The sequence below is a fragment of the Vibrio sp. F13 genome (assembly GCF_020806305.2).
GTDB lineage: Bacteria > Pseudomonadota > Gammaproteobacteria > Enterobacterales > Vibrionaceae > Vibrio > Vibrio crassostreae_C.
Map to the genome: position 1 here is coordinate 57,672 of NZ_CP170177.1, position 57,671 is coordinate 115,342.

A 57,671-nucleotide genomic window follows, 5' to 3' on the forward strand; every position below is an offset into this window, starting at 1 on the left:
GCTACAGTAGACTCTTCATCAACTTGGAGGACTGCATCGATATCAGAATGATCAACAAGGACAGCTTCTTGGATAGTTCTGGCAATACTCTTAACTTGTGTCTTTTGACTTGCTGATAAGTTAGCCGCTTCAATATATGCCAATATATCGTCTCGAATGGCTTCGTTATTGGTGACTGAACCTGTAAGCGAATCACTAGTGTCTAAGTCTGGGTACGTTCCTGACGAAACTAACTGACTTAAAGCATCTGTAGGTGAATTGATTGGTGTTGCTGCATTTACATCATCGGCACTATCAGAGTCACCACCACATGCCGTTAGCAACATGATGGCACATATTGGTAAAGCTTCCCTTATTTTCAACTTCATTGTCTACTCCTTGATCATAAATTTTAAGTTACTAAAATATAAGAGATTAACGCCAAGTGCAACGAGTCCCATACCACCCTTGAGCCGACCAAGTTGCCGCTATAGAGACTGGCGTTACATTAATATACCTAGGTCCGTTACACTTATATCAATACAGTAGATGTGGTTTGCATAAGGAAAAGTAAGCCAAATCACAGGTTTCTGAAATGAGTAATCAATCGGTCGTAACTTCTAATGGGGCATTTTCGAGTTTCATGGCACACCTTTGGACAGAAGCTTTTTCTAATTTAGTAAATGATGCATTATCTCCGGTATGGAGGAGCCATCAGAAGAGCACGACCTTAGAGGTTAAGTTCATTGTCACTTATGAGAAGTGAAAAAGCCCACTAGCAGGGCTTTTGTTGCAAGTTGCCACATATGATGCAATGCGCTACAATTGACATCAACAAACAAATGACCAAGGTAATACATATGGCTACTACAAGCGTTAGACTTGATGAGAGCCTAGTAGATAGAGCTGCAACCATTGGAACAGCTTTAAATCGAACGACCCCCAAGCAAATTGAGCATTGGGCGAAAATAGGCAAGATCATGGAGGATAACCCTGACTTAACCTACGAGTTCGTACTGCAGGCAATCATCGCTAAAGCCGAATTAGAGCACGGGAATACGACCTCTTATGAATTTAGCGAAAGTAACAAAGATTGAGCAAACTACGACATTTGCCAAGACAGTAAAAAAGCTACACAAAAACCAAAAACAAGATCTAGATAAAACAGTGAAAGAGGTTATAGAAAACCCTTTTATTGGCGTGATGAAGAAAGGCGATTTGTCTTTTCTTAGGGTGCACAAGTTTAAGATGAACAAGCAGCTCACCTTGCTTGGGTACAACTACGATGAATACGGGACGTTAGTCCTGACCTTAATGGCGTTGGGCAGTCATGAAAACTTTTATCGAGATGCATCCAGAACATTTAGATAACCAAAGCCTCGCCAAGCGCGAGGCTTTTTTTATACCCCTCAAACACCTACAAACTGATTGAAAAAGAACTTAAGGTAGCTAACGCTGAAAGAAAGGTGGAATCTACCCCCGTGAAACATCACGGGGATTAACAGTATGAGAAGAGTGGATAAGTTTTAATATGGTAAAAACCCATGAACAGGGTGTGAATGAGTAAAAGGTCTAGCCAATAATGGGGCACTTTCGAGTTAGAAAGTGCCACAGATAAAGATTCAACCTATGAAAGTTCTGGCCAAAAGTAAGTTAATGCAATGAAACTCCCTAAACCTCAATAGATTAGAACAAGTATTTTAATATCTTAAACACTTGCTCACCGCTACCCCGGCTGCTCAGGGAAAACCTTTACATTAGTTGGTATTTGGTACCAATCTAGTTTTTCACTAACCCAAACATGTGCTTGAGGTTCGAAAATATCAGCTGCCGACATATCAGTTGGTTTTAACTTTAATTTAACCGTTTGCGGTGCATCTGGATTGAAATGGTAAATTCTGTTTCCACAATTTGGACAGAACATCGCGCAATTACGATTGCCACTATCAGCTAAACGTTCCCAAGTTTTCAGTTGACCAGAAAACTCTATTTTCTCGGCATCGACAACTGCTGTAATGCTAAATGGGCTGGTAGACAGTTTTTGGCACTCTGTACAGTGACAAGCAAAGACCATTAGTGGTTTTTCATACAAGTCATAGGTCACTTGCCCGCACTGACATGCTCCTATAAGTGGATATTCCATTTATCACTCCTCCTCACAACATGAGTGGCAGCTAACTCCGAATTAAGTAACGAGTAACACTACCGTCTAACCTAAGTCATTACATCGTAAATCAACTTGAATTAAAAATCCGAGAAGTGTGTCCCTTCCCCTAATTGTACGAGGAGTTTACCAAGGCCATAACACCTAACAGTATAAAAATACTACCAGACCACCTTGAGAAAAAATCAACCCAGTTACTTCTTGCTTGAAACTTTTTCTGTAGATGACTCGCCATCAAAACACTTAACAGATCAGCACTACTAAACAATAAATTCGTAACAACTCCCAAAATAAGCAGTTGGAGCCAAACAGCAACACTTCCTGCTTCATTCACAAACTGTGGGAGAAAAGCAAGATAGAAAATTGCGGCTTTAGGGTTCAGAATATCTACAATGACACTATCAATAAACGTTCTTTTAGGAGAGGTAAGATTGCTTTCACAAGAAGTAATACGTAATTTTTTTGATAGATAGATACGTTGGAAACCCAACCAAACAAGATAGAGAGCTCCTAGCTTTTGAATGGCAGAATAGAGAGAAGGATTAGCTAAAAGCACAGAAGACAAACCTAATACAGCTAAAATTACATGAAAATAACCTCCTATATGAAGGCCAAAAGCTGCCATAATTCCTACTTTCTTCCCTCCTGACACAGCTTGAGCAATACTGTAAAGCATTGCAGGACCGGGCATAAACGCATATAGCAACGTAACAAATAAGTAAGTAAACAGTTCTGTAATTGAAATCATTGTCCACCCTCCAAGCTATATTTAAAGCCAGAAAATGTTGAGGCTAACTCACTTACTACATTACGCGCCTCCTTCAAATTGTAATTACCTTGTAGAACGCCTGCGATTACCTCAGCTAAAACAACTATTTGACTTTGTGTAACCCCTAATCGAGTAATTTCTGTTGCACCAAAACGTATCCCAGATAACAACTCTCTATCTTCAGGAAGTGGGACTGCATTAGCAAAAACCCCAACATCAGCTAGACGGTAGCATGCTAAACGCGCACCTTCTTCTCGAGTCCATTTCACAACAACTTGATGAGTTTCAGTAAAGCCTTCATCAGAACAGAGCACCTCCAACCCGTGCGCCTGTAAATTACTAGCAAGTTGCCTAGCATTAAGTATCCCTTGAGCCATATATTCAAGGCCATATTCCTTTAATTCTAAGCATGAGACCGTCAGGGCAGCAATTCGATTAAGTTGATGTGAACCAGTTAGCTTTGGGAATATAGTCGTGCTAATCGGAGAAGAAAACTTTTCCGAATTCCAACAAATTACTCCTCCCTGAGGACCACTAAACGTCTTTCCTGTCGATGCAGTGTAGATATCAGCTCCCAAAGACAGAGGGTTTGGATAAACTCCACCAGCAATCAACCCTGCTTGATGTGAGCCATCAAAAAGTAACATCCCTCCCCAACGAGAAATAATGTCTTTTATCTCTTTTACAGGAAAGGGAAAAAGGTTGAGACCTGCCCCTAAACTCACTAATTTCGGGTGTCTAAACTTAGCCATGTATTCAAAGGCGTTTAAGTCAATTTCGAGGGTATTCGGATCCACAGGAAGATCTGAAATGGAATAGTTCAAGATCCCCGGGGGGCCTAAACTATGGTTACTTGAGTTACCACCATAAAATGTATTGAGGGTGGACATATCTGATACGTTGAAATGGTTTTTGAGAACTGCATAGACAACCGTATTAGCATGAAGCCCTCCTAAAAGCCTAGGGTCTGCATGATTGCATTCAAATAATTCCTTAAGTAATACTATGCAAAGTGCTTCTATTTCATCAGCTTGATCAAGCCCCGTAAAAAAGCGGTTATTTCGCCCAATAGAACCGCCTGAGGCTCTAGACCCCAAGTCACAACTTAGTAGTCCCCGAGCTTGTAAACTCATAGGGCCTTCTGCTGCCAAAAGGTTTATTCCTGTCTTCACTCTCACAGTCTCGTGTCGCTCTATTAAAGCTCTTAATTTTTGATAGAGCTCTTTAGAAGTCGAACACCCAAGTAAGGCAGAAGCATCATTCAGAATATTCATGTCATGCATTTGTTTGCTGATAATCACTTTCTAACCTCCCTTCTCACGTATAACTGTTACGTGTGTTAGACAGATCCTTACCACAGAGCAGTAAGCTCGAATGTCTTGTGATATCTATGTTTGAGCCATCAATAAAGTCGCCCAAGTGTCGAAATGGATAAATTTCCGTATCCGTTGCCGTTACTCTAAAATTAATGCCAAACCGGTCATTATAAGATGTATTAGGAAGAGAACCATGCATGGTTCTTTCCGTGAAAATAACAAATTCCCCTTTTTTCATAGGGATCGTCACTATATCTTCTTGGCTCTCGTCTACACCCAATGTTTTTTTTGCAGGTAATTTTGCAAGTTCAGCTCGAACATAGGCTTTAACATCCTCGAATGATTTCCCACTAATTTGATAATTTTCAAAAAGCCCACTGGTATCAACGTCCAATACTAGTGTGTAATTGTTCGCCCTTTCGACAACATCTTCGATTGTTTTACAGTCAATAAATGGATCATGCCAAAACTCAGATTCTGTCATTGGAACCATGGTTTTAGGATATTGTTTTTTATGTGAACCACGAATGAAACGCAACGGAGCGCAATCAAGCTCAACATCAGTAAGGGCGACCCAAACAGTTAAATTCCACCAACGATCCCGCCTTTCATGTTTAGGCCTTAAACTAGGCTTATTATTGCCAATTTCTTCATCATCGAAATCTCCCCACTCTTGGTGCCAACCTGTACCGTTTTCTCCAGATTTCTTGTGAAAAATTTTTGAGCGCCAAAGAGCTAAATCGTCTCCAATCAGAGACTGTAGCTTTGGGATCAAAGCTGAATCTGTGAGCAACTCTTTAATTTTCGTCGATACTAAATGCCAATCCCTGACAGAATAACGACCATACAGGGGATGCGGCTCTGGGCTTTGAGCTATCTCCCTAACTTCCGTTAAAACATCTTGAATTAATTCGACATTTGCGAACCTCGGTAATGGTCCTAAATAACCATCTCGGCGAAAAGACCTTATTTGCTCTCTCGTCAATCCTTTACTCTTGTCCATTGATTAGCTGCCTACCCTATGATGTTAAACAAAGAGCGTCGAACCTATCAGTCTTTATCGAATGGCCTAAAATTAATAATTAATAATTAATAATTAATATTTAGAGAAAAGCGTTAGTTCTCGCGTACACTTATTCACAGAACTCCAAGTGTGACTCCCCAAAACACAAACTTCACCAAAAAACCTAATCTTAAAATTTGATGTACTTATGTTATTCCGACAGATATTTTAATCACCATTCCCAAAAATCCACTTCATATCTAAACCGTTCAACCTCCTTCTCGGTCAGTTCCGGTATTACTTTGATAGGTCTTCCTCTGCGTTTAGGGGGAGATTTCGTCGGCTTAGGTTTGGAGGCTCTCACTTTTCGAGTTTTAGGGTTATTCACAAGCTGGCCTGATAATATTCCACTAATAACTTCCCCTATCGCCTCAGCAGATTGCGATACTTGCACATCATCCACGTGAGCATAACGAAGCGTGGATGAAATACGCGTATGACCCAACAGTTTCGACACCATCGGAATAGGGAACCCCTCTAACACCGCATAACTGGCAAAGGTATGACGCAAATCGTGAATGCGAACATCCTCGATATGGGCTAAGGCTCGCACCTGTTGCCAGACCATACTAACCTTAGTCGACCGACTCACAAAACGACGCAAAGGCATAAACACATCATCGTGTGATTCGCTACGCTGTGTCCATGCTTGCTTTGGTATGTCTGAAAGGAGTTTCTGCGCTTCCTTGCCCACATACACCACCTTCGCACCCGTTTTGCTGTCCGGCAAGTGCCACTCCCTGCCTTTAACAAAAGACCATTGTAGGCCTGTTACCTCTGAAATTCGACACCCCGTTAACAGCACCAGTTTTAGCACCTGACAACAGCACGCTTCCAGATTACCTTGCTGGCTGACCACAGTTAATGCCTTATCCAATCGCGCTAACTCATCCAAACTCAAAAAACGATTGAGCTTTTTTTTTGCGACTTTGCTTGAGACCCTCACAAGGGTTTTCCATGCAATAACCTTGCTTCACCGCATATTTGAAGATAGAACGAAGCACATCAAGATTACGGTTGGCAGCCCCTGCGTAATTCTGGCTGAGTTCATCAAACCAACGATGCACATGAAACGAATCAATACGGCTGACAGGAAAACGTCCAAACTCGGGCAACAAATGCCTTCTTAAGGCGCTCGACGCTGTCCCTTGTGTACTCAGTTTCCATCCCTTGCAGACCTTATCCGTCCATTCTTCTTTCACCAAAGCATCAAAGCGAATTAACCGTATCGGTTTCGTCTCTTTTTCTAAAAAAGAAGACTGTAAAGCTTGCACGTGTTGTCTGGCTTGTTTTAGGGTGAATTGTCCCACGGCCGCTAACGTCTTATTGGGAATGGGTAGATAAGTCACATAGAAACGGCGATCATCGGCATAGACTCTAACCCCTAACGCGGGAATTTTGGTATCCCACACCGTATACGTTCGAGTTTTTGAATGAAGAGATTGAATCACTTTAGAAGTGAATAACAGTGACTTCATGAGCGCATCCCCTTAACGAGTACACCCGACACATGAGAGGCCGCCTGACACACGTCCTCACGTCCCAAATGCGCATACTTTAGCGTCGTTTCCGCTTCAGCATGCCCCAAAAGACGACTCAGCACGATCACGTTCACCTTCGACTGAATGGCAATACTGGCGTAGGGTGTGGTCAAAAATTGAAAATACAGGGGCATTTTTGGAACACTTTCCAATTAGTCTTTGTTTTCACTAAGAGGCTAAATTATCGATGAAAAACGCCCCTATTGGAAGGGGTTGGGGTGTAGATTTGACCACACTGTTTTTACATTAACGCCAAGTTACTCTTATACAGGGGTACTTTCACCCCAAAAATACAGGCTAGAAATGAAAAAATTCTAGAACGCACCATCGCATCAAACCAATCAAATATCCTTTTATATACTGGAGGCATTTCGTGAACAGTATCTAATCCTGATTTTCATTATAAACCCTTAACGAATATAAATTAAATGTAAATAATTAGCTCTTAGCCTTTGTGTTAACTTATAAAATAATAAGTAACTATCTACTTACTCTGGCAATAAGTAACAAAACAATAAGGGAATTCTTCATGGAAAGACAAATAAAACTATTTTCACTGAAGAGAAAAGGAGCAGCAGTCCCTAAAGTAAACATAATTAGTATCAAATCAACTTTCTCATGAAGACGAAGCTTCTGGGTTTAAAGATACTTAATTTCAATTAATTTTGGTCGTTAAAATTATGGTTTTTCTTATAAAAAAGAGTGCGTTGCTATGAAAAATGAAAAGTCAGTGAAAACAATTCAAAAAAAATCGAAGTTTAGAGACTATTTACGCTATCTGCGGATTAAATTTAAAAGGTATAATTTTAAAAGTGGAAAAAATAAAAATGCATCTCTCGATGTGAGACACCTTTCTGACCATTTAAAAAAAGACATTGGTATATATGATAAAGACCACTAACATCATTAATATCTCTTCGTACTCTTGTCTTACTCGTTGTGTCACAAAGTTTAGTTGCACTACATGCGCACTGATTTTTAGAGGCAATTAGGCTGCTGTCTGCAAAATGTCTCCCAAAAAGATAATCCTTCAGGGTTATATGAGCTGTCCATTTTAATTATCGACCATAGTTCCACTCCTACAAGGGTGGAACTAGCTTCCTCATCAGGTTTCCATTCCGGGCACTGATACATCTTACCTTGCCAGTGACTTTGCTCAACGATTAGACAATGGTCAATATTGTGTAGAGACAGATAGAAAAGGAGTACTTCTTTGATTTCATCATCAATGCTACAGGAATACAACGTTCACTCGATAGAAGCAATCCGGTACTTGATAGCCTGCTAAGTCAGAAACTGGTGATATTCAAATGGGCTTGTATGCTCTTGGGCGGATAACTTGTGGTGATTTTTACATAGTCAATAACATAGATATGATTAATAACCAAATCTCCACTTTATTGTCATCCTTCAAGCTAAAAAAAGGGGAAACCAAAACATGTATCTAGCCTCATTCATAGCTTTGGTTGGCTCGCTCTTATTTACATATTTCGAGATACCACTAGGTGTAATGTTCGGTGCCCTGATTGCTCTTTTGTTAACGGTAAAAACAGGGTTTACTCTAGCTCTTCCCAAAAGCACATTGACCGGAGTACAGTTAATCCTTGGTGCCACAGTGGGCTCAATCGTCCCTATGCAGACTCTTTCCAAGGGTTATCCGATATTACTTTTTGTGGGACTCGTCCTTTGTATGTCCGCACAAGTTCTCACCTCGTATCTCTGGCTTTCTAAGCGAGAGAAATGGTCAAAATATGAAAGCCTACTTGGGGCGGTCCCGGGAGCGATGGCCGCGGTTCTTGTCATTAATGAAAATCACAATTCACCTTCTAGTAAAGTGATTTTCACTCACACAGTTCGACTCATTTTCTTAATCATAGCTTCCGCTCTTCTTGTCTCAGCGGACAATTCACCAGTTCCTGGGCCGGCTATTTCCTTAGACAACCTTTGGATACTTCTCCCACTTTTCCTCGCCTACTTTTCAGGTTTGCTTCTCGATAAAATTGGTACTCCAGCACCGTATATGGTGACTGGGATGTTAGCAACTATGTTTGTGAACTCTGAGTTACCGTCATACAACTTTCTTGTCCCGACAGAGCTTGTTTTTATTGCAACATCCGCTCTAGGGGCATTAATTGGGATTCGTCTAAAAGATATAACCGTTGTAGATATCTTCTCTTATGCGCGAGCTGGGATTATTGCTACAACGTTAAGTCTTACAGTCACAGTTGTTTTTGCATATATATTCAGCAAGCTAATTGATAAGGAGTTCATCGTACTCTTGATGTCGTGGGTTCCGGGCAGTGTGGAGTCTATGACTGTCGCTGCCATTTATCTTGGACTAGAGCCTGCATTAATAATGCTTAGTCATATCATTCGCATGATAATGCTTCATTCTATCCCTCTCGGCTTCAATATTTATAAGTATTTACGGAGACAATTATGAAATGGGACATTGGTGTTGGCTTGGTTTCATTAAAAAACCTCAGTTAAGACTGGTTTTTTGCTTTTTCCATTCCTAATAAGCTCTTTTCACTTAAATGCATTTAATTTACCTATTGAAAGAAATTCAACTGGAACTTCCGTTCTTCAACGGTATCCAGTCTGTACTTTGTAGTATTGAAGAGCGGAGTTACGCTGCTTCTATCTAAAAACATCAGAAACAATAAAGCTTGAGAAGTACAATATCCTCTCATCATTTTTTGCTTTGAACACATTATTCATCATCGGTAAATCTATCTAATTTCTATTTAGACCGTCAACCTCCTTCGGTAATCACACCACTCCCAAAAAGTGAACACTAAGGCGATCTTTTCCCAGAGCACACCCAGAGCACAGTCCCAATGCATGGCGGCATAACACGTCTCTGGACAATTCCGTGTTATATGTATTGTTAAATTAGCATTTAACGGATTACTTTAGGTACAGCAAAACCCCTAATAGTGGTCAAATTCACTTAGCCACTACAGAACAAAAAATATATTGATACAGTGCATTTACTAGGGGAGCGTTCAACAACCTCTGCTCTAACGATGAAGAGGTGGACACTTCACTGCAAAGTTTTCGCATACTCGCGCATAACTCTGGCATTGTCCGCGTACTCTTCATTACCACATGGTTCACCGTTGTTGCTGCTCAGAGGGCTTGAATAAGCAGGGACAACCTTTTCAGAATAACTCATGACTGTCCCGTAGTTAGAACAATGAAAAGCTCCAGAATAAGGTTTTACTTTACTTCTATTTGCAGCAAAGACCTGTTCCATGATCCAAAAGTCTCCACTTTCAGAGTTAGGCCGTTCATGCATTGCCCACCCTAAATGTCCTAGCTCATGTTCTAGCACGGTAATCGGGAAGTCCTCCGCAAGCAGTACAAAGCTGTCGTTCAAGTTAACCATTGTCATCCCATTAATCTCCTCTTCGATGACCAATGGATGATTATCACTTAAAACCAAAACGTACTGCTCTTTTGGAGCGTCTAAAAACGAGTTTACCTTCGAAGAACTGATTGCTTGTTTTAGGTCTGAATGCACAGAGGAGATAGACATACTGTCATGAGATATTGATACAGAATGGCTATCCTTGAACACACGAGTTATAGGGATGCATGAGTTAGACAGTATCGTATTAGACATCTTTACCGCTTCTTGCAATCTGCCTTTTAACTCTTCCTTGTTACCAATCTGATTATCAATATAAAAGGTGACATTGGAATTAACGCTTCTTTCTTCTTCGCACTCCGGGAAAGTAAAATTTGGTTTCGTATTTCTTTGGCTGTGCATAATTATAATTACGATCACAATAGAAGCGAGAGTTAAATTTCTTTTAGTCTTTTTCATGAATCCCTCGGTCGCTATTGAGCGTTAAGTCATTAAATGTTTTAAAAAGAATAAACCCGATACTAACAATAGGAAATAATTACCACCACTAATTATTTATCGGTCACTACGGTGATATAGGCGACCTTAATGATTAAATTATGTAATTAGCTTTTTTTGCTTCTTGCATGGCCAATGCAATTTTATTAGCCCCTGATTCAGCTATGTCTTTTAATTCCTTAGTGGTCTTTAATATTAGCTCGGACTTATCCATTATGTTCCCTCTATCTTTGAATTTTCGAAAGAAGCGTTAAATAAAGTAAAACGATTTAAGGAGAATAAACTAAAAATATCAACTATATTAATAATTAATTAATAATTTATTAATATCAAATCTTTACATACAGTAGCATTGCAGGCTATGGAAATTATCAGGCCTATACTAAGTATGAATAGTTATAATGACCCTTGAGATAAAATACGCTGGCATAATGAAGAACACTTCTCCATTGATGACGAAGTTGAATTTCATTTGGTTTCTTGGGGGAGTCCAAAAAACATTATTGAGTTTGGGGTATATCACGGGGCGAGTCTCGTTTTACTCGATAAGATTTACACCCCTGAATCCATCATAGGCATAGACAAACGTCGAGAACATCCAGCCTTAAGTCAATACCGAAAGGGGCCTTCAGCACACTCGGTAATAGAGCCTTATTGTGGAGTAAAGCAAGATCATACAGACAAGCTCATTCAAATATTAGAATTACACTTCCCCAAAAAAAAATGTAGACCTAATTATTGATGATTGCAGCCATTTATATGAACCAACAAAAGCCGCCTTTTTGACATCATTCCCTTATCTAAAATCAGGTGGGATATACATCATAGAAGATTGGGGATGGGCGCATTGGCCGGGTGAGTTTCAAAAGAAAGAGTTTTTCCCCGGAACTCCTTTAAGTAAATTGGTTTTCGAATTACTCATGCTTCAAAGCGTCATTCCAAATGTCATAGCTAAAATTGAAACTGATTATAATCACGTTGCTATTACTAAAGGAGAAGAGAGTAGCCCCAATAACCGAAAACTATTTGAACTCATAAAATGCAAGACCTCGATTCACATTGAGAAACAATGATAAGTTCCTACACTATATTAGCTCTAGCTATGACTTTAAGTTCATTAGACAAATGGATTTCACGAGTCTTTCTTAAGAAAAATCCTTTATGTAATGAATATTTACTAGCCTATCAAATCACATGCAGTTTACTCGCTGCTCTGTTTGTTATCTTCGAAATCGAACAAATCCCTACAAAATTCGACAATACAAGTGAACTTTGGGAGCTGTTGCTTTTAAGTATATTCAGTGTTTTCTCATGGCTTGGGTTTGCGTACTCAACCTTTAGGGCTCGTGCTTCAATTGAATTAGGCGTTGTCTCGATAATCTCTAAAACAAAGATCATTTGGAGTGCTCTGTTCGGGGTTAGCTTTTTAAATGAGACACTGACTTTCCTTCAAATGACTGGCGTTATACTGATACTTGTCGCTTCACTGCTCATCAGCACAAGTAACAACATGAATCTTCTTTTTTCAAACAATCTACACGCGTGGCTCGCGCCAATCTTTCTCACTCTAGCCATTGGTTTTGATAAAGTACTTACGTTGTACTTACCTACTAGCGTTATCCTTTTTATCGGTTTTTCTGGAACCGCTTTTTTGACGCCTCTACTATTTAAAGTTCATTATAGGTTAATCAAAAAAGTTCTATTTAACGCCGTAATAACAGCCACTTGCGGAACAGCAAGCTACTATTTTCTCTTAAAAGTGCTTAACACTAGCGCTTTTAGTTTAGTCATGGTTTTATTCCAAGGAGCCTTCATCCTCGATATTCTTTTTGGTTACTTCTTTTTAAAAGAGCGCACGAACCTTAAAACGAAAATAGTCTCTTGTTTACTCGCTACCCTTGGTATTTTGACTTTGGCTTCATAACGTACACTTATTTACAGAACTCCAAGTGTGACTCCCCAAAACACAAACTTCACCAAAAAACCTAATCTTAAAATTTGATGATTTTAAAACATCCCCGAGCGATACATGTTAGTCAATTAACCATTGTTGTTACAGCGTTTATAGCATATAAATCTCGCTGTAGAAAAAGGCCTAATTGAGAGGGGCTTTCTACTACAAACCTAATCGATTAATAGAGTTTTGTTAGAAAGCCTACTTAATGTTAGGCGTGGCTAACTATTGTTGCACTCTGCTCTCATTTTACACTCCCCCGTCAACCTCCCTTGGGAATCACATTAAATAATCTAAATTGATGCGTGAGCAGAAATTAAGCTAGCGCAGAATCCCTATCGTGATACTGATTTAACTCATTTGGTGTTAGGATAATAAAATGAAAAAGACCACGCCAACCCCACATGATGCCCTCTTTAAGCAGTTTCTCACTCATCCAGAAACCGCTAAGGACTTATTGGATATTCACCTGCCTGCTGAGCTGCGTGAAATCTGTGATTTGACGACCCTAAAACTCGAATCAGGCAGCTTTATTGAAGAAAGTTTACGGCCTTACTATTCGGATGTCCTTTATTCTCTTACAACGTCTCAGGGGGAAGGTTACGTCTACGCGTTAATCGAGCACCAGAGTCGACCAGATAAACACATGGCATTCAGACTAATGCGTTACGCTATCGCCGCCATGCAGCAACATATTGAAGCTGGCCATGAGCGTTTACCTCTGGTGATCCCGTTGCAGTTTTACCATGGTAAGGTCTCACCCTACCCGTATGAGATGAATTGGTTAAAAGGGTTCGTTAACCCTCTTATAGCTAAAGCGCTCTATACTCAAGATTTTCCATTAGTCGATGTCACGGTCATCTCCGATGATGAGATAATGCAGCATCGCCGCATCGCATTGCTTGAGCTTGTCCAAAAGCACGCAAGGCATCGGGATATCATGGATTTCTTTGAGCCTCTGGTCACATTGCTCTTAACCGATTACACTACAGATAAGCAAGTACAGTCATTGATGAGCTACTTACTCCAAGTGGGTGAAACGAACAACCTAGAGGCGTTAATTACGTCACTAGCCTCATCAGTACCGAAACACGAGGACACACTTATGACTATTGCAGAACAATTGCGCCAACAAGGCGAGCAACGTGGCCGCCAAGAAGGACGTCAAGAAGGACGTCAAGAAGGACGTCAAGAAGGACGTCAAGAAGGACGCCAAGAAGGACGCCAAGAAGGACGCCAAGAAGCCCTCAAGGAGATGGCGCGCAAGATGATGCTTAATGGTCTAGATCAGGAAGCCATTATGGATGTCACAGGATTGAATAAAGACGAACTAGCACAACTTTCTCATTAGCCGAGAAAGTATAAAGCCTTGCTAGTTTAAGGGCGAGGCTCCTGCTTTACGAAGACAACCCTCACGAATAGCGCTATCACTTCGCTTTCTGCTATAAAATTGCTCGATTCCGGACCAACTTGATGTGAGACATGCCTAGCTCTCGTTACGCTCAACTCTCATTCTTTTGACGACACGAACGACCGTTCGTGGTGACACTCCCACAAACTTAGCTGTTTCATTGATGCTCATCTCCTTAAGAACTCGAAGTTTGTAGATTTGTTCGTGCAACTCTAAATCGGGCCTTCTTCCTCGATACTTGCCCATTGTCTTAGCTTTATCTATGCCTTCCTTTTGGCGTCGACGTCGATCTTCGTAATCTTTACGAGAAATCGCCGCGAGCATATCCATCATCATGTTATTGATCGCTTTAATCATCGAATTCGTGAACTCATCGGATATTTCAGGAGCCATGGCGATGTGACTAGTTGGTAAATCCAAGCTAATGACTTTCAATTCCTTCTCGTACAGCATTTCTTTCAATTTAGACCAACTAGATTCATTTAGACGAGAGAGTCGATCAATCTGCTCAATCATGATCAAATCCCCTTTTTTAGCATCACTTAATAATTGCAGTAATTTAGGTCTTTGCAACGAAGCGCCAGATTCTTGCTCAACATACCAAGCAGCAATACGAAGTCCTTTTTGTTCAACAAATTCTGATAAGGTCTTTTTTGCTCTTTCTGCATCTTGTTCGATAGTTGATGCTCTTAAGTATCCAAATATGTACATAATTTTGATTAAGTGACTTTTAGGTTATGATTTAAATAGGTATGTCATTTATATTATGACATTTAATGGTTAGGTGCAATTTTCAACTAGTGACAATAAGGTATACCCAAACAACATACCCTCCTTCTCAAATTTAAAGTTTAATCATTGCTACAAGGAATAATAAAAATATGAAATGAGAAATCAAAGACTCAGCCAAATCCAAAAAGAGATATTAAGTTGTTTGGCAAAGGGATTCGTGAAGGGAGTCAAAGAAGGTAAGTCTACGGTGGTCAACCATGCTATTAACCAACTTCTTAGGAGAGAGGTCCCTCCAAACAACTTCCGCGTATCTTGTGAAATTATTGAGGAGCGAGGGCTAATCAGGCGCAAGAAAGTAAATTTAGATTGGTATATTAACATTACGCCCGAAGTATTTGATAAAGCACTTTAAGGGCTAGGGTGTATAAATAGAGGTGCATATAGAGTCATTTACACCACAATTTCCGCCTCCGCTGAAATATGAAGAAGCGCATCTTGCTGTATTACAATGAAATCAGGGGGCGATTACGAGCCGAGGAATGCATGTCTACCGATTTCCTAACAAGCCGCTTTACCAAAGTAGTCAATAGCCTACGGAGCAAGATATCAAGCACACAATCAGCAAAGAGTTAGGGTTCAGTCGGACAACTGTGTAATCAATTATTAGTAAGCTTAATTACAAGCCTGTGCTTTAGATTTAAGCCAAAATACTAAAATCACCAAGTACACAATCATGTTGATCAGTAATGCTGCCTGTTAAAGTCGTTTCGCAGTATGAAAATTTAATATTCATATCATCCACGTTTCCGCTCACTAACACGTGGCGCCTTAAAACATCACCATTAAGTTGGTGAATAATCCCACCCCAAGAGAGGTTATCTTTAAATAAATTAAATGTGATCTTCATACTATTCCTATTTATTATTTATCGTTTTTTTCTTTTGTTGTTGAAACCAAAAAAGTTTACGGCCTGTTGTTCGAGACATGGTTGATCCTTATTTATTTTCGTTAGATATAACGAAGCTAGCAGTCTTTTAGAGATACTACTATTGAGATATATTAATAATTTTATTTATAAAAACGAAGTAAATAAGAAACGTAACGACAAATACAAAAAGTATTGGGATAATATTGGATATTTTCGTGGGGAGTTATAAATAAGTACTCTAAGATGGGGGGAAGTGACGCAAGCGGTATCTCCGCTCGCGCCTACTTTAAATCTTATGCAGCTACAACGTTTGCAGCTTGAAGACCTTTTTGGCCTTGCTCTACTTCGAAAGACACTTGTTGGCCTTCTTTAAGAGTCTTGAAACCTTCAGATGCGATAGCACGGAAGTGAACGAATACGTCAGCACCGCCGTTGTCTTGAGTTAGAAAACCAAAACCTTTCTCTTCGTTAAACCATTTTACTACGCCATTTGTTTTGTTAGACATATTGTGTCCCTTATATAAGATAAAAATTAATCGCAAAATGCGATGCGCTGAGAGCTGGAATTATTTAATGTATCTATGAAGCTAAGGGAAACACTGAGGAAAACAACAATAACGAGGAATTCTGAGGGTTTTACTTTTACAACTTGATGTTTCATTTAATAACTCTGAACAACAGAGCGATAACATTATTATCCATTATCTCGTTTTTGTAAAGGTTTAATTTGAAGTTAACATATATCTTCCTGCTGCCCTGCAAAATACGATTTTTTACAAATTCACCTACACTTTTATCCCGAGACCTTATAACAGTCGTCCGACTACACCCTAACTCTTTACTGAGCGCAGTTTATTCATGCCTTGGTTTGCAATCTCTTGAATGAGTTGGTGAGCGTCTTAGAGGTGCCTCCCTTCTGAGCGCGCGCTCTGCCCACATCACTGTTAATATCCAAATCGCCCAAGTAATGAAAGACCAAACCGGCTTTCTTTCTCGCTAGCTGCTCAGCAATTTGCAAAGCATCAATGGTATTACGATCAAAATACGGTCGACTTTAGTAACGTGAATAACATCCCCTTCCCTCGCAAAGTCCAGCAACAGGTTAAGCAGTTCTCTCTCTGGGGATTCCCCCCCCTCGCTTGCTCTTGGTGAATTTTTCATAACCTATAGCTTTAACCTGTTCAAGTTGAACGTCGAGCGTTTGGTCTTGAATACTGACACGGACATAGCCAATTTTCATGAAATGAACCCTAAAGTGAACAGGCTTTGTTGCGTAATTCAATGGAACTAAATCAAGAACCTACGATCTGATCAGCTCCCACCACTCTCTCTCGTAGCCTTATGCCTAAACCTTGTTACAAAACAACCAACTGGAAGCAATACAACCAATCGCTCATTAACCGTGGTTCTCTGACCTTCTGGATCGATGAAGAAGCAATAAGTGGGTGGGCGCAAAGCAAACAGAATAAGCGCGGGAGGCCACGTCGGTTCAGTGATTTAGCTATTACGACAGCACTCATGGTGAAACGAGTTTTTTCTATGCCACTGAGAGCGCTGCAAGGATTTATCGACTCGATATTTAGGTTAGCCCATGTGCCGTTAAGTTGTCCGCATTACACCTGCATCAGTCGTAGAGCCAAGCAAGTTGAGGTCTCATTTAAGACTAAAGCGAGAGGAGCGATACAACACCTAGCCATTGATGCAACTGGCCTTAAGGTTTATGGCGAAGGTGAATGGAAAGTCAAAAAACACGGGACGGATGGCAAGCGGAGAGTCTGGCGAAAGCTGCATATTGCAGTTGATACAAGCACTCATGAGATCATTGCCGCCGAGCTAAGTTTATCAACGGTTACAGATGGTGAAGTACTCCCGAACCTACTGAAACAAACACGTCGAAGCATCCTTGAGGTGTCTGGTGATGGCGCTTACGACACGAGAGCGTGTCGCGCTGCTATTAAGATGAAGCGAGCCGTTGCGCTTATTCCCCCAAGAGAAGGGGCAGCCTTCTGGGAGCGTGGTCATCCTCGAAATCTCGCCGTGGGTTGCCAGAAATTATACGGCTCAAATAAGTATTGGAAAGAGCGGTATGGATACCACAAACGTTCATTGTCAGAAACAGCGATGTATCGAGTTAAACAGTTGCTAGGAGGACGATTGAGCTTAAGAAATTACAATGCCCAGGTGGGTGAAACTTACGCGATGATAAAAGCGTTGAACAAGCTTACTGGGTTAGGTATGCCTGAAACTTGTCGTATTGATTAAGAAATACGCGAAACGGGGTTGTTCTATCTTTAAATTTAATTACGCAACAAAGCCAAGTGAACATTAAGATAGTTTTAATTAAGTGTACATATACATTTAAAAGACTAACTGGACAGTTCTGAGAGGGGTAACAAGTCGTATCCACTAAATTACACCTTTATGGACACGCCATTGGATTAACCGTATAACTAAAATCATACAAATCAGTTAAAGCGTTCGATTCGTTTATAATGAACGAAAAGGAGAATATTATGCAATCACTTACTGCTAATACAGCTAAAACTAAATTTGGCGATTTACTAATGAAGGCTCAACGTGAACCCGTACAAATCAATAAGAACGGTTCACCGGTTGCGGTGATGATGTCTTGTGAAGAATATGAGCAACTTGAAGCCCTGAAATTGATGGTGGTGAAATCGCGCTTCGAACAAGCAGAGGCCGATGTTCTATCAGATAACCTAGTCGACGGTGACGATTTCATGAATGCACTTGACCAAGGTAAATTTGATTAATGACGCAATATAAGCTTTCTTATGCAGCGCAGTCTGATCTCATTGATATTCGTCGCTATACATTAGAGCGATGGGGGCAAACACAATGGACCACTTACTTTTCAGAACTAAAGTAATCAATGGAATTACTGGCTAGCAATAAGTTGATCGGCATAGAAGTTTCAGAGTTGGGCCAAGACTACTTCCGCTTTCCTTTGAAGCACCATGTGATTTACTACATTCGAAAACAAGAGCTCCTCATTATTGCAGCCGTTTTTGGTAAGCACATGTCTCCCGCCAAGCACTTTTCACAACTCTCTTAACCCTTAGCTTCATATAGTCACGCAGCGTACTCGGCGCTTCACCCTCTCGGCTTGGCCCTTCAGTCTTCCGAGAATCATTCCGTTTTTCTTTCTGGCGGCGAGCGCTTCCTTCGTTCTCAGCGAGATCAACTCACGCTCGGTTTCTGCCGCAATTCCTAGCACCTTAGCGGTGATATGAGATTGCCTCGAGCCATATAACTGTAAGTTTTCCTTTGCAATATAGACATTAATTTTCTTTTTCATGCACACTTCGAGTACCTCTAGTACTTGTAACGTTGAACGTGCAATTCGACTGACTTCAGCAAACACAATGCAATCTCCGCTCGTCATCCCCTCTACTAACACACCTAACTTAAGTGGTCGCCATTTTATCTTGCCTATCAAGCCAAAGTGGGCAGCCAAGCACACCGATTTTAAGCATCATCCCCAACGACTCGCCCCTCGAGTTAGAGTTACTCCTACCAGCCCGTTCTGCTGGTTTTGTTCAACAAGGTGATACCGAGCCTGGGTTGCTCATTGCGAATGCGACAGCGATCGGGTTGCAACCTTCAATGTTAAAAGTGTCATATGCCAGTGAGATAAGCACTTCTAATACTAATGAAGGCCCAGACAAGAAGAGTGTTACATTATCGCTTGAGCGTGAATTCCCCCTCGATGATAAAGAACCAATAACCGGACGCTCTCACTCGCTGCTGCTTCAAGCTCAGTTGCAATGCCGGCATCCACCTGTAGTAATCCGCTACAATAATGAAATAAACAACCAGACTGGGAGAATATTATGTTTCCATTTGAACTAAAAGTTAGCCATAGGACGGGACTCGGCAAAAGGCCAGACAGAAGTTTTTTACTTTTACCCAAATTTGGCAACAACCCCTATCCCCACCAACTTACCTCTAGATTTTTTGTAAAAAAGCACATTAGTTAAAAATTACTGTCATTCTAACTATCATAACCAAGACGGATTCCTACCATAAATGACGAGTTTATTCAGGTTACCAGCCGCGGTATTGAAGCTATTGGTCACCCTGGCTAATGCAGGGGCTTGAGGTCTGAACACTCTCCCTGAAGTTGCGGGTAGGTTGCGGACGTAGTTACCTGGCCAAGCAACCACTCTAGTATTTAGATGATTGGCTAAAGCCTGCCCTTGAGAAAACATGCTTCCTCCGGTCGCCCCGAAACAGGTTTGCAAATTAAACCTCTGAACGCTTCGCGCGCCCTCTGGTAGATACTCCGCAAGCCGTCCAGCTGTTTTAAAACCATCTGGCGTCATGGTTAACCCAATCCCCCCATGGCTGTAGACATAATCGTCGGCGCTCCTGTAGATAGCTGCTGCTCTTTGATAACCTGGTGAGCGCTGCCTTGTTATGGTCGTGAGATCTTCAAGAGGGGACCAATGTCTTAACTCAACCATCTCCATCGCTTGGCGTCGTGTAGCCATCAATGCTCTTCTGCTACGAGCCACCCCGATCCCTCTTCCTGCCCCAAACGTTACAAGGCCTATTACCGCCCCAATTCCCGCATTTAAAGCGGCATCTTTGGCACTTGAGCCAGTCGCCAATTCAAGACCAAAGCTAACTGCACTTGACACAGAAGCATCAGCAATCGCGAGGCCCACTTGTACACTGGTTTTTGCTCCCGTTGCTGCCGCGCCAAATCCTCCTGAGATAAAGCCAAGTGCGGCCCCAATCCCAACTTGTTCCCATTCAAAATGCGTATCCGTCACTATCGCACGAATTCCTTCTGCAGTTGCGGAGATGCCCGCCCCTAGAATTGCCCCTACAATCGCCCCTATAATTAAACTGGATATCGCAAACTTTCCGCTGGGATCACGCAAATTCACAGGATCGCCAAAACAATAGCTATAGGAGTTACTCCCTCCCTCTCCAAAAGGACTCAACACATCTGCAGAATGGAAGCGAGTCAAACCTGAACTATAAATCCGAAAACCATTGCCTAAATGATATAGCCCTGAACCAATGTCGCTAATCTCACGTTCGCCATTAAAACCTAACCGACTCTGAGAAAATTTAACAGGCACAATTAACCCTGAAGATTCAAATTTTGATTTAAAGGCTTCGCCAGCTAAGAGAAATCTTGGAGTAAAGTAAATAAACGGGGATAAAGCAGCCAATGAGGTGGAATACTTGATAAAAGTTCTTTTTGATAGATCTATATATCTTTGATTAACACCGGATGAACCATAATTCTTATTCATGATAAACATTTCCTCTATAAATCACGCCTTCACCTCAACCTTGTCCATAGGGGGTGTACATTTTGTATTCTGTCGAAATAGTATCATCGCCATGGTGTGAGGTTAGAGTAGCGATAGCACTATGTTGGGCGTTTCCTAGTAAGTATTGATGTTCAGCAAGATGCACCGAGGTATCATAATTTGAAGGGCTGATATTAAACTTGAGGTACGAAGAAATAGTACGGTCCGTCCATAAACCACCCACGTTATGGTAACAAGTGTGCCATCCATCGTATAATTCGTTGACTATCTGGTCACCTTGATAATAAAGCTCCATCTTGGGTTCGTCTTGCCCAATTTGCGCCACTACACGCCCTTGAGCGTCGTATTCGAATTGATAAGACTTGTTGTTAATAGGCAGAGAAGTTGAATTCAATTGACCAAGAGCGTCATAATGATAAAGCGCCCCCCGCTCATCTTTAGTTATGTTTCCTGATGTGTCATAAGTTAAGTTAGCCGATTCAGAGTAGCTAATGTGGGTATTAGAGATTGACGTAAGACGCACCACGTCATCAGTATCATAAGTATATGTACAAATATTGTCGGTACCGTCTGAAAAAAACGTGATAAGTTTGGTTATATTGCCGTACAAGTCATAACTATATTGCTGTCGAATGATTTTGTTGCCAAATGTATCTTTGGGGTGTTCAAAGCCATCACACTGATAATCAACTAGTCGATGGAAATCATCGTATGACATTTTTTCAACCGTTGTTTTGTTGTCTCTTTCGAGTGTCTTTAGGCTGATTTGAAGTTCATCGTTATAAACTTGTTGCAAAGAAAACTGTAATTGAGAGTTTAGATGAACACTTCTTTTCGTTTCTAGTCCGACATCGTTTAATTCTAGTTTAATTTGAAGGTGATCATTTCCCCTATAAGTATCACATCCGACCAAGCGACTATAGTGATCATAATTTAAAGTGCTGAATGTATGGACACTCTCATTATTCGAATCTTGCTTAATATATTCGATATAAAACATTCTTCCGTAGCGGTCATAGCTGTATCTAACGACGTTACCAAAATAATCGTGCTTAAAATCCAGCCTGCCTGAAAGGTGATATTGTTCAAAGCTAAAAAGTCTAACAGACGTATTGGGGAAAAACGCCATCTCCTCTCTCGTCATCCCATCTTTAAAGTACACATAAGCACTGATGAGATTTTTATTCTCTGCACGTACTAGATGACCAGATTTTGCGTCGTAGTGATAGGTGACATTCAACGCTTCGTTGCCTGAAACATTATAGGCCGTGGCTTTCTTCAAATACTTATTGTACGTTATCTCGAGTTCATTACCATCCGCCATAACAACCCTCGTGGGAATTGGAGAAGCCCCGCTAAAAGACTGTTTTTCAGTTCCAGAACTCGACACTTCAGATACCATGCGAGATAGCCCGTCATACACCCTAATCCCAATGGTTTTATTATTAACACTGGTTTCAACAGGCAAAAGATCATGGCTGTAACGGACGTATTTTTTTGATATTTCAAGCGTTTCACCATCGTAGATTTGACGTGTTGAAACAACTCGGTCTGCGGTATCATAGGTGTATTCAACAGTATGACTTTTCTGGTCTGTGCTCGACACCAAGTTGCCTAAGGCATCATAAGTATTCTGGAAAAACGCTAACCGTTTCCCATGACTGTTGAGCAGCTCCTTTGTTAATAAGTTACCCATTAAATCAAAAGAACGAATTTCTGAAAGCAAACCTTGTATCGAATAGTTTATAGTCATCTTGACGGGGTTTTGCTTGATGACTTCTATCCTTCCCTCTGGGTGGGTGATTTTACTAAGGTTGCCTCTGGCATCGTATTCGTAGTTAGTTACCATTGAAGAACTGGTCGAAAAGTTATCAAATTCTTGCTGCTCAATCAATTGACCCAGGCTGTTATAGCTGAGTTCACTCAACACGATGAGTTGACCATTAAGATCACTTCGTTTTGTCTTAATGACCTTGCCTGCATTGTTGTAGTCTTCGACGCTTTGGATACCGGTAGGCTCTATGCTCTTCAATTGATTGAGCCCATCACCAACACGATAGACATACTTCACTACCGCTTCATAATCCGTCCCTTCCGCCTTTATCTCTCGAGTCCGCCTACCAAGAAGATCGTATCGACAACTTGAGATAACTCCTTCACTATCGACCCACTGAACGGCTTCACCACTCTTTAAATCATGCTTGACTTGGGTGGTAACGACTAAATTATCATGTGTTGTTAGTGCGCTTGTAATTTCAACATCTTGGTCGGTATAACGGTACGACAAGTCCTTTCGTGAAACAAAATCATTGATAAAAGTAGAGGTTTTTTGTAATTGACCATGAGTAAGCTCTTCAACATTGTTAAAGTAAACATAATCTACACGACTCAGAGAGCTCTCTTCATGTTTAAGGACGACAAAGTTGCCTCCTCCGATGCGGGGTAAGGATTGGTAGGTGAAGACACTTTTCCTCTCTTGTTCATGACTAGTAATAGAGGAAGCTGGCTGGAAAGTTTCTTCCTGCAGGAAGGCAACAAACCCATTAGGCTCTGGAGGGCATGCTTGACCCTCTCCTGAAGAGGTGTAATAGACTCGCTTCGTTTGATCACCATTTATCTCTCGAATTAAGGTTTGATTCCCATAATCATCGTACTGATACTTATGGACAAACGTTCTAGAATCAGAATCTTCATAGTGAGTTTCATGTTTTTCCTTCAGAAATGAGTAATTGGCTGGTTGATGCTCAATACTGGTATTTATCTCCGCGTAATAAACGTACTCTTCTTTTCTGTAAAGAACCTCATTGTGGCGATATTCTATAGATTTTTGTAAATGATATTTATTATAAGACCGTGTTATGGATTGCGTGCTATTTATTTTCTCGACACTACTATACTCATAGTCACTCCTAGATTTGAATAGAGTATCTTCTCCATTGACGAACGCGGCTTCACTAGCAAAACCGAGATAGTTTTTATCTGAATAAGTATAGTTTGTTACTCGGTCAGGTTGATTATTCCCAGCGACAAATCGATGCATAGTCACATAAGGGACTTTACTGACCGGCCCACCGCTCGGAAAGCTGTGCCCTTCATTTTGGTAAGTGAGGATTTCTTTCAGGCCACTGGGATGAGAAAAGACTGTCAGGAGATCATAGTTAATATTACTCAGGTATTCGTACTCAAAAGTGATATTCGACTCGTCATCAGGTAAATGAAGCGTTGTTAATCTTTTATAAATACCATTGCTTTCTTTATCAACAACCAGTGTTTGATAGGTTTCTCCACCTACAACCTGTGTGACCGTTGTTTTTAAGTCTTCAGACCAATAATCTATCCGTAATTCTCTTCCTGAGCCATCCGTTATTTTCCACAATTTGCTAGTTTGGTCACTCTCTCTATAGTGGAATGTTGTTTCCAAGCCTTGGATGGAGGTGATCTTTTTCAAGGCTCCCGTTTCATAGTCTATCGATTCTACAATCCCACTTTTATAGATAACATTAATTTCATTATTACTGAGAGAATAGAGTAACTTAATATCTTTAATTTTTCTGTATGGGAGTTTATATTCATTAGTCTGATGATTATAAATCGCTTTATAATTTTGTCCTGAGCTCAGGTAAATAATACTATCTTCTTTGTCAAAACGACTGAAAGAAAGAAGCCAGCCTCTCCCAAACCCTTCATCTCGAACACTTTCGGCACGATAGTTTAATACCAAGGAAATGGGAGAACCTACGGTTTTATGTGATATAAAATCAGCGAGCCTTATTGAACATATATAAGCCCCAGTCCTAGGATTGACACCTGAATTATTAATAATTGAGAAGTTATGTGCATTCGATAAAAAAGACATTTTATTAATCACCTATTAATTATGTTCACTATGTATTCTTCTTAAATAGTACCCTTCCTCGAAATAATCATTGTAGCTAGTTCTTGAAAAACTAAAGTATCCTCTATTGCCAAATTTATCTTCGAAATACACTATTTTTCCATCAGGACTAATACTTTGGTTCCAGTCATAGGGAGGAAATGCTTTAGAGATGTTAGCAGAGTTGCTGCTGTAAATACCGCGCCCAAATGAGCTGACGAATATAATGGCCTCATCTGTATTGAGATCGCCATAGACAACCCGGTCTTTCCAGCCAGTGTCATAGGTAGTTGAAAATGGTATGTTGATATGGCCAGCATCTGTATCATATATCCAGTATAAGGCGGAAGAGGACTGGCTGTTGCTATAAGTCCCCAGCAACCTATGGTGGTCATTATTAAATCTCAGCCCCCCTTCTTGCCAAACTTTCTGGAGCGTAAAATTGTTAGGCTTATACTTATTGAGATGAAGAATGGCCCCATCACTCCATCCGCTATTGCTTGTTTCGTAGGTAAAATCTGAACTGGTAAAGGTTCTTGGGGTCAACAATTCGACGATGGCAGAAGATTTGTTTGTGGTTCCATTACAAGTATTTTGGGTAAGAGATTCACCAGTGATATTATTGGTGGCCGTCGCTTGGACACACAGATGATAAACATCTGCACGGTTACCTGAAACAAACTTAGAAACACTCCTATAGCCTTCTCTTCGTCTGTTTCGGTTACTTCCATCCTCAAGCCTGATATCTAATACATACCCGCTGTGAGAATCTGAGACGGAGAGCGAGTCAATCGTTTCCGCCGTATAGAGTTTTTTGAGACTTGCATTGTCAAACGTGTAATTAGATTTCAACTGATAATAAATTTCAATTTCGGCCTGCATTCTATTATTGGCGTATATTTTAGAATTTGGCGATAAATTCACATAGGTGCCTTCAAGATAAAGCCTCGAAAAAGGTTCCTCTCTAGGTCCAGTGGAAGAGCAAAAAGCGCTATTAATATTAAATAAAAAAGCGAGTAAACATAGTTTTTTAAATGAATTTGTTTTTAGAAATTTCATATATTATATCCCATATTTGACCACAATGATAAAATATATATTTAATCATTATTTTTATAATAATTAATTTATAATTTATAATTTATAATGAAAAATTTAGAAAAGCGCAGTAATAATGTATATACAGAAGAGAGTTTTAACGAATCCCGCCCTCTGGCCAACTTTGAGTTCAAATGGCAAAACTTCGCCCTAACCTCCTTCTTTGGTGTGTTCGCTGGTATGCCTCTACGACTTTGAGCTCTGCCAATCTAAGTTATACGTTGGCCGAACACGGCATCCTTGTTAATCGTTCTACGATTTACAGCTGATTGGGGTATTGAACACATTTCCCCGAAAAATTCATCCTCCATCTAATTAGTAGACGATTTGGGAATCTTGCATGCCAATAGCGGAACTGGTTACATCTCAACAGAAAAATGTCCTCAGCAGTACTCATGTTCTTTAGGTTTTAAGCTCGTTACTTGATGGATTAGAGGTTGATATCGAAAGGGAAGTCCCACAAGATCCGTTGAGAGCAGTGTTTTATTTTCTCATTAGTTGCTCCCGGCCAGCTTCCATGACAGTAACCATCAACGATCTCATATGTCGTTTTTTTCTTTTTCCTATTTTGCTCAGAACCCCAGCAGAACACATCACTTGATTTGGCATTCACACATGCTCAGATTGTTACGGTGTTCACCTTAACTTCGCCGATCCCGCCTAGAACCTCTCCCTTTAACGCCCTCCTTAATTCGTGAAAGGGCGACCTTAGCCTACGTCAGACGTGATAAACTTTATAGCTCTTAGTCTTCTACAACGGCAAAAGGCAAATCATACGCTCCTTTTTGCATAACTTTTCGGCATAATTAAACCTAATTCTAGGTCGGAAAACCCCAAGCGGGCTAATTGAACTGGCCCCAAGTTTAGAGAGAGCTTTACCTGCCCTGATTCGAAAAGAAGAAATCTGAGGGTTGGGTGGTAACACTCACTCGATTACGACTTATGTCTTCCTCTGGCATAGAACTAGCAGATTCTCCCACTAAGTATTAGGCTCGTCCCTCTGCCGTGTATTGGACTCGCCCCGAAGGAGCCTCTGTCGCGTTTCTACTTCGCTTTCTACTTCGGATTAAAGAAGTTATTAAAGCCTTGGTGAAGATTAAGCACAGATTGCTGGAAGGCGATTGAATCATATTACTTCAACCATTGGTATTTACGCGATTTCTTGGCAACTGCAAGTAGTGGCTTGATGTCCTTTTTAGGATTCAGCGTGACACCATGCTTGCGGTGCATATGAGACTTTAAATGTAGAGCTTTGTTATACGCTTTTTTGTTATACGCTTTATAGCTATAACAGTTTCAACCGACTCAAATCTGTGCGTACCAGCTGTAACGAAAAACTCTCTGGCTATATCTACTTCCTCGCCATTCAAAAGCCTGCAGGCTATGCCGATAGGCTTTGTTGCGTAATTCAATAGAACTAAATCAAGAACCTACGATCTGATCAGCTACCTCCACTCTCACTCGTAGCTCTATGCCTAAACCTCGTTACAAAACAACCAACTGGCAGCAATACAACCAATCACTCATTAACCGTGGCTCTCTGACCTTTTGGATTGATGAAGAGGCGATTAGCGGGTGGGCGCAAAGCAAACAGAATAAGCGCGGTAGGCCACGTCGATTCAGTGATTTAGCTATCACGACAGCACTCATGGTGAAACGCGTGTTTTCTATGCCACTGAGAGCGTTACAAGGATTTATCAACTCGATATTTAGACTGGCCCATGTTCCATTAAGCTGTCCGCATTACACCTGCATCAGTCGTAGAGCAAAGCAAGTTGAGGTCTCATTTAAGACAAAAACGAAAGGAGCGATACAGCACCTAGCCATTGATGCGACTGGCCTAAAGGTTTATGGCGAAGGTGAATGGAAAGTCAAAAAACACGGGACAGATGGCAAGCGTAGAGTCTGGTGAAAGCTGCATATTGCAGTTGATACAAGCACTCATGAAATTATTGGAGCCGAGCTAAGTTTATCGACGGTTACAGATGGAGAAGTCCTCCCTAACTTATTGAAACAAACACGCCGAAGTATCCTTAAGGTGTCTGGTGATGGCGCTTACGACACGAGAGCATGTCACGCTGCTATTGAGATTAAGCGAGCCGTTGCGCTTATTCCCCCAAGAGAAGGGGCTGCCTTCTGGGAACGTGGTCATCCTCGAAATCTCGCCGTGGGTTGCCAGAAGTTATACGGCTCAAATAAGTATTGGAAAGAGCGGTATGGATACCACAGACGTTCACTCTCAGAAACAGCGATGTATCGAGTTAAACAGTTACTAGGAGGACGATTGAGCTTAAGAAATTACAATGCGCAGGTGGGTGAGACTTACGCGATGATAAAAGCGTTGAACAAGCTTACTGGGTTAGGTATGCCTAAAGCTTGTCGTATTAACTAAGAAACACACGAAACGAAGTAGCTCTATCTCTAAATTTAATTACGCAACAAAGCCTATCCTCGCCCTAAAAGCGGGCGAGGATTTACGGAGAAATTGCTAACTGGAAATTGAGAACCTCAAAATTATCCTATAAAATTTATTCCTAACGAAGCCGCAAATTCCACCTGCTTCCAGCTCGATTCTAAATCACGATCATTTTTAATCCGACCTAGGCGACTTGCCCCTCCCTCCTCTCCTCGACCACCTACAACCATAGCTAACATTTCTAATTCTTCTTGCGATAATAAAGGATGATTGTCAAATATAACTCGTTTCATTATTAAACCCCTAATTTTATTACTAATAATCTTAAAATTAAACAAAAGAAATTAATTTTAAATTATGATTACATTTAAAAAATTAATTAATAAGTTAATAAGTTAATAAGTTAATGTAAATTATATTAAAAAAAGAATAACCTTGAATTCTAATTTCAGCACCGAGCCTACTGCATAAATACAACGTTGCTAATCTTCTTTGAAAATAACGTCTAACGCCCAGGACTCTGGCTCTCAATGTGCCAAAGTTTTCTTGTCGCTCTTGAGCGGCTTTGTTGAAGCGCTCATTTAATCGCCAATTTTTGAGTTGAGAGCCTTTTCCTATATTCTTATCATACCTTGATGTATTCACTCTCATAATCATACCTTACAAACACAATCAATCCAGGCGTCAACACTTCAAAAAAACACACCTACCGACAAACCAATTATATTGCGTGACCGAGGGCGGATTGATATCTGATTATCAGGCGACATTATGGATAATTGGCAGAGTGAGCAACGCACTTATGATGGAACAGGCTCATCCCCAATACCCTGATAGCACAATAAGAGCGTGACATTATTTGAGACTGGTCTTCAAACAGCCCCTACGCCAACTTCAAGGTCTCATCGATAATCTATTAAAAAGAATGGGGGACGCAGATCTAGCCTGTCCAGACTATACCTCTCCTTCTAAGCGCTTATCTCAACTAGGTCTTAAGAAGCCCGCATTCAAATCCACATATAAACCGAATGAGGGGCCGTAGGGGCACTGTGTGAAAAAATTGATATAGATGCAGACCATGTTTCAGCGGATAAAATGGACGATACCGAGGACGTCTAGGACGCATTATCGAGCAAATTTCCTGAAGCCGATATAATCATTCCTCCCAAAGATAATCTGCTTGCTGTCGACGCTCGCAATCCTAAAAGGATGAGAAATTTAGTGGCGTATCTGCATTAGGTCCCCAATTACACAGTAGAGACTTTGAAAACAACAACAGGAAATGATGCTAGCGGCATGATTTACACAGCTTGGTATGCCCGACAGCTACCGAGTCGCTTAATGATGTCAAAAGACAAAGTGGGTTGAGTACTGCAACAAAGCCACGAGAAGTCGAGAAACAACGTTTACTTCAAAACTAAACGAGACTTCAAGGCGGCGATAGACCAATTTTTTCTGTGACTCTTCCAGAGATCGCAGGCTCTTTGGCATCTCAGATTAATGATAATTTTTAGGTACTCAAACCTGCACCTTCAAGTTGATTCAATATATATGTGCTATGGGTGGGCTTTATTCTGTCATAAAAATCCAATTTTAATGCGAGTTATCTATATATTTCTGCTGCTTGCTTTGACATCATAATTATCTCTTTCAGTTTGGCTTTAGCGACCTCTTGCGCCATGTAATGCCTAACTAAAAGCAGTTAGGTGTTGAAAAACCCATCCTTCGATAATTAGTCTCAAGAACATCCGAGATCATAAAAGCAGTAACCTTCTTTATTTCACCTCCGCCTTTCTTTAAATCTCGAATTATCTCCCTACCATTTTCAACACTCGCTCTTTTAACCGCTCCCGGTCTATTAAGCCTAGTGTTAACAATGTTATCGGGGTCTGACATCACTTGAGATATGCTTCTTTTTTCTAATGCAGTCCAATCCTTAACCTCACTAATCACTACATTTTCACCTTTATATGAAGTTGAAAAGTATAATTTATTAGAATCTATTACATCTGAGCCCAAGGTATCAGAGGCACTTTCTAAAAAATCGTCATTGAACTGCAAAGCCTCTGTTACGCTACTTTTAGTACTTTCATTTGGAAATGGTATTTTACCTTCCTCAATATCAGCCAAAATATTTTTGTTCTTTTCAAGCATACTTTTTACATTCTCATATAGCTTTTTCCTAGCTTCTGAATGTTCCAAGGGTTTATCTAAAACTAACTTTTCAGTAGAGAAACCGACTTTTGAAAGCCTTGCCTCCCCATTTTGAATTATTATTTTCGGCCTGATCGAGTCTAATTCACTTGGATTTATTTTAGTTACATCAATTTCAAGACTCCCAGACATCGAGCTAAATGAAATTGCAGAGAGTAGCAATATCAAAAATGTATTTATAAGATATTTAATTTTATATTTTCTTCCCATCATGATTCACCTCTTCAAGGAGTAATTGGTCTATGGTAATCCGGGGAAAGGAGAAGCAAACCCATTGTAATTCCCCTCAATAACATCAGAAACTACAAAAGCGGATATTCACCTAACGTTCGGATTATTTGACTTAAAATCTCTCACCACACTTCTATCTGTTTAGCACTGCACCTTTAAGAACCACATTAGTATTTACAATGTTGTCTGGATAACATGACGCAAGAGAAATACGCTTGCTCTTAACCTTAGGTCGCTCGAACGTTAGACATCAAAATGGATTATCCTTTGATTTAATTAAACTAGTGCCTCTTCCTATAGTCTTGATTTTTAGTTAATCAACTCAAAAAAATCATTTTTAAAACTTTATCTAAGATACTTTTTCCCTGCTCCCATCACAATATTCGACCTAATTGGCGTGATGCAGGCGCATGGGTGGTCCTGTTTGAGAAACAGGAACCCATAAATTGATAGTGTCATCAAGGTACCTAATTATTTTATTATTATCTTCATCTAAAAAAGGAGTTGAGTTAAACGCTAGCCAATCAAAGTTTCCGCTTGAATATTTATGTACTTCTTGAGAAGAGTAATTTACGAGTTTACTGTTTTTATTTAGCGCAACCAGGTCGTCACGTAAATCGCTCAAGATTACAGCAGCGGCTTCATTTTCCCAATCACTTAACTTTTGTAGCTTCTTCACGTAATTATCGATTAATGCGCCCACAACGTTAAAGTAACTATTTTGAATAGAGCTAGTCATTTGAGCATAATCAATGAATCGTAATGATGTCTCATAGTTATCACCACCTTGTAGACTCATTAATGAAACAGCATCATTTAATGCAACATCTACCTTTTTCTTTAGGCTTCCATCAGCCACATGTTTATCGATTTTCTCAATAAGCGAATTTAATTTTTCTTGACTGATTGGCTTTAATGAAATTTCTGATTTATCTACTAATTTAGTATTAACCAGGTCTTTAGCTGCATGATAAGAACTCATAATTTTGTTTTTAAGGGTGGAATGTTCCTCTCCAATTTTCGAATATGCATCATTAATTAATTTTGTAAACTTGGTCTCATCAGTCACATCGACGCCTTGGCTAATTAGTGACTTTGTTATGGCAAAAATAAATGGAGCAACATCAATTTTGGATTTAATATCATTCATGACAGAGCCTTGAATTATTGAGCTTTCAATTGGCATAAATATCGATATAAAAATAAGAAAACCTTCTTCAATCTTTACCTCTGAATAATCAAGGTTTTTCAAAATATGATGCCCAAAATATAACCAAGAATAGTATTTTTTTAGAACATCATTATATGGGGCTATCATTGATTCCTGAAGACTATGGATAAATTTTGTATCTGTAAGCATATCTTTGAATTCAACAACAAGATGATCGCTATTGTCATATATTACATCTAATGTCCTCTCTAAAACTGGGAAAAATACATCATTCAACCAACGCATATTTGGTATTGCAACATTTTTTATCGATTTTGAAAATCGGATGCTGTTTGTGCCTTCATATGATGGATGGAAATTTGCATTATTTAATGGGACATGTCCGAAACTGCTTATGTATTTCTTCCCTGTCAATGAGGTTGAATACCAGTATTTTAAATTTTCCTTTAATCCGATTAGGTGGCTAATAGTTACTGGTAATTCACTTGAAACGAATTGCGTGGTTATTGGGGTGGATACTGTGTTATCTTTGAAATATTTATCTACTCTATTAGAGTAATTATCATTAATCAATCTATATGCTAATTTGTGGAAACTGTTTTTATATAATTCAACTGTTAATTCTCCAAAATGTTTATATTCATAATTATAAATCTCATCATTATCACCTCGGATTATTTTTTTAAGCTTTAGTAGTGATGCGTCTGTTTTATCAATTGCTTTTGAGTAGACACCCATCAAAGTGCGATCGGACTCTTCCATCTTGTTGATGACCCCAGCCATTTTTATATCACCATAAATTGCAATCCCTTCAGCGATGAGAACACCTATAACTGGGTTTATAGCTTCCGCAATTGACTCGGAGAAAATTGAGCCGATAACTTCCCCTGCAATTTCCGGGGCTATGTAGGAGCCCAAAAGAACGGCACCACCAGTGATTTCATCAGCATTTTTATTTTCTATGCCGTCAAGCAATTCTAATCCACCACTTACAACGCCAATAGCTCCACCAATTTTCTCTGCCAACTCCATTGCTCCGGTTTCAAATTCTGGTATAACCTCACCAATTTCTTCATTAGTAATCTTTTGGCCAATGGGAGTTTCTTTTTCTGATATCGGTGAGATGTCCTCTTGAAAATCATCAACCTCTTTTTCAAGAGTTGTAGTTTTACATGCTTCCCCCTCATCCAAAATAAAATAGAAAGAGTTAGCACTATTGGCAAATAATACCGCTCCGATTGATAGTCCAATAGTGCTTATTTTAAACTTCATTGTCCATTCCCCCGCCTAAAATATGATTTTTTGAAAATTTTGATGGAATTAAAAAATTGGTAAAACTGACAATAGACTATTTCAATCAATCAATAAGAACATTTAAATAATTTATGTTTTATTTATATTGAAAAATTATCATCTTTACTAATTCAAGGAAAAAGCATGAGCCACACCAAGAGTTTTTGACTCTGAGTTAAGTGAGAAAGAGCTTGCGGTTGAAAATGCAGCTAGAACAATATTAGTCAAAAACAAGATTATATGTAGTAAAGCGGAAAGGGCTTTCAATAAAGGAAATACAAAGGTGTTTGAAACATTATATAGTTCGTTAACTTTACCCAATTACATTCAAAGACCTTTCAGTTATGACGTAAGTGTTGATATAGGGGCGTCAACGCCAGTTTTTCCACTTAATGAAAATAGAACGTCCAATACGAGCCGATAATGACGAGAGAAGATCTGCGCCAAGCACTCTTCGAATACATCGAGGTTAATTATTACCGAACAAGAAGGCACAGTGCACTTGAATATCTAAGTCCAGTAATTTCTTGTCACTTAGCAAACCAGTCAGTCTGACAAGTGTAGAGCACCCTTATCAAATAGGAAAACACTTATTCATATGAAGGTAAGACAACTTTTCCCTCACCAAATTTTTGTGAAAGAAAAGACTCTACAAACAGTTACGCTTCCCCAATTTATAGACTCGTCGAAAAAAGATAGATAAGGTAAAGGCTCATTAAAACAAAGAAAAATCCTGCAATTTTATTGCCCCACTGTTCAATGTATCTTGACACTATATGTGCCCGCATCCAGTAACCAATGACAGCATACATCGAAAGCACTAGTGCCGTCGAAATACCGACAATCCCCAAACAGATCATATAATCACTGATATTACTATTCGTAAGGTCAACAAAACTAGGTAAGATAGAAGCATAAAAAAGGATAGTTTTTGGGTTCCCCATAGCTATAGATAGCCCGGCAAAAAATTCCTTTGTTGAGAAATCAGACGTTGAGATATCGGTTTCACTTAAATGAGGAGAAGCCGCAATAATTAGACTATAGCCTATCCACCCTAAGTATATGGCACTAACAAATTGTACGAAGTGATAGATTCCTTGGACGCCGTTCTGAGCAAGTGCCGTATTGATGCTAAAATATGCAATGCTAAAAAATAACATAGCACCTATGACAATTCCTAAGGTCGTTATTAAACCCGACTTAAGCCCGACCCCCATACTTTGAATCATCACTAGCAACACACTTGGACCAGGTACTATTGATAGTAGCGTAATTGAAGCTGTAAATAATAAGATTGTGGTAATGTCCATGCCATTGCCTTTTAATGGTCTGTGCCTACGTAAACCCACATAGGTTTAATATCTGCAACATGAAAGCCAAACTTCTCGTAGAATCTAAATGCTTGATTATCACCAAGTAAAACTTTTTGATGGAAGTGTTGGTATTTTTTCATGGTCTTGCTCATCAATTCACTGGCAATACCTTTCGATTGATACTCTGGAAGTACTAACAAATGGCTCACGTACACAACTAAATAGCCATCGGAAATAGTTTTTACTAGACCGACCAAGCGTCCTTCTGAGTAGGCGCAGTACAGTGTGTGAGCCCCATTAAGGGCGAGCATAAGTTCATCAAGTTTATGTGCCGAACTCCAACCTACAGATTGATAAAGTTCAAAGACATCCTGACGTTCAGGAAGAGTATTACAGGTGTATTCAATTATCATTATCAGATTTCCTTTAAGTTTCGATGTAAATAATCATTATCAATAAGTGGCCAATAATGCGCTGATTTTCTCGGTTCTAAGTGCTCACTAGATTTATCGAACAGGTGCCACTGTTCGTTTTCGTTGGCACTCATCAACGCATCAAGAATCAAAATATCGTGTTTCTCCAAGGTTGAAACCGATGATTTTGTGATTATCTGATCAATAATATTTTGGGGTTCTTTGTATTGTATAGAAACCTGACTTGGAAGAAGGCTCTCAAGCAGATACCTAAAATCGACTTTTTTACTAGGATAAAGAGCCAATATTTGGGGGGGATAAGAAATCTCTAATTTAGAATTAAAGATTGAGACTATCGCCGAGCAAGCTACATCGATTGGCGTATAAGATACATTACCATGGTTGATAACAAGTTGGTTTAGCGACTTAAAGACACGTAAAGAGGAAACTAATAAAGAATTGCTATTCGGCACTTTATATTTGTCTGATGGCATCAATTCCCCTACTCTCGAAATCGATACTTCTATATTAAACTTAGTGAGTTCTGTGACTCGCTTTTCTCCTTCAAACTTAGTCTGGGCGTACCCACTCACTTCAGCGCTCGAATTATTGTTTATCAATTTTTCAACAGCCAGACTCGACACGTAGTGAAATTTACGTGCGTTTGCACGAAGAGCAAATTTGCATACTTCTGTTACACCTTCTGCGTTAGTTAAACGTAATGCTTCTGAGCTCTTGTTTAAGTTAACGACTGCCGCCGTATGAAGAATATGAGAAGTATGAAGAGCCAACTGATCATACCTTTCCGAAGATAATCCCATCTTATCTTGCGTGATATCACCAGCTACGACTGTTACACGCTTCCAATCAATTTGATTCTCAATTTTGTACTGTTTTGCACAATCAATTAACCTTAACTTTGCGTTTTCGTCAGAACTTGCTCTCACCAAACAAGTTGCTTTATGACTACTCTCTACGAGCAATTCACATAATAAATGAACCCCGAAATAACCACTTGCTCCAGAAATAAAAACGGATTCAGTAAATGATAGGTGACTAACTGGTCCTGAATACATTTCAATATTGGTCCTGAATTCTTTAGTCGAGCTACTGGTAACCGAAGATTCCAATTCACTAATCGTTAATATACTGGCTATGTCTTTAGATGAGATCCTTTTCCCTAGCTGTTTTTCAATATCTATGGCTATGCAGAGCAGATTGATTGAATCAATCCCTAGTTCCTCAAAACTCTTTTCTGGCGCGATGTCAGAAGAGACACAATAGTTGGACAGAATATTAACAAGTTCGGGGATAAGGCTGCACTCTGCTTCAGTGTCCTTGAAAAGCTTCAGAAGACTGGCTCTCTCAATCTTTCCGTTGTTGTTTCTTGGAAAATCATCTACTTTTACTATTCTTTGGGGTATGAACTCCGAAGGTAAACTTTCAGACAACGTTTGGCGTACATCTTTTTCATCTACGGCCGAACTCCCAGTTACCACCGCCAAAATTTGTTTAGAGTTAGCATTTTCATCTACGGCGACTTTAGCGCATGAAATGCTTGGAATAGCCTCGAGCGCCATTTCAATTTCTGTCAACTCAAGACGAACTCCATTCAATTGGACCTGGCTATCTTCTCTCCCATGGAAAAATAAGACCCCATTCTCAAGGCTTCCTATATCACCCGTTAGATAACAGGGTTCATAATCGCCTGAACTACGCCTAATACTTCTAAACTTGAGAGTTGTTAATTCTGGAAGACCAAGATAACCGAGCCCTAAACCAACACCTAACACAGCAATTTGTCCCAAGACACCTGGTTTATTTATTTCGTTGAGTTGGTCGTCCAGCACTACATAACTAGTGTTGGCTATAGGAAGACCCAGTGGAACACTATTCTCCTCGTTCCCGTTAAAGTGATGAAACACGAAGCCAATGGAAGCTTCTGTTGGTCCATATGTATTAGTGACTTGGATCCATGGACACAATAACCTAATAGTTTTTATCAACTTGAGAGATACCTCTTCTCCCCCAACAAGAATATTCCTAAAAGACTTAAAGTAGTCACTCCCTCTGGCCCTAGAAGCCATATACTGTAGATAAACCCCTAAAACAGAAGGGACAAAGTCTGCCATTACAATCTGCTCTTCCCTGATAGTATCCAATGTTGCTTGTATATCAAGAATCCCTTCTCGCATTGGAATAACTACTTTGCCACCAGTCGTTAACGGCCACAACAATTGCCAAAGTGATGAATCAAAAGTATGTTTGCTATTTTGTAAAACTGCATCACCCAGCTCAAGTTGAAAAGCTTTGGACATGACGTCAAACCGGTTGGCTAACCCTGCATGCTGATTTAGGCAGCACTTTGGCTCGCCAGTGGTTCCTGATGTAAAAAAACCATACGAGATAGCTCCAGGTTCAGGTAATTCAAACGTAATATTCTGGGTTGGCAAATTTACAGTATGGTCGTAATATATACTCGTCTGACAGGCATATTGCTTGGTAGTAGCTATAACTATCTCGGAATCAATAGTCTTTAACATTTTGGCCATTCTGGCCTTCGGGGTATCTACATCTAAGGGAACAAAAGCACCACCGGTCATCCAAACCGCCAACAATGAAATAACATAGTCAATTCCCCCTTGTGAAATAATAGGCACAATAGTTCTTGGGGAAAGACCAGCTTCTAGTAACTCACTTGACAATTCCTGAGCATGGCATATTAAATCAACGTAACGTATGCTTTTACTACCTTGTTTAATCGCTACAGCATCAGGGGAGAGTTGAGATTGATGTAGTATTTTTTTTAATACAATATTAGATGACATAACTTACTCGTGGCATATGGTGTTTAAATGAAAGGCTATTAATTGAGCTAACTCAAGTATTTGCTGCTCCGTGTGTTGACTACAGAAGAACAGTGGCTCTTCTATCGTTGGTGGAATTAAATAGCCCTGCTCACAGAGTTTTTGATGTAGCGAGGAAAAAATGGTTTGATCTTGCTTCTGGACGTCATCCAAAGAGGTGAGATTAGTCAACGACTCAACAAGTATTAAGCTAACCAATGGTCCTTTCTTTACAACATTGAAGTTGATACCGTACTCTTTAAATTTGTAACTCAACTCTCTTGTAAAAACGTCAGTAATCGCGTCAAGTCCTTCATAGACACTTCCATCTTCTAATGAGCGTAACGTACTAATCCCTGCGGTCATTGTCAGTGGATTCCCAGCGAAGGTCCCACCTTGGAATACACCACCTTCATTACTAACTTGCGCCATAACAGAATCTGAGCCGCCATATGCGCCAATTGCTAGACCACCACCTATTATTTTGCCAAATGTTGTAAGGTCTGGATAAATTCCCAACTCATTTGAAACCGGACCAAACCCAAATCGGTATCCAGAGACAACTTCATCAAAAATCAGCAGTGAATTTTGTTTAGAACATAATACTCTCAGTGTTTTTAAGAACTCTATTTGCGCTGGCACTAACCCCATATTAGTGGCAACGGGCTCAATGATCACTGCAGCGATTTCATCACTGTACTGGCTAAAAATCGATTTAATCTGCTCTATATCATTATATCGACAAGTAATTGTGGCGTTTTTGAAACTTGAATGTATGCCGTCCGTGCCGAAATTATCAGAAATTTCCTTCTTATTAGCACCACTTAATATAGTGTCACAATGACCGTGGTACCCACCGGAAAACTTCACCACTATTTGTTTCTGTGTAATCCCCCTAGCTATACGTAGGGCAGTCATTACAGCCTCAGTACCGCTGCAGGTGAAACGAACTTTGTCTATGTGCTTTGAAGAGTTAACTATTATCTTTGAAAGCTCAGCTTCACTCCTATGAGTTAAGCCAAGTACCAATCCCCTAGATGCCTGCTCTTTGATCGCGTCAACCACACAATCGGGTGAGTGACCCAGCAAACAGGGACCTAACCCCATTATAAAATCGACATAACGAGTACCCTCAGAATCCCAAATATATGAACCACTCGCTTTATCAGCTATGATCATTGGCGTGGTTACTTCAGAGAATTTTCGCCCTGGTGAATTTGCTCCACCCGAAATGTAAGTGGCGAGCTCCTTGATAATAGTGTGACGTGATCTGTTACTGTGCTTCATAATGTCGTCCCTAACTATAGATATCTAGAGTTGTCTCAATGGACAGCTCTCTTTCAAGATCACTCGTTGAAGCCCAATCCATATTAACGATCAATCGACGTGAATCTTTTGTCAGAGGGTGCACTCTGTGTAATGTCGTTCCGGATTTGAAAAAATAAAAACCGCCCTTGTTGAAATGATAAGACTCAATGGCATTATTAGTAATGACGTCATAAACCGCGGGATTTTTTTTATCCCACTTAGTATTATGAATACATTGCGTGAACCCACCACACGACGCGTCCGGAATATCAATTAACCAAACAAGACCGAAACTGAAATCGTCCCAATGCCACCCATGAGTATCACCTTTCCGCTCAAGTAATGAGATTGCAATTTGCTCATCTTCAATTGGGCATTGGTGAACGATTTCACCAGCTATATGTGAGAGAAAGCGTCGGAATGGTCTAGAATCATAAATGGCGGCAATTAAAGGCGAATTTTCACGGCAGATGGTATTTCCTACTGTGATCATGTTACGTTCGGTATCCGAAGTTTCTTTGACAACCAAACTTTTTCGCTTGCCATAATGTTCCACTAAGTTTGATGCTTCCTCACTCAATTCAAGCCACAAATTTTCTGGCAGTATATCGGCGATGCAAACCAGAGGCTTTTTTGAAAATTGGGATTGAAGCTTACAAATATCTGCTTGAGTTAAACTGTCTATAAAATTCTGAAAAGCAGCGTCAATCCTTGATTGTCCATATTGCATGATGAATGTATCCTCATAAATTAAAGTTTTCATGCTAGATTCGAGTTTATAAAAATCAAAGAATAACGCTTAAATTCCGTTTTTTAATGAGGGAAGATAACTATTTATCCAAATTTATCTGCAAATGAATAAACAATTTATTACGTCTGAAAAATATACCTTTGCAGTCATCTCTTAAGGCGCGACCCAGAACAACGATAACAATACAAATATAACTAGTTGGAGTTTTCACTCAAATATCCTTTGAAACTATAATAATGACTAAAATAAATGTGACGACTGTAGTCATCTTGATAAAATGCTTAAAACCCATCAATTAAACAATTAATTTATGATTTAATTTATTCCCCTCGGTTTTTTGCGCAACTCAATGGAAATAAGTCAGCAACCTATGATCTGAGCAACTACATTCACTCTCCTTCTTAGCCTCATGGATTGATGAAGAGACGATAAGCAGGTGGGCGCAAAGCAAACCGAATAAGCGCGGGAGACCACGTCGGTTTAGTGATTTAGCTCTCACGACAGCGCTCATGGTGAAACGCGGCCACTGAGAGCGCTACAAGGATTTATCGACTCGATATTTAGACTTGCCCATGTTCCATTAAGTTGTCCGCATTACACTTGCATCAGTCGTAGAACAAAGCAAGTTGAGGTCTCATTTAAGACTAAAACGAGAGGAGCAATACAGTACCTAGCCATTGATGCTACTGGCCTTAAGGTTTATGGCGAAGTTCTTCCGAACTTACTGAAACAAACACGTCAAAGCACCCTTGAGGTATCTGGTGATGGCGCTTACGACACGAGATCGTGTCACGCTGCTATTAAGATTAAGCGAGCCGTTGCGCTTATTCCCCCCAAGAGAAGGGGCAGCCTTCTGGGAGCGTGGCCATCCTAGAAATCTCGCAATGGGCAGCTAGAAGTTATACGGCTCAAATAAATATTGGAAAGAGCGGTATGGTTACCACAAAGCCTATCAACAACTCAAAATCAAAAAACGGATAATTATTAATTATTAATTACCCTTCAACCTCTTGCGATAGCTGACAAGAAGAAGCATAAAGACGTCAGGTTAATAATCGCCCCAATAATGATGAAAGTCGTTTCACTTAACATCTCAGCGCATTCAAGCCGACCGCATTGTAATAATTGAAGGAACTAAAAAGATGTCACTACGTTACGTCATATTGACGTATTTAAATGAAAACCCCCACTCAGGTTACAGCGTCACCAAAGAAATCAACAAATCCCATTATTGGAGCGCCGTCCTACAGCATACTTATCGAGAGATTAAGGTATTGCACAAAGAAAGATGGATAGAAGCGCATGCGAACTGTGCTTCAAAAGGCAACGCTTTCACTATCACCGAACTTGGTAAACAAGCGCTAATTAACTGGCTATCGACACCGGTGGCCACCTGTCAGCATAGAGATTCGTTTTGTATAAAATTGATGAATCATTCTCTCGCACCAACAGAATTAAGCCGTGAGATAGACCTCAGCATCAAAACCACCCTCACGGTATGTCAATATTACGAACGAACCTTGAAACAACCGCAATTAAACGCTCGTCAAACCCTTATCCTCAAAAAGCGACTCGCAGAAGTTCAATTGAATTTGGATTGGTTCCAAGACATCCAGAAGACCTTGTTTTGAAAACGTCCACTCAAAGCAAAGTCGTTAAAAAAGAAATTGACCACATCGCCAAATACATTACACCTCAAGTTCATTCTGGCCCCGTCAAGCACGCACCCAGAATGAACTTGAAGAGAACGACATCAGCCAAAATATTAAAATAGTGGGATTGATTCATAATAAGGAGAACACCTCATGGACAAAAGAACCGTACCAGCCCATCAGCGCATGGAAATACCGCTTAAACCCAACCACGCCTTACCATATCCAAGTAAAACCGTGCCAGAAAAATTAAAGCAGCAGACCAAAGTTCGTCGCCGCATTGAAGACATCCTTGAAGCCCAAGAATTTGATGCGCTTTGGAAGGATGGGTGAAATAGAAGACAATAAAGCACGGCCGCTTTGTCGCGTAATTCAGTTGAGAGACCATTTTTCACCGTTTGATATGCTTTTTAATCAATACGACAGGTTTCAGGCATCCCAAGCTTCTACAGCGCTTTGAGCATGTCTAAGTTTATGAAAGTAAACGTTTGTGATAACCAGACCGCTGTTTCCAATACTTATTGGAACCGGACACCTCCGGGCAACCAGCCGCGAGATTTCGGGAGGGGGATGAGCTCAAACGCGAGTTTAATCTGAATTGCATAGTAACAAGACCTCGTGTCATAGCGCCATCGCCAGATACCTCTATGAGACTTCGGCGTGTTTATTTGAGTAAGTTCGGGAGCACTTCTCCACCGGTAACATTAGATAAACTTAACTCAGCAGCAAGGATTTCCGGCGTCTTGGTATCGACCGCTAAGTGTAACTTTCGCCATACTCTAAGCTTCCCATCTGAACAAGGTTTTTTACTTCCTACTTACCTTCACCATAAACCTTGATGCCTCTCTACTCAATGGCTAGGCACAGCATTGCGCCTCTTGCTTTTGTTTTAGATGAGATATCTACCTCTTTTGCATGGCGAATGATACTTTTGTTATGTGGGCAGCTCAACGGAACATGAAGCTAGCCTAAATATTGAATCGATAGACCCTTGCAGCGATCTCAATGGCATAGAGAAGACTCGTTTCACCATTAACGCAGTGGTAGTAATAACTAAATCACTGAATCGACGTGACCTACCACGCTGGTTCTGTTTGCTTTACGTCCCCCCACTTATCGCCTCGGGACCTATCAGAGCTAATAGGAACTAATACAGGTAAAGGAGACCTCTTTTTATTTGTACTGCAATTTATCTAACTCATAATTGTCCGTGCGACCTGAAGTCGTATGAAGCGTTGTTCACCACGCAGAGTGAACCATCTGTATCACCAGATGACCCTAAGAGCCTGAATAAAGCAGCGGCTCTGACAACGTAACGAAGCTTGGTCGTTAGGCTGTGCGGGAGCAAAATCGTGAGAGGATGTTCCTCCTGATAACCTCAAAATCGGGTGAGTGCTAGGGAGTCAATATGATGAATGTAATGTGAATCCATTTAAGGCGCGTTATGTGATGAAACAGCGGAAGTGGTTAATACGCTGTAGCCAAAAGGCAACGAGAGTCGGAAAGAGATTGGACAATGCTCTTTCGTGGTCATTGTACTCTCCGCACCATTGTGGGCATCTAAGTTGACATTTTTACGCGACATACGGAACAGGGTAAGCCTGTATACCTCCCTATGGGAAAGCTACCTGTGAAGGTGGCCGATAGGTATGCAGGTAAAGGAGGTTAGAGAAAGCAAATGCCGCTTTGTAATGAAGTGGATACAGATTTTTATCTGGCGCGAAAGCGAGCTGACTTCTAACTGGTCTCCCGTTGCGAAAGAGTTTGAAGAACTTTATTGAAGAAGAAAAGCAAATGATGATTTCGAATGAAATTAGTGCATCTTCTTACAACGAACCGTGGTCTCTCAATTACTGAGTGCTCATTGGCGAGGTATTAAAGCTTCAAGTGCGTATCGCAAAGGTAATTAACACGAAGAGCTAATGTTGCGATCAACTTTTGGTCTCGCTCTAGTCCTATAACGATTTAATTACTGGGTGCTTCACTGTGCCTTTGTGGAGGCTTGAGCCGTATGCAGTGAAAGTTGCACACGGTTCTGAGGAGGGTGGCACCTGGTAACAGGTGCCGTCTATCCGACATTTCCTTTCGGCTTGAAGAGATTTGGCGGATCAAAACCAAACTAGAGATTGATAGTAGTTGGATGTAGCTTGCGTTACTTAACTGAGCCATTCTTGATAACAAACTAAGATCGAGTGATTTTCTCTACTTCCGGGGTTGCGAGGTCTCTTCGCAAAATAGGATATTTAGCCGTGTTAAGCAGATTCAGAGAAAAACAGACCTTGAAGTTCAATTTGAGAAAAAGACAAGAACTCAACAGAGTCTCATGAAATGGATTTTGATGACTTCCAACAGCCAGCAATTTTCTTTTCCAAGCCAAATGCGAAAGCAACAACCGATTAAGTATATACAGGCTTAAATTAAAAGTTGGAATGTTCGATTTTCTTCTTTGATTTGTAGGCTTTCATTGAAATTTTTAAGACAAGTTGTTCTTGTTTCGTTGAAATGAGCTGCTTAGTTAAAGCTTTGTGGTGTAGGTCCGTGATAAAGTTTTTTTCCCAAGGCGTAAGGCGGTCAAACCTTAATAAAATAGTGTCATTTAGTACATTGAACAACTCGTATTGGCTTTTATCCATTCGACTGCTGAGCATTCAATTAGAGCACTTAGCTAGAGAAATGACGTTAAGGCTTTCTACGTTATCATTTTTGCCTAAGGTAATGATTCGATAAGAGACCCCCCTCTCTAATAGTGGTCTTATTTCGATGTTGTCACAAAAACTAACGGCGACTTTTTCTACTAAGCTGTCCATATTCAAAGTTTTCTTTTTTACGAAAATAAGAGTGACACTATTGCCCTCTGACTGAGCATTTACGAGTGTGATTGAGCCTAACTCTTGTGGCAGTTGGCTTGAGATAACCGTCGCTCTATAATCGGCAAGCCCATTAGATTTTATTGGGCTTATCTGACAACCGTTAAGCATGACACTGACGAAGAAAATTACTGTTGTTCGTAGCATTATGCGCTTCTTCTCCCTTTAGGTGCCTTAAAATATTTATGGATATAACGTGAAGACATAGAAGATAAGAGCGCACTGTAATCTAAACTGAATGTGACTTTTTCCCCTACAAGTAGTGGTTTCTGTGAGGATTCAAGGACAAAGTGATCGCTAGTTGAAGACATGATCTTAATCCCATTCGGAGCCTTAAGCCCGCTGACACAAACATCTTGGCGGCCTAATGCCAGAATAGCTTGTGATACCTCCCCTCTATCTTGAAGGTTTTCTTTTTCACCAAAAGCATTTAACCCCCGACTTCCCCAAGGCAAAGTCGGTTTAATCTTGGATTCAATCACTTCAGCGGTCAAAGAAACCGCATCCGTATGTAAGCCTTTGATATTTTCGTGCTCTAAAGGCTCACAGCCTAAAAAAATTGCTTCTCCTATACGAAGGTTATTGACTCGAGTTAAGCCTGTTCTCTGAAGAGCCCAGTTAACTGAAGCAGAATTACCCCCTGAAATAATTTCTAGATTGACCCCAAATGTAGCTTCAATTCCATCGGCAAGATCAGAAAGAATATTCATATTTTGTTCATTTGGAGCGACGCCATACCGACAGGCTAAATTCGCACCAATTCCTTTTATCGTGATGTTCGGTAAAGAAATAATCTCTCGGATAAAATCAATCACGCGATTCGGCATCACACCTTCTCTGAGATCGCCAAGCTCAACCATAATAATGATACCGTGACGGCAATTTTGTTGTTCCGCTGCATGTGAAAGCCTCTGAATTACTTCAACTTCAGAATTTAAACTCATATCACTGTATTTTATTACACTCGCCACTTGACTTAGCATGGGCGTACGTATCAGCATTTTAGGGATAGCAATGCCTGATTCAGTCATCTTTTGAAGGTTTTCCATTCTTGAATCGGCTAACATTGTTGCGCCAGCATCAATAAGAACTTGTGCGATGATAGGGTGGCCGAGGAAGACTTTTGTTACAGGTGTAACGGATATATTTTTTAGTGAGAGCTGAGTGATCAGGTACTGAGCGTTATGGTGAATCTTCCCACAATCAATGTCTAATCTAGGGCAGTTCACCCTTTTGCGGCCAGTTTTCTTGCTATCATAGGGAAGGCTGACGTTACGATGTGCAGTAGATGTTCGACAGGCTGTGATAATGCATCAGTAACCGGTATACCAAATTCGGTAGTGTAGCTGTCTATCGCACGACAGGTTTCATCTAAAGACATATCTTCATGATTCAGTGTTAGTCCAATAACATCGGTATTAGAAAACGTTTCGATAAGATTGATTTCTGAAGCAATCGAAGGCATTGGGCAATCAGGAAAATCACTACGATATAAACGTTTAGGAGCATGTTGCAATATCACACCCGCTGGACAACTGCCACGTAAGATAAATGCGCTGGTTGAAAACGCAGGATGACTCAAGGCTCCTTGCCCTTCAATAATAATCAGGTCCGGATTTTCTTTTTCATAGGCCTGTACAATGACAGATTCCAACTCACCGGCACAAAATTGTGAAGGGACAGCATCGAGTGCAACGCAGTATTGTGCGCCTTGCATAATACCTGTTTGACCAGTGGCAATCAGAACGACGTTAAGGCCTTTTCTAGTCAGTTCATTCGCTAATATTGTTGCTGTTGTTCGTTTTCCTAGCGCGCAATCCGTCCCCATTACAGCAATTCTCGGACATTTAACGTTATGTATTTTCCCGCTAAACGTTTTCAGATCGCCTTTACTTTTGGGTTTGCGAGTATCGAATATTCGAACGTTATTCTTTAAGCTAGCTTCTAAAAATAGAGGATCATCAGTTAGGAATTCATGTAAGCCATTTACGATGTTCATTCCTAGTGACATGGCATTTAAAATGATGCTTTTATCTAAGTCAGATAAAAAACCACTTGATGGCGCAATGCCAAAGATGAAGTAATCAGGAATGCTTTCCGCGTGAATGATAGCTTCTTCAGCATTGGCAAGGATCGGTATTCCATTGGCTTTGTTATCAAGTACTTCTCCAGCATCTAAGCCGGCAGATACACTATCAATAACCGATAGAATACGATAGCTTAATGAATGCCTCACTAGCCCATTAGCGGTTTTACCATCAATTTCACCGAAATTACCTTCGCAATATATAATTGCCGAAGGGATGACAGGTTTCACTTTCTGAGCAAGTGGTAGCCAAGGAGCGATATGAGTTACATTGTAGTTGGTTTTGAAATTTTCAATTCTAGTGAATTTGAAGATGTTTCTTAACTTTTGGGTTGAAATGGACATAATTAAAGCCTGCGGTGAGGCTTAGAAGGGCAACTAAGGAGTGCCGAGATGCGAGTTCGGAAAAGAAAAGAAGTCCCTACTAAGCGGTAGGGATAAAAACCAAGGTAACACACTTACCAGACTATTGTTGGTTAATATTAAGACACTTCTGCGTCTATCACTTTGAAAATTAGCCCTTACTAGAGTGAGTTATCGCCCGAGAATCGACTCAATTAACATCCTAATATCAACACAGATACCTAAACCGTTCAACTTCCTCATCAGTACGTGTTGGCATTGCTTTGATAAGTCTTCCTCTGCGCTTGGGAGCTCGTCTGTTTAGGTTTGGATGCTCTCACTTTTCGATTTTTAGGTTTACTCATAAACTGACCTGATAATATTCCACGAATGACTTCCCCTATCGCCTCAGAAGATAGCGATACTTGCGCATCATTCACATGGGCAAACGAAGCGTTGACGGAATACGCTTATGACCTAACAACTGCGGTGCCATTCATCATTTTTGACAAAAGACCATCTCAGCCCCGTCACCTCTTAAATTAGACAACCCATTAAAAGGAGCAATTTTAGCACCTTAAAACGATTTTAAGCTGCTTTGGCTCTTCCATACTTAAGATGTGTGATTAAGCTATTTTTTACGGTTTTGCTTAATGCCATCACAAGGATTCTCCATACAAGACGCTGCTGAACAGCATACTTAAAAATAGAACGAAGCACATCAAGGTTACGGTTGGCAGCGCCAGCCTAAGTCAACTAAATTCATCAAATCAACGTTGTACATGGTATGAATCAAGGCTACTGACGGGATAGCACACAAACTCTGGCAATAAATGTCTTTTCAAGGCACTCCTTGCTGTCCCTATCGAATCAAATTTCCATGTCGTGCACACCATAAACCATACATGACTCCTTAACCAATTCATCAAATTTATTGCAGGATTATTAGACAAAAAATCCCTTTATACAGAAACCATTTCCAACGTGTTCCAATCTTAGCCGAGTGGTTAACTCGCGCAGCTCAAGAATCTACCTTACCGCCTTTTGACCACTTTTTTCTTAATTCAAAAAGAGTGGCAAGAGTTGAAAATGGCGAGTTGGCTACATGACTGTGGAAAAATCACGACACCCGAAGGTGTGGTCAAAAAAGCAACAAAACTGGAAGCGATTTATAACCGGATCCACGAAGTAAGAATACGCTTCAAGCTTCTTAAACGTGAGGAAGAAATTACGAAATTGAAGTCTTTGGTGCAAGCGTATCCAGTTGGATGGTGAGATCAACTAATAGAAAATTGTGAACAGTTGAATCAATATTTTTAATTTTTAGCTCAGCTTAATTTGGGAGCAGAGTTTATCACACCAACTGAACCTAATATCATCTCACGAATGTGGACTCTAACCTTAAGTAAACAACTCGGTACATCTTCAGAAGAAATGAAGCAGTACACGAAAAAAGATAAATACCCAGCCGAAGCAATATCAGGCGAATAAAGGATAAATGCACAACTTAGGTATTCAGAGCGGCACGTTAACAGAGAAAGAACGGTTTATCATCAACGATCACATTGTTCAAACCATCCATATTTTGGAGTAGCTACCGTTCCCACAACATATTCGAAACTTGGCAAAAATTGCGGGAGGCCACCATGAGAAAATTAATGGTAAGTGTAACCTATGGGCTTAACGGGCTCAGAGATGCCTCTTACCACAAAAGTCATGGCCATTGCCGATCTCTTTGAAGCGTTGACCCTGCTCTGTTCGCTTTTTTTTTAAGTTCGAGGGTTTGTAAACGTCTTACTGATGACTATTTACAGCCTGAGCAAATTGATGAAGTAAATATTAACGATTATTTAACGTGATATCGACGTTAAGAGCCTGTTCCTAGTCGTCATAAAGAGAAGAGGCCGATACGCGAACGTTGTTTCTCTCGTCCTTTCTACTTTCTTCGCAAACGTAATCTTCTCGCATCGGCTCAAAACTTGTTACGCCGTCACAATATATAATCCTGACACCTTAACCTAGATTGTCTTCTAGTCTTATGGAGTCGGTAGATTCGAAATCCTTAACGAGCACCTCATGTACCTAAACCGCCTTTACGGTGGAGTCAAAATCGGTCGAATTCACCTAGATATGTCTCGGCGGATCTTGTGGGACAAACTGTCATGCGGCCTCCTAAAAACTGCATCGAACATAAAAACAAAACCCAGTACACTTAAACGTCCCCTCAACCGTTTTCATGAAACGTAAAGCTGGAAAAAACAAGCCCTATTTTCGTGCCAACCCCCTCATTACAGCGCTGCAAGATGTGTTTTCTTTCCATCTTGGTGGTGTAAATGATCCGGCCTACATAGCTATTGAGCTCCAAATAGCACAAATCATGAAAAACCAAACCGGCTTTCTTTTGCGCGAGCTGAGCGGTAATTTGCAATGCATCGATGGTATTACGCGCCATTCAATCGACTTTGGTAACGTGAATAATGTCCCCTTCCCTCGCAAAGCCCAACAACTGGTTTAGCTGTTAAATTTGAACGTCGGACGTTTAGTCTTGGGTACTGACACGGACATAGACAATTTTCATGAAATAAGCCTAGAGTAAAACCAAATTTGGCGCCTAGTACTGTTGCCATTATCCGACACAGCATTGAACCATCCAGTTGCAAATTCTGATTAGCAATATAGACGATGATTTTATTTTCCATGCTCACTTAGAGTGCTTTGAGCACTTGTGAGGTAAGACGTGCAATACGGCTGACTTCTACAAACACCAAATTACCTATCCCAACCTTTTTGGTAGAGTCATAGAGCCCGTGCTTTTAGTTTGCTACATATTGGTTGTCTGAAGAGACTCCTAAATATGCGTAGTTCACCATGTTTTCACCTTAAATAAGATTATCTAAGGTAGACAAAAAAGTGAACGGATATAAGAAAGTGCGAACAGAGTCAGACAAAAAGACAGCACCGAAATTCGGTGCTTTTTGAAAATGTGAGAGCTAGCTTACAAAACGTCTCTGAGGTTTTTACGCTCTTCAATTTCTTCTTGTTCCGGGATAGTTCCAGGCAGCGTAATTTTTTTTGGATTTTGCTTAATACTTTGCACCGATCGAACAGACTTAGACGTCTTGGATTTCAAACTGAATACCTGTGGATTAATCGTAAGGTTTTGTCTTACTTCAACCGCAAACTCTTGATTTTCATTTTCAGGTAAATAATTACTCTTAAGGTACTTAATCGACAGGAAATCCTTGTTTCTCTTTAACGTAAATAAGCACTTTGTTAATCGCATTATCGACGTTAAACCAGCCCCAGATGCCATGGTAATTTCTTGATTACCACGAATTTCCTCTTTATTCACATGATGAACAAGCAATAAACTAGCGCCTGATTCACTGGCAAGGCTTTGGAAGACATTTTTGATTAAGCGATCGTGTTTGACTTCCTCACAACGGCCTATTGACTCAGTCACGGTGTCTACTATCACTAAATCGAATTCAGAGAAAATTTGTTTGAGTTGTTCTAAATACTGCTTATGTTCTACTTTTTCTTGTGCAGAGCTGTCGGGCGGGAGCACTATCGGTTCAATGTCCGTTAAAAAATGTAGATTTTTTTTTAGCTCTGACTTAATGGTGGCAGTGCAATTAACCAGCTTTTCTTTCATTCGAGATTGAATCACGCCAGCCCCGTCTTCTGAACTCAGTACCAAGGTTTTAGCCGGTTTGTCGGCCGCGCTCATCCCTAGTAAAGACATTGAAGAAGCGTGTTCCATCGCAATACAAAGTGCAAGGTGAGATTTACCGACATTCGGTGCGGCAATCAACATACCTACATGCCCTTTGAGTAAGCCTTTTATACTGAACTCTAGGCTTTGGCTCGCAGGTGAAGACATCAAGCTATCAAGAGATTGAGTAATCATGATTTACCCTCCCCAATATAAAAGATCTGTATACCATTACCAACATCGCGAAATTGAAGACTAAAATCTTTTTCAATTTGCACGGCATTGGCCAACAAATCTTTTCTTAGATCGCTACGGAAGCTATGGCTGACTTTAGAAGCAATAGACTGAATGTAACTATCGAGCGCCCATTCAAACTTTTTGTTATGTAAAAATTCTGCTTTGTGCGTGGTAATGTATTTTAAGAATGAGCGAACTGACGGTTTACTATAGTTGGTCATTTTGTGTTGTTCTAATCGATAATAGTAACCATGGTCGCGTATCGCTTGTAGCAAGCGCATGTCTGGCACTAAGAATACATGGTTAGTTAGATTCTTACTGTTTTTACGGCCGGTTTTGAATTTACTTCGATCACAATAGAAACGGTAATCTTGCACAAATTCTAAGGGCTTTTTGCCTACAACGTTCTGTTCTTCATCGAGTTCATTAATCACCAAATGAGCCGTTGCCAATTGAGTAATACGACGCTCAATTTGATCGTAGTTCGGACGAGTTGTCGCCATTCCCATTCGGGTTGCTAGCTCATACATACTCATCGATAAAACGGTTGCATCCCGGTCAATAAAAGAGTCGAAACCATCTTGTTGAGTGTCAGAAATATCACCATCAGAAATGGTTTGATATACTTGGGACCAATTTAAACGAGATCCCGCTTCATAAGAAGCATCGTCGAGTTGAATAGTTTGAGCATAGGCCAGCATAGTCTCGAGGATATCGCGATGAGGTTGTAGGAGATAATCTACATGTAGATCAACCCTGAAGCTTTTCCCATAGCTATTAATATTAACACTCTCTAATGGGTGATTTGGATCTGTACCACCACTCTGAGCAATTTGAATCAATTTTGACTGCATCGTTGAAGTCAAACGAGAAGCAGGATGAAAAATAGTTGCTCGAGAGAACAGAATCGATGAGATAAACCGATTTTTTCGGTCTTCTTCATTAATAACCGTCAGGCTAGAGTTGGATGATAAGGTCATGATCATTACCTAAGAATGAGATAGTATCATTTTAACAGATAACCTTACTTAACTCATCAACTTCGGTAGATGTCTATATTATTTCGGTAAATATCTATAGCTCGTCACATAAATTATGTATAAATATCGGTAAATAACTACTTGTTTCGGTAAATGTTTAGTTACTTCACAATGATCAAACTATGTATTTAATTCATAATTTATCTAATGTTTTGATCGTTTTATAACCAATTTAGGTTAATTATCATAAGTTAACTTAAATTAATGATCTTACCTTCCTTTTAGATCGGCTAATGTTAATACTAAAAAATCTTATTTCGGTAAATGTTTATATGTATGATCGTTTAATATCAATATAAAATCGGTAGATGTTGATATTGAATCGGTAGATGTTGATATTGAATCGGTAGATGTTGATACATTTAGATGAACTCTAAGAAACTAGAAACTTTAGGATCTAGTTTCAAGATATACCAACTTCACTTAGGCTCAGTCGGTAACCCAACAACTAACATCAAATCTCGAGAGATTTTTGATGTTAGTTGTTGGGTAAATGTTAGTTATCTAATGATTTTATGTCTTACTTTTAATGTTTAGCTATATTTTTTACCAATTGCATGTAATTGATAAACGGGTTGGGTTTGTAGTGGTCTAATGATCTTAGGTACTAAACTAGGTGGTTAATCGCTACTATTAATACGGGCTCTTATGGTGAAGATCTTTTCGTTTTTTAGATCATCCCAGGCTGTAAATCAGTTTCATGCATTACTCGTCACTGCGCCTGACTGAATTAAACGAGCTTGCTATGTCTCCTCGACTTTTTATGCAGTCAAACCTATTTATCATTTAAATCTACTTACGAAAAGTTTCTCTCATGCGAACTAAAGAAAGAGCTTCAACATTAATGGAACACTTTGGTGTGGATCATGTGTAGCTGCGATATTGTTGGTTACAGCATGTGCTAATCTACAGAGGTTAGACAAAGAGTCTGCATTTACCTAACCTCTTTGAAGTGAGTTCGTTACAAACTTCATCAGGAAAGACATCCTGACACTGATGACAGTAGTTTTGATAGAATGAGAAGTGATCCTAAGACAAAACTATATGTAGCGAAGAGAAGCAGAGGGACTTTCGATAAGAGAAACACAAAGATTTTTGAAACGCTATATCGTTTGTAAATTTCCCTCCATTATATTGAAAGATTTTTCAGTTATGATGTAAGTATTGACATGGGATCGTCAATGCTCCCATGGAGAAGTTATTCATAAATTTGAAAATCGAGTGGACACAAGCTCAGTCGCTATTACCTGATGAGCTACTACAATCGGCAATAGCCTCCTCAAGCAAATGATGAGGCCTATAGATTTAGGATTGGACAAAGGTTGATTCGTGTTGTGATGAGTTGTGTGTGTTGAGCGCTGATTATATTAATGACAGTGGGATTAATTTGCCTTGGGAAGAACCTTAAGTGCCAACGCCAGAAATCAAATATTACGAACTCTCGAATTTCAAAGGTTAAGTCAATAATTATAATTTACCGCCCCTTTCTCTCACTCTTGGATAGAAATTGGCTTCAGAGGCTATTTCTACTGTCGTCCCTGAGAAGATTAACTTTAAAATCGACTTAAACTTTGTTGCGTGAATGAAATCCAACTTTGACGAATGTGTTCCTGAAGCTTGCTCTGAAATTACTGAGTATTAAATTGAAATTGTCGGTAGGTGCTGTTCCACTCCACAACCGAACAAGCTCGCGAACGTTGTAGGAATACCAATGTCATGCAACCACGCTAACTTTGTAGCAATCTTTATCAACCCTTAGATGGGAAATTACGTTTATCGCTTAATGGGGCTTTATCTTTCTTTAGAGGCAAGAGTATAGTGGTCCAATAAAATTGGTCACGGTTTTCAAGACAATCAATCGTTCTGAGCCAATGGGTGTCAGAACATCATTATACTGATATGGCCTAAGTTGGCTGGAATATCTAATTATGTATTGGATGATTTTTTGAGTCTCTGCAAAGCTGCGATAATTTATTGCGGGAATCTACTTAGTATTTAAGCTTCTAAAAAACGTTCGATTGTCACCTACTCCCTGCAATTTTTTCGTCGAGATAAGTTTTTTATCTGGAAGCACCGCAGTAATTGATGATACTTTCCACTTATTTAGTGACAGCCTTGGCCGCTGCGGTCCATGATATTTTTAGGTTTCCGACGAGCTTGTAAGCCATCGATAAACTTTATCTCTTGTCCGACTGTTAAACCATCAGCAGAGTCGTGGTTTTTTTAATATTTTCCCCGTCTTGAAATGTGTTTATACATTGAGGACTAATTATGACCATCCCAAATAAACACTACGTTAAGTGCACTCAGCGAGATTACATACTAGGCTTTAAATACAGGTTGTGGATACCATTGAAAAAGGAGAAATGGATTATTTAGTCAGTTCAAGGAAGAGCACGATGCCGAAATCACCGAGGGCGGCAAGAAGCCTTCGAAAAGAAAGTAAGCGTAATTAGGGCTTGTTCGTTACGCGATATTTATCTTTAATGTGTATATCAGAGAGAAAAATTGTCAAGGTGAGCTTGCACTAAGGCGCTTCATGTCTCGACTAGGAACTCACAAGCTTCACTTCTCTTACTAAAACCTCAATTGATAGCTAAAGGAATAAAGCTGGGCCGCGATGTTTAGTTTAACTACCTTCAAGAAGAGCGGTTGCTGGTTAAGCCAAAATGGAGCTACACCAAAACAATGAAAAAGGCATTGAATGAAAAAGCATCCGAATTTGGTAAAATAAATGTTTTCTTCAAAGGTAGAGGAGTTTTTGGTGAGCTACATGACTTATGTTCAATCTGATGAGGGCGTTCATTAGTTGTCATTGTCAACGGACGCCTTCATTCGTAAGATGAACAGGCCAAATAATATGTATGAAAAAACAAAAAATTCCGTTACAGGCTTGCTAAAAATCGTCAACCTATTTAAGACGAGATACCTTCTTTTAAAATTCACGAATTTCTAGTTGTCCAGATGTCATAGGTGAGGCATTAGGGCTTTCTCTCGTAGATCTGTCTAGCGAATAGCAGAACACCGCTTAGCTTTAATTTCGATGTTTGAAGCCACATATGCCAAGCAGATGAACTGTTCTCTTCTAATACTCTCCTACCCTGCCCTCCTACCAGTATCCAAGCACAATGTAGTGTCTCAGTCACACCTTAATTACCGGTGTGATTTACGCTGTGGTATCGACGTTTCATGTTGCTATTTTTTTCTGGTGCAACCGACATATAAAAAATCGAGGTCCAAACTCCTTGGTTACTCGCTGTCTCGCCTTTACTTTGGTTTGGGATAACCAGGGGGCTTGGGGCAATTTATAACTGGTGACCGATTGAATACGTTATTTTAGCTTGGGTCGTAGTGGTGTGTGTTGTCTTGTCTTTTCGCAACTCACTGGCAATATTAGTTTCGCCCTTTTCTTTTTGATTGGGTATCAAGAAGGTTTGATGGGCTTTTATAGAAAAACAGCTTTAGATTGATTTGATTGTGGGAAAATTTGTCAATGCTCAGCCTGAGCATTGACAAATTTCATGGTTTTTTGAAAGATAATGATTAGTGTGCTGATTTGTATTTTTTCCAATAATCAAAGCTGTTGAGTAGGGCAAGCTCAATACCTTGTTCATGGTATTTATACGACACATAAAATCGTTCGATGTAAGCGTAGAAAGATGGGAGACGTTGTTGGAGAGCCGGCCTTTTTTTAGGAGGATGGACACTAACCATTAGGTAACCTATGACTTGTTTATTCTTTTTTGTTTCAGCGACAAAAAAATAGATATTTTTATTGTTTAGCTTCTCCTTCATCATTGATTCCGTAAAAACTAGATCAATGATTCTGATTTTACTGAAATTGTAATCACTTAAGCTGTATTCGTTCTGCTCTCTCTTGTAATGGCTAATTTTACTGTGGCTGCCTGTTAGTTGCTCGTGACACAGAGCATTGATAGAGGATATGTCGTTGAGCGTCGCTTTTCTTATTAACACCTTAATCTCCTTTTTCCTGTTATCTTTTTGAAGCAAAACGCTAAAATGCGAATTAAAAGATATGTGTGTCCCCTAGTAATTACTAGGGGCTAATAGATGGGGTTGCATATTCGTAATATTCTTTTGCGCGTTGTTTTAAAGCCTGGATTAGCGTATTTGGTAGGTTTCTTTCTTTTATCCAATTTTCAAACACTTCTATTGAGGGAAATGTGACAGAAGAGATTAGGCTTGAGCTTTGAACTAAGTGGTTAAGCCAATAAAGGGTCTGTAGGTCTTCTAGAGGAGTTCTGGGGAGTAGTAGTCTTCCTTTTCTAACTTTTCCTTTGATATAAGGTTTGGCTGAAACCTCAAAGGTTTTACCTTTTGAAAACGGGTCTGGGTCTATCAGGATTGTGCTATATCGTATGTAGAGTAGATATTCCTGCTCTATCTCATCAAGCTCGTTGAAAGAGACTATTTTGTCCTTGGGGATAGTCTTTTCATGTACTCGGTGATGTTCATCATTTAGCAACTGCAGTAGATTAATCGGTTGAGCTGAGTAATGTTCAAGTAGGCGAGAAACTGATTTCCAGTGCAGTAGTAAATCCCTAATCGAACTCATGGTGATTGGCCCTTCTGGGTACAGTTTATACATGTACTTAACTTCGTCTTCCTTAGATAAAATGTGATCTAATGAAAACGTATTGATAATAAAAGCAGGGTGTACATAAGTAGCAATGTTTCTGCCTTCCACACTGAACGAGTTATCTAAAGGGATGACTTGAACATCAATTTTTTCTAAAGCGTTTCGCAAGGCGCTCAATAAACCATCATTGGATTTAGACTGGTAAATATAAACTCGTTTTTTTACTGTTTTGGTTCTGACCGTGAGGACCCTATTTTTGTCCGTCGGGTTAGAAGTAAAATAAGACGTCGCAAAGTAGCTAGAGAAGAGCATTATATTTGGAGAGGCTCCTTTCTTTTTTAACATTCCTTCTAAAATAAGACACCCACCGAGCATTGAGGACATAAGAATGATTTGTTTTAAGTTCTTTAATAAAATTTCAGAAAAGGAAGACAACACATCACAATAGGCGTGAGCTGGAGTGGCTAAAACTAACGTATCCCAAGAGGAGGGAAGGGGAGAGAGCTCTGTATAAAGTTCATTAAACTTAACTAATCCGACTAGTGTCGCTAATTGTGGTTCATTCACCTCACAACAAACAACGTATCCGTGTTGTTTGATTAATCTTTGCCTATTTTCCCACTGAGGGGAGCTTTTGCCGATGAGGGCTATTTTTTGACTAAGAGGAGCCATAATTTGGCTAGTTTGAATGCCGACCGGCCCCGCTCCAGCAACCAATGTGTTCCCTAGTATCATAATGGGCTCTCCATATTTCCATTTTCCTTCTAATTTATATGCTCTAGGTATATTTTTCATTCTCATACCACTACTTTTATAGTGCTACTTTCTAAGTCCATTGTTTATTTAATTATCTTTATTAATTAAAAAAACGGTGATGTCATTTGGTCAGGTTTTCTCATGGCTATGATGCTTTTTTAGAGGGCTTTTAGGTGTTGTTAATATGTTTATTAATATTTAATTTACGCTGAAATTAATACCAAATTTTATTTATTTGATTAATCTTTATTTAAGTTGGGAAGGAGAGGTTTGGGTGTCCGAATAATGGGCTTCTTTAGTTATTTCTAACCAACTTACCCTTAATCGTTGGAAAATGTTTGGAGAGAACCCTATGTCAGCAATTAGCAACAATCAAGAACAGCCTATGGATTCACACTATTTGCCGGA

General features: G+C 40.0%; 44 protein-coding genes and 14 pseudogenes (2 of these 58 cut by a window edge). 22 read left to right on the forward strand and 36 right to left on the reverse strand.

The window, feature by feature from the left end; translation table 11 throughout:
* Nucleotides 1-368: the 5' portion of a hypothetical protein gene (locus LMH68_RS23075; protein WP_017100441.1), read on the reverse strand. 175 nt of this gene lie to the left of the window's left edge; the window shows 368 of its 543 coding nt (coding positions 1-368); the start codon lies at nucleotides 366-368; its stop codon lies off the left edge, out of view.
* A gap of 471 nt (nucleotides 369-839) precedes the next feature.
* On the opposite strand from LMH68_RS23075, the gene LMH68_RS23080 reads away from it, so the two are divergent.
* Nucleotides 840-1,076 carry a TA system antitoxin ParD family protein gene (locus LMH68_RS23080; protein ID WP_017100443.1) on the forward strand — a complete coding sequence of 79 codons (237 nt, stop codon included), beginning with the start codon at nucleotides 840-842 and terminating at the stop codon, nucleotides 1,074-1,076.
* Nucleotides 1,048-1,350, forward strand: coding sequence for a type II toxin-antitoxin system RelE/ParE family toxin (locus LMH68_RS23085; RefSeq protein WP_102560971.1), 303 nt, complete (start codon nucleotides 1,048-1,050; stop codon nucleotides 1,348-1,350). The genes LMH68_RS23080 and LMH68_RS23085 overlap by 29 nt, the downstream gene beginning before the upstream one ends.
* A gap of 355 nt (nucleotides 1,351-1,705) precedes the next feature.
* On the opposite strand, the gene LMH68_RS23090 is transcribed toward LMH68_RS23085, so the two are convergent.
* From LMH68_RS23090 to LMH68_RS23115, 6 genes are all read right to left on the reverse strand, one after another.
* On the reverse strand, nucleotides 1,706-2,122 hold the full coding sequence (locus LMH68_RS23090) for a GFA family protein (RefSeq protein WP_017102639.1): 417 nt from the start codon (nucleotides 2,120-2,122) through the stop codon (nucleotides 1,706-1,708).
* Between the two features lie 130 nt (nucleotides 2,123-2,252).
* The gene (locus tag LMH68_RS23095; protein ID WP_017102638.1) at nucleotides 2,253-2,891 is read right to left on the reverse strand and encodes a LysE family translocator; all 639 of its coding nucleotides are present in this window, start codon (nucleotides 2,889-2,891) and stop codon (nucleotides 2,253-2,255) included.
* Nucleotides 2,888-4,213 (reverse strand): serine hydroxymethyltransferase, encoded by a 1,326-nt coding sequence (locus tag LMH68_RS23100; RefSeq protein ID WP_102560969.1) that lies wholly within the window; start codon nucleotides 4,211-4,213, stop codon nucleotides 2,888-2,890. Before LMH68_RS23100 ends, LMH68_RS23095 begins: the two co-directional genes overlap by 4 nt.
* Nucleotides 4,214-4,229: 16 nt before the next feature.
* Entirely contained in the window at nucleotides 4,230-5,231 is a 1,002-nt protein-coding gene (locus tag LMH68_RS23105) for a phytanoyl-CoA dioxygenase family protein (protein WP_229648404.1), read from the reverse strand.
* Between the two features lie 232 nt (nucleotides 5,232-5,463).
* Entirely contained in the window at nucleotides 5,464-6,168 is a 705-nt protein-coding gene (locus tag LMH68_RS23110) for a tyrosine-type recombinase/integrase (RefSeq protein ID WP_229648403.1), read from the reverse strand.
* 10 nt (nucleotides 6,169-6,178) lie between these two features.
* The gene (locus LMH68_RS23115; protein ID WP_229648402.1) at nucleotides 6,179-6,769 is read right to left on the reverse strand and encodes a phage integrase central domain-containing protein; all 591 of its coding nucleotides are present in this window, start codon (nucleotides 6,767-6,769) and stop codon (nucleotides 6,179-6,181) included.
* A gap of 775 nt (nucleotides 6,770-7,544) precedes the next feature.
* On the opposite strand from LMH68_RS23115, the gene LMH68_RS23120 reads away from it, so the two are divergent.
* Nucleotides 7,545-7,733 (forward strand): hypothetical protein, encoded by a 189-nt coding sequence (locus tag LMH68_RS23120; protein ID WP_017101218.1) that lies wholly within the window; start codon nucleotides 7,545-7,547, stop codon nucleotides 7,731-7,733.
* 537 nt (nucleotides 7,734-8,270) lie between these two features.
* Entirely contained in the window at nucleotides 8,271-9,275 is a 1,005-nt protein-coding gene (locus LMH68_RS23125) for an AbrB family transcriptional regulator (RefSeq protein WP_017101219.1), read from the forward strand.
* 603 nt (nucleotides 9,276-9,878) lie between these two features.
* Here LMH68_RS23125 and LMH68_RS23130 read toward each other — a convergent pair.
* A complete protein-coding gene (locus tag LMH68_RS23130) occupies nucleotides 9,879-10,664 on the reverse strand; it encodes a hypothetical protein (RefSeq protein WP_102561499.1) in 786 nt (261 codons plus the stop codon).
* Between the two features lie 821 nt (nucleotides 10,665-11,485).
* On the opposite strand from LMH68_RS23130, the gene LMH68_RS23135 reads away from it, so the two are divergent.
* From LMH68_RS23135 to LMH68_RS23145, 3 genes are all read left to right on the forward strand, one after another.
* Nucleotides 11,486-11,776 (forward strand): hypothetical protein, encoded by a 291-nt coding sequence (locus tag LMH68_RS23135; RefSeq protein WP_017101255.1) that lies wholly within the window; start codon nucleotides 11,486-11,488, stop codon nucleotides 11,774-11,776.
* Nucleotides 11,773-12,627, forward strand: coding sequence for an EamA family transporter (locus LMH68_RS23140; protein ID WP_017101256.1), 855 nt, complete (start codon nucleotides 11,773-11,775; stop codon nucleotides 12,625-12,627). The genes LMH68_RS23135 and LMH68_RS23140 overlap by 4 nt, the downstream gene beginning before the upstream one ends.
* Before the next feature lie 409 nt (nucleotides 12,628-13,036).
* Nucleotides 13,037-14,008 carry an Rpn family recombination-promoting nuclease/putative transposase gene (locus LMH68_RS23145; protein ID WP_372251516.1) on the forward strand — a complete coding sequence of 324 codons (972 nt, stop codon included), beginning with the start codon at nucleotides 13,037-13,039 and terminating at the stop codon, nucleotides 14,006-14,008.
* A gap of 135 nt (nucleotides 14,009-14,143) precedes the next feature.
* On the opposite strand, the gene LMH68_RS23150 is transcribed toward LMH68_RS23145, so the two are convergent.
* Entirely contained in the window at nucleotides 14,144-14,779 is a 636-nt protein-coding gene (locus LMH68_RS23150; RefSeq protein ID WP_017103703.1) for a recombinase family protein, read from the reverse strand.
* Between the two features lie 175 nt (nucleotides 14,780-14,954).
* Here LMH68_RS23150 and LMH68_RS23155 point away from each other — a divergent pair, with 175 nt between their 5' ends.
* Complete coding sequence (locus LMH68_RS23155) at nucleotides 14,955-15,212, forward strand: hypothetical protein (RefSeq protein WP_016800084.1); 258 nt, start codon at nucleotides 14,955-14,957, stop codon at nucleotides 15,210-15,212.
* A 285-nt stretch (nucleotides 15,213-15,497) separates the two neighbouring features.
* Here LMH68_RS23155 and LMH68_RS23160 read toward each other — a convergent pair whose 3' ends face one another.
* The 3 genes and pseudogenes from LMH68_RS23160 to LMH68_RS23170 form a co-directional block, all read right to left on the reverse strand.
* Nucleotides 15,498-15,707, reverse strand: a complete 210-nt coding sequence (locus LMH68_RS23160) for a hypothetical protein (RefSeq protein ID WP_016800083.1) — start codon at nucleotides 15,705-15,707, stop codon at nucleotides 15,498-15,500.
* 314 nt (nucleotides 15,708-16,021) lie between these two features.
* Nucleotides 16,022-16,234 carry a cold-shock protein gene (locus tag LMH68_RS23165; protein ID WP_102258025.1) on the reverse strand — a complete coding sequence of 71 codons (213 nt, stop codon included), beginning with the start codon at nucleotides 16,232-16,234 and terminating at the stop codon, nucleotides 16,022-16,024.
* Between the two features lie 298 nt (nucleotides 16,235-16,532).
* Nucleotides 16,533-16,968: pseudogene (locus LMH68_RS23170) on the reverse strand (recombinase family protein); the annotation flags it as partial.
* Nucleotides 16,969-17,069: 101 nt separating this feature from the next.
* Between LMH68_RS23170 and LMH68_RS23175 the strand changes: the two are divergent.
* The 3 genes and pseudogenes from LMH68_RS23175 to LMH68_RS23185 all read left to right on the forward strand — a co-directional run bounded on the left by LMH68_RS23175 (nucleotide 17,070) and on the right by LMH68_RS23185 (nucleotide 18,804).
* Complete coding sequence (locus tag LMH68_RS23175; protein WP_065583724.1) at nucleotides 17,070-17,990, forward strand: IS5 family transposase; 921 nt, start codon at nucleotides 17,070-17,072, stop codon at nucleotides 17,988-17,990.
* 251 nt (nucleotides 17,991-18,241) lie between these two features.
* Nucleotides 18,242-18,502, forward strand: coding sequence for a type II toxin-antitoxin system Phd/YefM family antitoxin (locus LMH68_RS23180; protein WP_069592240.1), 261 nt, complete (start codon nucleotides 18,242-18,244; stop codon nucleotides 18,500-18,502).
* A pseudogene (locus tag LMH68_RS23185) lies at nucleotides 18,502-18,804 on the forward strand (type II toxin-antitoxin system RelE/ParE family toxin). Before LMH68_RS23180 ends, LMH68_RS23185 begins: the two are co-directional and overlap by 1 nt.
* Before the next feature lie 36 nt (nucleotides 18,805-18,840).
* On the opposite strand, the pseudogene LMH68_RS23190 reads toward LMH68_RS23185, so the two are convergent.
* From LMH68_RS23190 to LMH68_RS23210, 5 genes and pseudogenes are all read right to left on the reverse strand, one after another.
* A pseudogene (locus tag LMH68_RS23190) lies at nucleotides 18,841-19,182 on the reverse strand (recombinase family protein); the annotation flags it as partial.
* A gap of 568 nt (nucleotides 19,183-19,750) precedes the next feature.
* Nucleotides 19,751-21,019, reverse strand: coding sequence for an RHS repeat-associated core domain-containing protein (locus tag LMH68_RS23195; RefSeq protein ID WP_229648406.1), 1,269 nt, complete (start codon nucleotides 21,017-21,019; stop codon nucleotides 19,751-19,753).
* Nucleotides 21,020-21,053: 34 nt separating this feature from the next.
* Nucleotides 21,054-24,896 (reverse strand): hypothetical protein, encoded by a 3,843-nt coding sequence (locus tag LMH68_RS23200; RefSeq protein WP_413756259.1) that lies wholly within the window; start codon nucleotides 24,894-24,896, stop codon nucleotides 21,054-21,056.
* Nucleotides 24,897-24,911: 15 nt separating this feature from the next.
* Nucleotides 24,912-25,973 carry a hypothetical protein gene (locus LMH68_RS23205; RefSeq protein WP_229648408.1) on the reverse strand — a complete coding sequence of 354 codons (1,062 nt, stop codon included), beginning with the start codon at nucleotides 25,971-25,973 and terminating at the stop codon, nucleotides 24,912-24,914.
* Between the two features lie 1,098 nt (nucleotides 25,974-27,071).
* Nucleotides 27,072-27,275, reverse strand: a pseudogene (locus tag LMH68_RS23210) (virulence protein VsdF); the annotation flags it as partial.
* Between the two features lie 208 nt (nucleotides 27,276-27,483).
* On the opposite strand from LMH68_RS23210, the pseudogene LMH68_RS23215 reads away from it, so the two are divergent.
* A pseudogene (locus LMH68_RS23215) lies at nucleotides 27,484-28,404 on the forward strand (IS5 family transposase).
* A gap of 122 nt (nucleotides 28,405-28,526) precedes the next feature.
* On the opposite strand, the gene LMH68_RS23220 reads toward LMH68_RS23215, so the two are convergent.
* Complete coding sequence (locus LMH68_RS23220; RefSeq protein ID WP_413756230.1) at nucleotides 28,527-28,721, reverse strand: hypothetical protein; 195 nt, start codon at nucleotides 28,719-28,721, stop codon at nucleotides 28,527-28,529.
* Nucleotides 28,722-29,287: 566 nt separating this feature from the next.
* On the opposite strand from LMH68_RS23220, the gene LMH68_RS23225 reads away from it, so the two are divergent.
* Together LMH68_RS23225 and LMH68_RS23230 are read left to right on the forward strand one after the other, a co-directional pair.
* Nucleotides 29,288-29,470 carry a transposase gene (locus tag LMH68_RS23225; protein WP_229648109.1) on the forward strand — a complete coding sequence of 61 codons (183 nt, stop codon included), beginning with the start codon at nucleotides 29,288-29,290 and terminating at the stop codon, nucleotides 29,468-29,470.
* Between the two features lie 341 nt (nucleotides 29,471-29,811).
* Nucleotides 29,812-29,942, forward strand: a pseudogene (locus LMH68_RS23230) (IS630 family transposase); the annotation flags it as partial.
* Nucleotides 29,943-30,120: 178 nt separating this feature from the next.
* On the opposite strand, the gene LMH68_RS23235 reads toward LMH68_RS23230, so the two are convergent.
* Together LMH68_RS23235 and LMH68_RS23240 are read right to left on the reverse strand one after the other, a co-directional pair.
* Nucleotides 30,121-30,855, reverse strand: coding sequence for a hypothetical protein (locus LMH68_RS23235; protein ID WP_132968965.1), 735 nt, complete (start codon nucleotides 30,853-30,855; stop codon nucleotides 30,121-30,123).
* 406 nt (nucleotides 30,856-31,261) lie between these two features.
* Nucleotides 31,262-33,316, reverse strand: a complete 2,055-nt coding sequence (locus LMH68_RS23240; RefSeq protein WP_229648110.1) for a hypothetical protein — start codon at nucleotides 33,314-33,316, stop codon at nucleotides 31,262-31,264.
* A 401-nt stretch (nucleotides 33,317-33,717) separates the two neighbouring features.
* Here LMH68_RS23240 and LMH68_RS23245 point away from each other — a divergent pair.
* Nucleotides 33,718-33,892 (forward strand): annotated as a pseudogene (locus LMH68_RS23245) (IS3 family transposase); the annotation flags it as partial.
* 119 nt (nucleotides 33,893-34,011) lie between these two features.
* On the opposite strand, the gene LMH68_RS23250 reads toward LMH68_RS23245, so the two are convergent.
* The 5 genes from LMH68_RS23250 to LMH68_RS23270 are packed head-to-tail and all read right to left on the reverse strand — an operon-like array spanning nucleotide 34,012 to nucleotide 39,980.
* Nucleotides 34,012-34,647 (reverse strand): LysE family translocator, encoded by a 636-nt coding sequence (locus tag LMH68_RS23250; protein ID WP_229648111.1) that lies wholly within the window; start codon nucleotides 34,645-34,647, stop codon nucleotides 34,012-34,014.
* An 11-nt stretch (nucleotides 34,648-34,658) separates the two neighbouring features.
* The gene (locus tag LMH68_RS23255) at nucleotides 34,659-35,063 is read right to left on the reverse strand and encodes a GNAT family N-acetyltransferase (RefSeq protein ID WP_229648112.1); all 405 of its coding nucleotides are present in this window, start codon (nucleotides 35,061-35,063) and stop codon (nucleotides 34,659-34,661) included.
* Nucleotides 35,064-35,065: 2 nt separating this feature from the next.
* Entirely contained in the window at nucleotides 35,066-37,891 is a 2,826-nt protein-coding gene (locus LMH68_RS23260) for a non-ribosomal peptide synthetase (RefSeq protein ID WP_229648113.1), read from the reverse strand.
* A 3-nt stretch (nucleotides 37,892-37,894) separates the two neighbouring features.
* Nucleotides 37,895-39,196, reverse strand: a complete 1,302-nt coding sequence (locus LMH68_RS23265) for an aspartate aminotransferase family protein (RefSeq protein ID WP_229648114.1) — start codon at nucleotides 39,194-39,196, stop codon at nucleotides 37,895-37,897.
* Nucleotides 39,197-39,206: 10 nt separating this feature from the next.
* Nucleotides 39,207-39,980 carry a hypothetical protein gene (locus LMH68_RS23270; RefSeq protein ID WP_229648115.1) on the reverse strand — a complete coding sequence of 258 codons (774 nt, stop codon included), beginning with the start codon at nucleotides 39,978-39,980 and terminating at the stop codon, nucleotides 39,207-39,209.
* Between the two features lie 389 nt (nucleotides 39,981-40,369).
* Between LMH68_RS23270 and LMH68_RS23275 the strand changes: the two are divergent.
* The 3 genes and pseudogenes from LMH68_RS23275 to LMH68_RS23285 all read left to right on the forward strand — a co-directional run.
* A pseudogene (locus LMH68_RS23275) lies at nucleotides 40,370-40,861 on the forward strand (transposase); the annotation flags it as partial.
* 249 nt (nucleotides 40,862-41,110) lie between these two features.
* Nucleotides 41,111-41,599 carry a PadR family transcriptional regulator gene (locus tag LMH68_RS23280; RefSeq protein ID WP_102428398.1) on the forward strand — a complete coding sequence of 163 codons (489 nt, stop codon included), beginning with the start codon at nucleotides 41,111-41,113 and terminating at the stop codon, nucleotides 41,597-41,599.
* A 174-nt stretch (nucleotides 41,600-41,773) separates the two neighbouring features.
* A complete protein-coding gene (locus LMH68_RS23285; RefSeq protein ID WP_016800071.1) occupies nucleotides 41,774-41,953 on the forward strand; it encodes a hypothetical protein in 180 nt (59 codons plus the stop codon).
* Between the two features lie 601 nt (nucleotides 41,954-42,554).
* Here LMH68_RS23285 and LMH68_RS23290 read toward each other — a convergent pair.
* Nucleotides 42,555-42,704 (reverse strand): annotated as a pseudogene (locus LMH68_RS23290) (transposase); the annotation flags it as partial.
* Between the two features lie 960 nt (nucleotides 42,705-43,664).
* Between LMH68_RS23290 and LMH68_RS23295 the strand changes: the two are divergent.
* Nucleotides 43,665-44,024 (forward strand): annotated as a pseudogene (locus tag LMH68_RS23295) (hypothetical protein); the annotation flags it as partial.
* Nucleotides 44,025-44,037: 13 nt separating this feature from the next.
* On the opposite strand, the gene LMH68_RS23300 reads toward LMH68_RS23295, so the two are convergent.
* From LMH68_RS23300 to LMH68_RS23315, 4 genes and pseudogenes are all read right to left on the reverse strand, one after another.
* Entirely contained in the window at nucleotides 44,038-44,268 is a 231-nt protein-coding gene (locus LMH68_RS23300) for a hypothetical protein (RefSeq protein ID WP_016800070.1), read from the reverse strand.
* The gene (gspS2, locus tag LMH68_RS23305; RefSeq protein WP_016800069.1) at nucleotides 44,269-44,634 is read right to left on the reverse strand and encodes a type II secretion system pilot lipoprotein GspS-beta; all 366 of its coding nucleotides are present in this window, start codon (nucleotides 44,632-44,634) and stop codon (nucleotides 44,269-44,271) included.
* Nucleotides 44,591-45,716, reverse strand: a pseudogene (locus tag LMH68_RS23310) (alanine/ornithine racemase family PLP-dependent enzyme). Before LMH68_RS23310 ends, gspS2 begins: the two are co-directional and overlap by 44 nt.
* The gene (locus LMH68_RS23315) at nucleotides 45,713-46,918 is read right to left on the reverse strand and encodes a DUF1611 domain-containing protein (RefSeq protein WP_016800067.1); all 1,206 of its coding nucleotides are present in this window, start codon (nucleotides 46,916-46,918) and stop codon (nucleotides 45,713-45,715) included. The pseudogene LMH68_RS23310 and the gene LMH68_RS23315 overlap by 4 nt, the downstream one beginning before the upstream one ends.
* 1,086 nt (nucleotides 46,919-48,004) lie before the next feature.
* On the opposite strand from LMH68_RS23315, the gene LMH68_RS23320 reads away from it, so the two are divergent.
* The gene (locus tag LMH68_RS23320) at nucleotides 48,005-48,190 is read left to right on the forward strand and encodes a hypothetical protein (RefSeq protein ID WP_016800066.1); all 186 of its coding nucleotides are present in this window, start codon (nucleotides 48,005-48,007) and stop codon (nucleotides 48,188-48,190) included.
* A 1,006-nt stretch (nucleotides 48,191-49,196) separates the two neighbouring features.
* On the opposite strand, the pseudogene LMH68_RS23325 reads toward LMH68_RS23320, so the two are convergent.
* The 4 genes and pseudogenes from LMH68_RS23325 to LMH68_RS23340 all read right to left on the reverse strand — a co-directional run.
* Nucleotides 49,197-49,433 (reverse strand): annotated as a pseudogene (locus LMH68_RS23325) (recombinase family protein); the annotation flags it as partial.
* 91 nt (nucleotides 49,434-49,524) lie between these two features.
* Nucleotides 49,525-49,785 (reverse strand): annotated as a pseudogene (locus tag LMH68_RS23330) (resolvase); the annotation flags it as partial.
* A 125-nt stretch (nucleotides 49,786-49,910) separates the two neighbouring features.
* Entirely contained in the window at nucleotides 49,911-50,825 is a 915-nt protein-coding gene (locus LMH68_RS23335) for an AAA family ATPase (protein ID WP_102258280.1), read from the reverse strand.
* Complete coding sequence (locus LMH68_RS23340; protein ID WP_016800063.1) at nucleotides 50,822-51,847, reverse strand: hypothetical protein; 1,026 nt, start codon at nucleotides 51,845-51,847, stop codon at nucleotides 50,822-50,824. The genes LMH68_RS23335 and LMH68_RS23340 overlap by 4 nt, the downstream gene beginning before the upstream one ends.
* 2,581 nt (nucleotides 51,848-54,428) lie before the next feature.
* Here LMH68_RS23340 and LMH68_RS23345 point away from each other — a divergent pair.
* Nucleotides 54,429-54,713, forward strand: a pseudogene (locus LMH68_RS23345) (IS3 family transposase); the annotation flags it as partial.
* 737 nt (nucleotides 54,714-55,450) lie between these two features.
* Here LMH68_RS23345 and LMH68_RS23350 read toward each other — a convergent pair.
* Entirely contained in the window at nucleotides 55,451-55,882 is a 432-nt protein-coding gene (locus tag LMH68_RS23350; RefSeq protein WP_016800061.1) for a GNAT family N-acetyltransferase, read from the reverse strand.
* A gap of 82 nt (nucleotides 55,883-55,964) precedes the next feature.
* Nucleotides 55,965-57,308: an opine metallophore biosynthesis dehydrogenase gene (locus LMH68_RS23355; protein WP_017102562.1), complete on the reverse strand. Its 1,344-nt coding sequence runs from the start codon at nucleotides 57,306-57,308 to the stop codon at nucleotides 55,965-55,967.
* A 340-nt stretch (nucleotides 57,309-57,648) separates the two neighbouring features.
* On the opposite strand from LMH68_RS23355, the gene tnaA reads away from it, so the two are divergent.
* Nucleotides 57,649-57,671 carry the 5' portion of a tryptophanase gene (gene tnaA / locus LMH68_RS23360; protein WP_029203693.1) on the forward strand. Its footprint extends 1,393 nt past the window's final position, so 23 of the gene's 1,416 nt are visible here — the first part of the coding sequence; its start codon is at nucleotides 57,649-57,651; its stop codon lies off the right edge, out of view.

What these genes read in the sequence shown, in the direction of transcription:
- LMH68_RS23255 (WP_229648112.1), bottom strand. Translation starts at nt 35,063, where the DNA reads ATGATAATTGAATACACCTGTAATACTCTTCCTGAACGTCAGGATGTC.
- LMH68_RS23085 (WP_102560971.1), top strand. Translation starts at nt 1,048, where the DNA reads ATGAATTTAGCGAAAGTAACAAAGATTGAGCAAACTACGACATTTGCC.
- LMH68_RS23200 (WP_413756259.1), bottom strand. Translation starts at nt 24,896, where the DNA reads ATGTCTTTTTTATCGAATGCACATAACTTCTCAATTATTAATAATTCA.
- LMH68_RS23090 (WP_017102639.1), bottom strand. Translation starts at nt 2,122, where the DNA reads ATGGAATATCCACTTATAGGAGCATGTCAGTGCGGGCAAGTGACCTAT.
- LMH68_RS23175 (WP_065583724.1), top strand. Translation starts at nt 17,070, where the DNA reads ATGCCTAAACCTTGTTACAAAACAACCAACTGGAAGCAATACAACCAA.
- LMH68_RS23205 (WP_229648408.1), bottom strand. Translation starts at nt 25,973, where the DNA reads ATGAAATTTCTAAAAACAAATTCATTTAAAAAACTATGTTTACTCGCT.
- LMH68_RS23340 (WP_016800063.1), bottom strand. Translation starts at nt 51,847, where the DNA reads ATGACCTTATCATCCAACTCTAGCCTGACGGTTATTAATGAAGAAGAC.
- LMH68_RS23250 (WP_229648111.1), bottom strand. Translation starts at nt 34,647, where the DNA reads ATGGACATTACCACAATCTTATTATTTACAGCTTCAATTACGCTACTA.
- LMH68_RS23355 (WP_017102562.1), bottom strand. Translation starts at nt 57,308, where the DNA reads ATGAGAATGAAAAATATACCTAGAGCATATAAATTAGAAGGAAAATGG.
- LMH68_RS23300 (WP_016800070.1), bottom strand. Translation starts at nt 44,268, where the DNA reads ATGCTCAGCAGTCGAATGGATAAAAGCCAATACGAGTTGTTCAATGTA.
- LMH68_RS23270 (WP_229648115.1), bottom strand. Translation starts at nt 39,980, where the DNA reads ATGAAAACTTTAATTTATGAGGATACATTCATCATGCAATATGGACAA.
- LMH68_RS23125 (WP_017101219.1), top strand. Translation starts at nt 8,271, where the DNA reads ATGTATCTAGCCTCATTCATAGCTTTGGTTGGCTCGCTCTTATTTACA.
- LMH68_RS23320 (WP_016800066.1), top strand. Translation starts at nt 48,005, where the DNA reads ATGGCGAGTTGGCTACATGACTGTGGAAAAATCACGACACCCGAAGGT.
- LMH68_RS23165 (WP_102258025.1), bottom strand. Translation starts at nt 16,234, where the DNA reads ATGTCTAACAAAACAAATGGCGTAGTAAAATGGTTTAACGAAGAGAAA.
- LMH68_RS23240 (WP_229648110.1), bottom strand. Translation starts at nt 33,316, where the DNA reads ATGAAGTTTAAAATAAGCACTATTGGACTATCAATCGGAGCGGTATTA.
- gspS2 (WP_016800069.1), bottom strand. Translation starts at nt 44,634, where the DNA reads ATGCTACGAACAACAGTAATTTTCTTCGTCAGTGTCATGCTTAACGGT.
- LMH68_RS23120 (WP_017101218.1), top strand. Translation starts at nt 7,545, where the DNA reads ATGAAAAATGAAAAGTCAGTGAAAACAATTCAAAAAAAATCGAAGTTT.
- LMH68_RS23105 (WP_229648404.1), bottom strand. Translation starts at nt 5,231, where the DNA reads ATGGACAAGAGTAAAGGATTGACGAGAGAGCAAATAAGGTCTTTTCGC.
- LMH68_RS23180 (WP_069592240.1), top strand. Translation starts at nt 18,242, where the DNA reads ATGCAATCACTTACTGCTAATACAGCTAAAACTAAATTTGGCGATTTA.
- LMH68_RS23285 (WP_016800071.1), top strand. Translation starts at nt 41,774, where the DNA reads ATGGACAAAAGAACCGTACCAGCCCATCAGCGCATGGAAATACCGCTT.
- LMH68_RS23220 (WP_413756230.1), bottom strand. Translation starts at nt 28,721, where the DNA reads ATGAAACGAGTTATATTTGACAATCATCCTTTATTATCGCAAGAAGAA.
- LMH68_RS23265 (WP_229648114.1), bottom strand. Translation starts at nt 39,196, where the DNA reads ATGAAGCACAGTAACAGATCACGTCACACTATTATCAAGGAGCTCGCC.
- LMH68_RS23140 (WP_017101256.1), top strand. Translation starts at nt 11,773, where the DNA reads ATGATAAGTTCCTACACTATATTAGCTCTAGCTATGACTTTAAGTTCA.
- LMH68_RS23080 (WP_017100443.1), top strand. Translation starts at nt 840, where the DNA reads ATGGCTACTACAAGCGTTAGACTTGATGAGAGCCTAGTAGATAGAGCT.
- LMH68_RS23280 (WP_102428398.1), top strand. Translation starts at nt 41,111, where the DNA reads ATGTCACTACGTTACGTCATATTGACGTATTTAAATGAAAACCCCCAC.
- LMH68_RS23145 (WP_372251516.1), top strand. Translation starts at nt 13,037, where the DNA reads ATGAAAAAGACCACGCCAACCCCACATGATGCCCTCTTTAAGCAGTTT.
- LMH68_RS23095 (WP_017102638.1), bottom strand. Translation starts at nt 2,891, where the DNA reads ATGATTTCAATTACAGAACTGTTTACTTACTTATTTGTTACGTTGCTA.
- LMH68_RS23160 (WP_016800083.1), bottom strand. Translation starts at nt 15,707, where the DNA reads ATGAAGATCACATTTAATTTATTTAAAGATAACCTCTCTTGGGGTGGG.
- LMH68_RS23115 (WP_229648402.1), bottom strand. Translation starts at nt 6,769, where the DNA reads ATGAAGTCACTGTTATTCACTTCTAAAGTGATTCAATCTCTTCATTCA.
- LMH68_RS23335 (WP_102258280.1), bottom strand. Translation starts at nt 50,825, where the DNA reads ATGATTACTCAATCTCTTGATAGCTTGATGTCTTCACCTGCGAGCCAA.
- LMH68_RS23315 (WP_016800067.1), bottom strand. Translation starts at nt 46,918, where the DNA reads ATGTCCATTTCAACCCAAAAGTTAAGAAACATCTTCAAATTCACTAGA.
- LMH68_RS23260 (WP_229648113.1), bottom strand. Translation starts at nt 37,891, where the DNA reads ATGTCATCTAATATTGTATTAAAAAAAATACTACATCAATCTCAACTC.
- LMH68_RS23195 (WP_229648406.1), bottom strand. Translation starts at nt 21,019, where the DNA reads ATGAATAAGAATTATGGTTCATCCGGTGTTAATCAAAGATATATAGAT.
- LMH68_RS23235 (WP_132968965.1), bottom strand. Translation starts at nt 30,855, where the DNA reads ATGATGGGAAGAAAATATAAAATTAAATATCTTATAAATACATTTTTG.
- LMH68_RS23130 (WP_102561499.1), bottom strand. Translation starts at nt 10,664, where the DNA reads ATGAAAAAGACTAAAAGAAATTTAACTCTCGCTTCTATTGTGATCGTA.
- LMH68_RS23155 (WP_016800084.1), top strand. Translation starts at nt 14,955, where the DNA reads ATGAGAAATCAAAGACTCAGCCAAATCCAAAAAGAGATATTAAGTTGT.
- LMH68_RS23150 (WP_017103703.1), bottom strand. Translation starts at nt 14,779, where the DNA reads ATGTACATATTTGGATACTTAAGAGCATCAACTATCGAACAAGATGCA.